Consider the following 57,142-nt stretch of genomic DNA (forward strand, 5'->3'; position numbering starts at 1 on the left):
CGCATGACGGGGTACCGATTCGAACGCAGGGAGCCAATCGCTCTTGAGGGCCCCCTTTCCCATGAGCACGGAGGCGAGCCCCTGGGGGCCCGCCTCCTTCGCGGTGCGCTCGGTCACTTGCCGTCCGCCGGGTCCTTGCCGTCGTTCGTGTTGCCGCCCTCGTCCGACCCGCCGCCACCGTGCTTGTTCCCACTGTCGCTGTCATCCTGCGGGTTGCCGTCGACCATGGTCAGCCACCACATGCGCATGTTGATACCTCCGTTGTCGATAGTGCGTGGATATCCGCCCGGCCGACCTCGGCGACGGCCGGGTGCTGATCGCCGGTCACCGCGAGCCGTCCGCCCGCACGCAGCGCGTGTGCCAGTACGCGACGACGGCCGGCCCGTCCTGCCGGGCGAACATCCCCCGGCGGGTGAGCTGCCCTGCCGGAATCGGCATGCAGCACGACGGGCAGATCTCAGGCGTGGGGGCGTAGGTCGCGTACTCGTACGTGTCCACCGTGTCTGCCGCATCCGTCTCTCGAGTCGCCATCGTCGCTCGCCGTCCTCCATGTGGGCGCTGCCGTGGGTGCGGCCTCAACCTCGGCCCCGGGTGCCGGGCCTGGTTGATCCCGCGAGATGAACGTACGGTCGCGCTGCGTGCGGTAGGACTGACTGTGAGTACGTGTTACGGCAGGGGTAGGACCGGGGAGCGCGATGGCCACGAGACCGATCACCGGCACCATCACGGGCTTTGTGTTGCGCATGGCTCGGGAGTCGGTACCTCTTTCGCAGGCGGCGATGGCCGAGGCCCTCGGTGTGGACCTGGCCACCGTGCAGGGCTGGGAATCGGGCCGCAGGCCCGTCGCGAACATGCGGGCCATGGATCTGCTCGGCCTACGGCGGCGGTTGGGCGGGCTGGGCGCGGACGCGGCGATCACCGGGATGCTTGACGCGGCGATGGACGCGGACCGGATCATCAGCGCCACCCTCACCGGCGCCGACGGGCCGCACCCCTTGGCCGAGTGGGTGCACACTCGAGACATCGCCCACATGCTTGCCTGGGCGCTTACCGGCATCCGACCGCCCTCCCTTGCCGGAATTCCCTCCCCGCGACGGAGAGGCCCATCCGCAGCGTCTCCACTCATGCCCGCGCAGGATCGCGCGAGGTTTTTCGAGCAGCTGCGGTTCACGGCGGAGGCCGCGCCCCGGAACGACGCCCAGGGGGCTCTCCTCCACCGCCAGGCCCTGTACCTCACCTCGTACGACACAAGCCCGGAGGCGGTGGCGTGGACCGCGCAGGCCCTCCATGCGCGACGCGGTCTGCTCGCCCGGCGGGGATGGACCCCGCAGTGGGCAGAGGCGCGTTCGACAGCCACCGCCCTGGCCCGGCTCGGCGACCCCGTGCCGCTGTGGGACTTCATCGAGCGGGCGATGGTGGACGACGATGCCGGCGAGGCAGCGAACCTGAATTACTGGGCGTATTGGCTGGGTGGGACGCCACTGCCGCAGTCCGACGACTTGTTCATGCGCGACCGGCAACTGACCGGGTGGGATCCCGTCACCCTGCTGCGCGGGCTTACTCACGGACTTCACCACGCTCCGGGGTACGTGGACCTGTACGCGCACACCATGTGGGCCCTGCTGACGGCCCACCCGTGGCTCGCGCAGGTGCCGGGGCGGCTGGTGCGGAACCTGGCGGAGCGTACCGAGCAGCTGCTGGACGGAGGCGGAATCTCCGAGAGATCCCGCAGCGAACTCGCCGGTGTGAACTACGTTCTACGTGATCGAACCTGACGGACCGGAGGTCACCACATGGCAGACGAGACGGCGAACGCCCAGGGCACGGCCGGCTTCCTCTTCGAGATGGGTGTGCTCAAGAACGCGAAGCGGACCGGCTGGTGGTTCACCGGGAACAACAACCCGGAGTCGATCGCGGAGCACTCGTTCCGCGTCGGCATCGTCGGCGCCGTCCTGGCCATGATGGAGGGCGTGGACCCCGCCAAGGTCGCGCTGATGTGCCTGTTCCACGACACGCAGGAGACCCGGATCGGCGACATCCCGCACATCGGCCGCCGGTACATCGAAGCGGCCACGAACGAGACCGTCACCGCAGACCAGGTCTCGGCCGCACACCCGGCGGTCAAGGCAGGGGTGCAGAGGGTGGTGGGCGAGTACGAGAGCGGCGACACCCCCGAGGCGATCGTGGCGAAGGACGCCGACAAGCTGGAATGTCTGGTGCAGGCGGTGGAGTACCGCGCCCAGGGCTACACCCTCGTACAGGACTGGATCGACACCTCGCTCTCCAGCCTCAAGACGGCCTCCGCGCAGGCCCTCGCGGAGGCTGCTCTGACCATGTCGCCGCTGGAGTGGCGGAAGACCTTCCTGGGGCAGTAGGGCGGCCCGGGAGACACCGAAGCCCCATGCCTGGTCGGACCCCCGGCCGGGCATGGGTCGGGCCCCGTGCTCACAGAGCACGGGGCCCGGCTTTATGCCGTTCGCGGTCACTTGGCGCCGACCGCATCACCGCCCGCCACCGCGCCGGGCGCCGTCTGGGGGGAAACCTCGGACGACTCCGTGTCCGCGCCTTCCGCGGCCTCGGCGGCCTCGGTGTCCGCCTCGCCCTTCGCGGCCGCCTCGGCCTCGCCGATCGGCGGGACCTGGCGGAGCAGGACGACGAAGGCGACTGCGGCGGCGGCGATGATGAGCGCGCCGACGCCGGCGACGACGTGCAGGCCGGAGAGGAACGCCTCGCGGACCGGGTCGGCGAGCGCGCCGGCGAGCCGGTCGGGGAGCTGCGAGGCCGCTCCGGAGGCCGCGGCGACGCTGTCCTTGACGGCGTCGGACGCTCCCGCGGGCAGGCCCGCGGGGACGTTGTCGGCGATGTCGCCGCGGTAGACGGCCACGGCGAGGGTGCCGAGGGTGGCGACACCGAGGGCGGCGCCGAACTCGTTGCCCAGCTGCGACATCGAGCCGGCCGAACCGGCCTTCTCCTCCGGTACGACCTCGACGACGAGGTTGGTGCCGAGGGCGACCACGGGGGTGCCGAAGAAGGAGAAGAGCGCGAAGCAGGTGATGAGCAGGCCCGGGGAGGTGCCGTCGAGCTGGGTGAGCACGATGAGGACGGCCACGACGCCTGCGAGCCCGCCGCCGACGACGTACGCGGGACGGATCTTGCGCGCCAGCATCGGCGTGATGCCGAAGCCCATGGTCGCGAGGACCATGCTCGGCATCAGGCCGAGGGCCGCCTCGACCGGGGTGAAGCCCCGCACCGACTGGAAGTACTGGACGAGCAGGAACATCACGGTGCCGCCGACGACGCTGTTGGCCAGCATGCCGACGAGCGCGGCGCTGAAGCGCTTGTGGGCGAACAGGCCCACGTCCAGCAGCGGCTCGCTCAGGGAGCGCTGGCGGCGTACGAAGGAGACGCCGAGGATGACGCCGAACACGATGGCGCCGGCGGGCAGCGGGGCCCAGCCGTCGCGGGCCAGCTCCTTGATGCCGTAGATGACCGGGATGCTGGTGCCGATGTTGAGCACGACGCTGAGCGGGTCGAGCCGGCCGGCGTTCTCGCTCTTGAACTCGGGCAGCAGCTTCGGGCCGGCGATGAGCAGGACCAGCATGGCGGGCACGCCGAGCAGGAAGACGGATCCCCACCAGAAGTGCTCCAGCATCACGCCGCCGACGATCGGGCCGAAGATGGCGCCGAGCGGGAAGACGCTGGCCCAGACGGCGATCGCGACGGAACGCTGCTTGGGGTCCTTGAAGATGACGCTGATCAGGGACAGCGTCGAGGGGGTCAGGGTCGCGCCGGCGATGCCCAGCAGGACGCGGGCCGCGATCAGCATGCCGGGGCTGGTGGAGAACGCGGCGACCACCGACGCGACACCGAACGCGGCGGCGCCGATGAGCAGCAGTTTGCGGCGGCCGATGCGGTCGCCGAGGGTGCCCATGGTGACCAGGAAGCCGACGATCATGAAGCCGTAGATGTCCATGATCCACAGCTGCTGGGTCGCGTCCGCCTCCAGGTCCACGGCCAGGTGCGGAAGCGCCAGGAGGAGAACGAAGACGTCGAGGGCCACGAGCAGGGTGGGCAGGGCGAGGACCACGAGCCCCAGCCACTCCTTCCGCCCGGCCCTTTGTCCTTCGCCAACAGTCATGTCCCTCAACTTTCCTCGTGAGCTCGGCAGGCCGGTCGCCTCACGCCCGGCACGCAGGAATACACCGGAGCGTTCCACGCTGCAAAGCGGAGCCACATCTTGCTGCGTGCTGTCTTTGGCGATCCGGGAACTCACCTGCCGTTTGCGGCATAGCAATTTCGAAGATGATGACGACTTGGGCAAGTCCGTAGCGTGTACATCAGAGCGGTCCGGAAGCGCGGTTTCCCCTTGGGGAGGCCTCACCGGTCCGCATTTGTCCGCCATTTCCCCACGCCCAACGGAGTTTTCACATGCTGCAGAACACGTCTCGTTTCCTTGCCCGCGCCGGTGCCACCGTCGGCGTCGCCGCCGGACTCGCCTTCGCCTTCCAGCCGACCGCGATGGCGGCGCCCGGTGTCACGGTGACGCCCGCCACGGGCCTGTCCAACGGCCAGACGGTGACCGTCTCCGCCACCGGGCTGACCCCGGGGACCGTCTACCACGTGGGCCAGTGTGCGGTCGTGGAGCCGGGCGTCATCGGCTGTGACGCGACGACCTCCACCGACGTCACCGCCGACGCCGCCGGCAAGATCACCGCCCAATTGAAGGTGCACTCCTCGTTCCAGGCCGTGGTCGGCGCCAACGGCACGCCGTGGGGCACGGTCAACTGCAAGGTCGTCAGCTGCTCGGCGGGGCTCGGCAGCAACTCCGGTGAGGGCGCCGCCCAGGCGATCACCTTCGCCTAGCCGGCACCTCTTACCAGGTCGCCACCCTCGCCCGGACATGACGAAGGCGGGTCGGCCGCGTCTTTTTCCCGCACGCAGTCGACCCGCCTCATGTCATGCCCCTGACAGCATCCTCGCATCAGACCTGCGGTACCGCCCCGCCGGCGACATCGCCGGCGAACCGCCCGGCCGGGTCGACGCGTTCGCGCACCCGCGCCACCGCCGCCGCCTGGTCCGCGCCCAGATGCCGCTGCGGCCGCCGGGCGTTCTCCACCAGGCTGGGCAGCGTGAACCCGGTGTCCCACGGCTGAAGTGCCTCACGGACCCGGTCGCAGTGCTCCTCCAGCGCCGCCACCGTCACCGTGCCGAACGGCGGCCCCGATCCCATGTAGGCGTACGAGGCGTCCACCCGGTTGAGCACCCCGCCCGCCGGGTCGGCCACCGCGAACGCGCCGCCGAGCTGCCGCAGCGAGGCGACCACCAGCGGGGACTTGGAACCCTCGCCCACCACGTCGAGGAACGCGGCCGCGCCGTCGCCGCCGAGCTCGTCCAGCAGCATGTGGTCGCCGACGAACGGCACCGGGTCCGCCGGATCCATGTGCGCGTGCAGCACCGCGGCCGGCTCCGCCGCGTGCCAGCTGTCCAGCAGCGGCGCCCCGATCGCCCGCAGCGGGCCGAGCAGTTCCTCGGCCTCGCGCCGGGCCGCCTCCGCGTCGCCCTCGGCCGCCGCGAGCACCGCGCCGTCCACGCACAGCACCGGCCCCGCCGCCAGCTCCGGCGGCACACCTGGCACCGGCGGCAGGTTCATCAGCCGCAGCGACGTCGTCACCGTCCGGGGCGCGCCCGGACTCCAGCGCAGCCAGGCCTCGAGCAGCCGCTCGGCCAGTGCCGCCGGCCAGTACGCCGCCCCCGTGACCACCCGGTGGGCGGGGAACAGCGCGACCTCCACGGCCGTGACGACGCCGAAGCCGCCGCCCCCGCCGCGCAGCGCCCAGAACAGATCGGGGTCCCGGTCCGCGTCCGCCCGTACCAGCGTGCCGTCCGCGGTGACCAGTTCGACCGCGCGCACGTGGTTCGCGGCCAGGCCCGTCGTACGGCCGTAGAAGCTGGCGCCGCCGCCGAGCGCGTAGCCGACGACACCGACGCCGGCCGACGAGCCGTGCGGTGCGGCCAGCCCGTGCGCGGCCGCCGCCTCGACGACCTCGCCCCAGCGGGTGCCGGCCGGCACCCGGGCCACCCGGCGCTCCGCGTCGATGCGCACACCGCCCGCGATCCTCGTACGGATCAGCAGCGAGCCGTCCATGGGGCGGGCCGCGCCCGAGGCGTGGCCGGTGCTGATCACCCGTACCGGCAGGTCCCGGTCCTGGGCGTGGGCCAGCGCGGCCCGGATGCCGTCGACGCCGTCGACGGTCACCGCGGCGGCCGGGTGCGCGGGCGCCGCCAGGTTGAAGACCTGGCTGGCCGCTTCGAAGGCGGGCGTGCCGGGCAGCGAGACGCCCGCCGGCCCGACGGCATGCGTGGTCATCGGGTCTCCTCGCGCACGGCGGTGATGAAGACGAACGTGCCCGGCCCGGACTCCTCGCGGATCGTCAGGCCTGCCCCGGCCAGCCAGCCCTTCAGCTCCTCGAGGTCGAAGAGCTCCAGCCCGCCGGAGTGCTGCGGGAAGCGGTGCGCGTGCGCGAAGTAGGCGTAGACCGGGTCGTCGGAACGCCGGAAGGTCAGCAGCGTGAACGTGCCGCCGGGCTTCAGGCAGCGGCCGACCTCGGCGATGGCCGCGGCCGCGTGGCTGTAGAAGGCCTGCAGCGCGTTCCAGCACACCACGGCGCCCAGCGAGGCGTCGTCGAAGGGCAGGTCGCTGGCGCTGGCCAGCACGGACGGCACCTCGGGGAGGCGGCTGCGCAGCGCGGTCAGCATGGGCAGGCCCATGTCGAGGGCGACCAGCCGCTCGGCGCCGACGATCTCCGCGATCACCTCGGTCCAGCGGCCCGCGCCGGCGGCGAGGTCGAGGACCGGCCCGTCCACCGGGTGGATGTTGCGGGCGAGATAGCCGTCCTCGCCGTCGAGGGTGATGTCGCCGCCCCAGTTCTGACCGCACAGCCGCAGGAACGCGGGCCGGGCCACGGCCTCGTAGAACAGGCCCATGCTGGGCACCTGGGAGAGCTTCTCCAGGAAGTCGGCGTGCCCGCCGGCGTCGTCGGCGGCGCGCTCCGTCAGATCGAGGATGCCGCCGGCCACCGGGTAGGAGACACCGCAGCCGGCGCACGTCACACCGCCCTCTCCGGCCCGCAGGTCCGCCTCGCAGGCGGGGCAGCGCAAGGCGGCCAGGTGCGGGGTGAACAGGTGCGCGGCGTCGACCCGGCCGGCGTCCGCGCCGTTGCCGGTGCGGCCCTGCACGGTGGCGGTGGGCGTGTTCTCGGGGGCGCCGTTGCACATCGCCCAGTACGCCTTGGCGCCGGTGTAGCCCAGCACGGTACGGGTGTCGTTCTCCCAGTTGGCGGTGATCTGCTCGGACGTGAGCGCGTTGATCCAGCTCGCGTCGAAGGCCAGCTCGTCGGCGTTGAGGGTCCACGCGGACGGCGAGGGCCACACCCGGCCCAGGTCCGGGCGCTCACCCGGTTCCAGGACGGTCAGGGCGCGGTCCAGGCGCGACAGGTCGTCCGGGGAGAGGCCGATGTCGAGCACGGCCTCCAGGATCCGGTCCCGGTCGGCCGGGAAGTGCGACAGGAGGTAGACCAGCGCCAGCGTCAGCGGCTCCCCGTCCCGGGCGCCCGGCACCAGGCCGAGGAAGAAGTCGAGGTGCTCGCGCACGGCCGAGGCGACCGGCCCGTCGAGGGCCGGGTACTCGGCCTCGGCGAGCAGGCCCAGCAGGACGAGGAGGTGGCCGAGGTGCTCGGGGGCGGCCTTCGGCAGCACGGCGGCGATGACCGGTACGGCGTCCTGCGCGGCCGGGGTCAGCGCGCCCGCGTCCCACACCGCGCCCACCAACTGCCGGTACGCGGCGGCGCTGTCCTCCGGCGCGGCCTGCAGGAAGGCGCCGACCAGTTCGGCGACGCCGGGGTGAGTGGTGGGAACCTTCATAAGAGCGCGTCCTCTCCGGGGTGCTGCTGCGGCGGGATGTGACGGCGGCGGCACCGGGCAGACGGAGAAACGATGGCCCCGGGGCCCGGCGCGCCCGGTCCGGATGCTGCCAGCGGCCCGATCCCCGCGGCATCTTCTGAACTGCCCTGTCCCCCGCGCCGCCACCGCACCGCCGCACCGCGGACCGCCGGCCGCGCGCACCACACAACCCGCCGCGCCGCGGGCCGCACGCACCACACAACCCGCCGGACCGCCGGCCGCACGTACGAAGCAACCCCTCACGCCGCGGGCCGCACGTACGAAGCAACCCCTCGCGCCGCGGGCCGCACGCATGAAGCAATTGCGGAGATGCGGCGCGATCCGGCCACGGCACAGGATGCAGCGGGGCGGGACACGTGTGCTCCCGGCCCGTTCGTCCCTGGTGGGCCCCGTCGCCCGCCCGGCCAGCCCACCTCGCCGGCTTACGGTCCGAAGCATCCGGAGTGCGCATGCAACCCTTCCGCATTGACATCCCGCAGGCCGACCTCGACGACCTGCACCGCCGGCTCGACGCGACCCGCTGGCCGGACGAGCTCCCCGGCGTCGGCAGCACCCGCGGGGTGCCGCTGGACCAGGTCCGCGAGCTCGCCGCGTACTGGCGCAACGGCTTCGACTGGCGGGCCGCCGAGGCCCGGCTCAACGCGTACCCGCAGTTCACCGACGAGATCGACGGCGAGGACATCCACTTCCTGCACGTGCGCTCCGCCGAGGCGGACGCGACGCCGCTGCTGCTGACGCACGGCTGGCCGGGCTCGGTCGCCGAGTTCCTCGACGTCATCGGCCCGCTGACGGACCCGCGCGCCCACGGCGGCGACCCGGCGGACGCCTTCCACGTGGTCATCCCCTCCATACCGGGGTACGGCTTCTCGACGCTGCGCCAGACCGGCTGGGACGTGCCGCGCATCGCCCGCGCCTGGGCCGAGCTGATGCGGCGCCTGGGCTACGACGGCTACATCGCGCAGGGCGGCGACGCCGGCTCCGTGATCTCCCAGGCCCTCGGCGGCATCGACGCCGAACACGTCATCGGCGTGCACGTCAACATGCTGATGACGTTCCCGTCCGGGGACCCCGCCGAGCTCGCCTCGCTCGACGAGCGCGACCAGGGCCGCCTGGGCAAGCTGGCCCGCTTCGACGGAGAGCTCTCCGGCTACATGAAGGTGCAGGCCACCCGCCCGCAGACGCTCGCGTACGGCCTCAACGACTCGCCGGCCGGCCAGCTCGCCTGGATCACCGAGCGGTTCGCCGAGTGGACCGACCCGGAGCGCGCCGAGCCGGAGGGCGTCGACCGCGACCTGCTGCTGACCATCGTGTCGATCTACTGGCTGACGGCCACCGCCGGCTCCTCCGCGCAGTTCTACTACGAGGGCGCCGAGGGCGTCCGCCAGGCCGCGGCCGGCATCCTGCCGCCGCCGCTGACCGTCCCCGTGGGCGTGGCGGTCTTCCCGCACGACATCTTCGTGCCGATCCGCAGCTTCGCCGACCGCGACATCCCGACGATCACGCACTGGACGGAGTTCGAGCGGGGCGGCCACTTCGCCGCCCTGGAGGAGCCCGCCCTGCTGACCCGGGACCTGCGCGACTTCGCCCGGGCCCTGAAGCCCGCCGCCGCCCAGGCGTGACCCGGAGCTCCCGCCCCTCCCCACGACGACGAGAAAGAGGCACCGGCATGACCGCAAGGACCGTGATCGACGTCTGGGTGGCCGACCTGACGTTCCCGGGCTACATGGACCGGCTGCACAAGCTGGCCGAGCAGTTCGAGCAGGCGCACCCCGAGTACCGGGTCAACGTCGAGGGGCGGGACTTCCGCACGCTGTCGACGGAGATCGCCGAGGCCGCGGCCGCGGGACGCCCGCCGGCCGTCGCCGAGTACTACTTCGCCGTCACCCGCGCGGCCCGCGACTCGCAGAACCACGAGGGCCGGCCGCTGTTCACCTCGGTGGAGAAGGCGATCGGCGGGCGCACCGAGATCCTCGGCGAGCCCGTCGTCATCGACGACATCCACCCGGCCGTGCGCGAGTACTACTCGTACGACGGCGACCTGACCTCCATGCCGACCGTGGCCACGGCCATGCTGACGTACGGCAACGCGAACGTCCTCAACGCGGCCGGCGTGACGGAGCTGCCGAAGACGTGGGACGAGCTGGAGAGCGCCTGCGAGAAGATCGCGGCCCTCGACGGCGGCCCCTCGCACGGCGTGACGTGGTCCAACCACGGCCTGTTCTTCCAGCAGGCGATCGCCGTCCAGGGCGGCGAGCTGGCCGACAACGACAACGGCCGCTCGGGCCCCGCCACCAAGGTCAACCTGGCCTCCGACGAGATGCTGACCTTCGCCGGCTGGTGGAAGAACCTCCACCAGAACGGCCACTACCTCTACACCGGCAAGATCCCCGACTGGGAGGCCAACCTCAAGGCCTGGGCCAGCCAGGACGTGGGCCTGCGCATCACCTCGTCGAACGACCTCAACTACATGGCGCAGGCCGCCGAGAACAGCGGCTTCGAGATGGTCGTCGGCCGCTTCCCGCGGGTCGACGGGCAGCCGTACGGCGGCAACATCATCGCCGGCACCTCGCTGTGGCTCACCGACGGGCTGGACGAGGCCACCCAGGACGGCGCGCTGGCCTTCATGAACTTCCTCAACAACCCGCGCAACGCGGCCGACCGGCACAAGGCGAGCAGCTTCGTGCCGGTGACCCGCTCCTCGTTCCGGCTGCTGGAGGAGGAGGGCTGGTTCGACGAGCACCCCTGGCACCGGCTCGCCTCCGAGCAGCTGGGCTCGTACCCCGAGGACGCCCCGCAGGAGGGTGCGCCGCCGTGCGTCGGCGCGCTGTTCGGCGACTTCGCGGGCGCGCAGGACGTCATGACCCGCGCCATGAGCGACGTACTGCTGGAGGACGCGGACATCACGCAGCGGTTCTTCGGGGCGACCGCGGAGGCCCAGCAGCTGCTGGACGAGTACCACGCGGACGCCGCCGTGGCCGGCCCCCGCAAGCCGACCAGCCTGCGCGTGGAGTACTTCCGGGACGCCGAGCTGTACACCGGCGCCGCCCTGGAGAACGCGGTACGCGCCGACTGACCCACCGGTGACCGAGCGGCCGCGGAGGTGAGGGACCGCGGCCGCTCCACCATGTCCGGGTGCCGGCGCGGGCGCCCGGCCGCCGCACGCACGGCGCGCGACCGGGGGTGGGCAACGCGAAGGGACCCCCGCGCCGGGACGGTCGTCCCGGCGCGGGGGTCCCTCTCCTGCGCCCCCGTTGTGCGGGCCTTGCGGCCCGCGGGCCGGTTCAGCCGGCGAGGAAGTTCTTCAGCTCGGGGGCGAGCACCGCCGGGTCCGGGGCGATGTCCTGGCCCGCGAGCGCCTGGTGCTTACAGTCCGGGACGGTCTCGGCGACCTTGTGGGCCGCGGCGTGCAGCCACGGAGCGGCGTTGCCGCCGTAGACCGCGAGCACGGGAGCCTTCACGTCGGCCAGCTCCGCCGGCACCGAGAAGTCGCCCATGATGGTGGTGTCGTACGGAAGGGTGTGCGCCAGCGACTCCAGGTCGCCCCAGAACGGCGCGAACCGCATGCCCGCGACGGCCTCGGCCGGCGCGCCCATGCCCTGGACCATGAAGAACTCCACCGCGTCGCCGCGGCGCTCGGCGGACGTGAGCTCCTTGAGCTGCTCGGTGAAGTCGGCCGGCGGCGTCGGGCCGTCCTCGCCGATGATGAACGGGGTGTCGTACAGCGCCAGCTTGGTGATCGGAACGCCGCTGGCGGCGGCCTTCAGCGCGAGGGCGCCACCGGCGGACATGCCGAACACCTTCGCGGCGCCGCCGGCTTCGGCGATCAGCGCGGCGAGGTCCTCGATCTCACGCTCGACCGCGTACTCGTCGGCGTCACCGCTGTCGCCACGACCACGGCGGTCGTAGTTGTACACGGTGAAGTGCGGGGCCAGCTGCTCGGCAAGCTGCGTCATCACCGGGTGCGCGCGCTCGCTGAACGACCCGCCCACGAGGATGAGCGGCTCGCCCTCCCCGGATCGGGTGTAGGCGATCGTCGTACCGTCGGCGGACTGGACTGTGTTCATTGTTCTCCTGCCACTGAATAGCCGTGTGGGGTCGCAGATGCTTGTGGTTCTGCCGGAATCAGCCTGGTGCCTGGTCAGCGGCCCCGCATCTTCTGGAATGCTCGATTCGGTATCCGAAGGGGTAACACGGCATTTCTGAAGATGCCCGTGGGGCGTGGGCGTGCAAGTCTGGCCGGAGCGCCGTCCACAGGATTTAGGGGAGAACCATGGGTAAGTTCGCGCCCGTCGAGGAGTACGTGACCGGTCTCGCGGACCATCCGCTGCGTGACATCGTCGACAAGCTCCTGCCGGTCATCAACGCCGCGCTGCCGGAGGCCTCCACCGGTGTCTACCATCAGGCGCCCACGTGGAGCGTCGGCGAGACCCTCGGCAAGGGCAACGTCTGCTACTTCCGCGCGTTCGGCAAGTACGTGACCTTCGGCTTCTGGAAGGGCCAGCTGCTTGACGACCCGTCCGGCCGGATCCAGGCCGCCTCCCGGGAGATGGGCCAGGTCAAGCTGACCTCCGTCGACGAGATCGACCCGGACCTGTTCACCAACTGGCTGCTCCAGGCCCGCGACCTGGAACTCGCCGAACTGGGCAAGTAACCGCCCCCGCTCGCACGGAAGGTGTCCCGGCCGATCCGGCCGGGACACCTTCTGCATGTGACGCCCGCTCAGCGCGCGGCCGGGCTCAGCGCGCGGCCACCCCCTCGCGGACGACGCCGTCGCCACCGGGCGCGCTGCCGCTGCCCGTACCGCTGTCGCCCTGCGGCGGGACCTGCCGGTCCGCGCGCTCCTTGCGGTCCACCCACCGGTGGACGGCCTTCAGGATCGGCTGCTCGACCAGGAAGTGGCTGATGCTGGAGATGATCACGGTGCCGATGAACACGGCCGACATCAGCTCGACGAAGCCGATCTGGCCGCGCAGCACGTTCATCAGGGCGGGCGGCTCACCGAAGATGCTGCCGCTCTTGAAGTAGAAGTACATGACGGCGAAGTGCCACAGGTAGATGCCGTAGGAGATACGGCCCAGGTAGCGCGACACCGGGTTGCTGACGATCGCGTCGATGACCCGGGACTTGGTCCCCGGCACCGTCAGCGGCATGACCAGCAGGTACGAGAAGACGAGCAGCAGACCGTACTGGACCAGCGCCGTGTCCGACGCCTCGTAGTCGCCGTAGCCGGGCTTGCCGAACGGCTGGAGGCAGTTGACGAGGTAGACGGCCAGCGCGCCGAGCCACAGCAGGTTCGGGCGCTTGCCGGCGAGGCGGTACAGGAACGGCTTGTCGTCCGGGTCGATCTCGACCTGCACGTGCATGATCGCCATCCACATGCCGAGGGCGAAGGCGCCGCCGACGGCCAGCGGCCACCAGTATTCCTGCGGGAAGGGGCCCATGACGGGGCGGTGGATGTAGTACGTCCAGCACGCCGAGAAGACCACCAGGGCGGCCGGCGGGATCAGCATCCGCCGGACCTTGGCCCGCACGGTACGGGCCCCGCGGGCCAGCCAGTGCATCACCAGGGCGAACACCGGCAGGGCCAGGTAGTACTGCATCTCGGCGGGCACGGTCCAGGCCGGGTCCATGCCGGGTATCCAGGTGTAGTCGTACACCTGGAGCATCAGGATCGGCCGCAGGACGTACCACGGCCCGTCGATGGAGTCGTAGTTCAGCAGGAACACGCAGGTCAGCGACAGGAGGATGTACGCCGGCCAGAGCCTGGCCAGCCGCTTGACGAGGAACGGGCCGACCGCGGGCCACTTGGAGCCGGTGAGCGTCCAACGGGCGAACGGACGGTAGAGCAGCATGCCCGAGAGCACGAAGAACGGGCCGAGGAAGATGGGCCGCATGCCGGCGAGGAAGAAGGCCCCGACGTCATTGCTGGGCGTGTCGGCGTAGGCACCCATGACGCCCGCGGTGAACGAGACGTGTACGGCGGTCACCGCGAGCGCACAGAGCGCACGGACGCCGTCGAGCCCCGGGACCCGCTTTCTCACATGGGCCGGTGCCCCCGACCGGTTGGCAGTCACCACTGCGAGCTCCTTCTGTCGACGCCGAGATGGCTCGTTCAGCATCGCGATGGCTCAAATTCGCGGCATCCTCTGGATTGCGGAATCGGCCGCTACTTCAGCGGGTCCCGAATACCGCGTCGGGTACGGGGAAACGCCCGGCGAGGTGCACGGCCGCCGACAGCGCGGCCCACGAGGTGAGTTCGATCAGCTCGCGGTCGCCGGCCGAGCGGGCCCGCAGCTCCGCGATGTCCGCCCCGGTCAGCTGGTACGGCGCGAACGCGGTCAGCAGCGCCACCGCGGCCGCCGGCCGGTCCTTCGCGTCGACCCCGTCAACCGCCTCGGCCAGCCAGGCCCGGCTGGGTCCGGCGGCCGCGCCGTCCCAGTCCTTCAGCCGGCCGCGCACGCACTCCCGTACCTCCCCGGGGATCCAGCCGGCGGCCTCCTCGACCGCGGCGACCGCCCGGCCGGCGGCGCTGGCCACCGACGGATTGCCGGCCGCCCAGGCCAGTTCCGGCGGCAGCGGCGCCTCGGGCAGCAGGCCGAGCGAGGCGCCCGCCCGCAGCGGCCCCGGCGCCACCGGGCGCATGCTGCGCGCGACGGTGCGCATCACCGGGCCGCGCACCACGCCGGGCGCCTGCTTCGGCATGGGCGAGTCCTCCAGGAACACCGTGACCATGCGGTTGAGGTAGTGGAAGGTGAGCGCGGTGCCGCAGATCTCGGGGGTCTCCGCCGCCGTGAACGGCAGCGCGCCCGCCGGGCCCTGCGCCGGCCGGCCGCTCGCCGCCGCCCACTCGGCCAGCCCCGCGGCCGCGGCGCGCGGCGCGGGCAGCACCTCCATCGCGGCCCGGTGCACCTCGACGCAGTACGGGCAGGTGTTGGCCTGCGACACGGCCGTCGCCACCAGCTCCTTGTCGGCCCGCGACACCAGCCCGTCGGCGAGCAGCGTCTCGCGCAGCAGCAGCCAGCCGGCCGCGAGCGGGCCCGGCGCCGGCGAGTGCAGGGCCAGCGGCGGCGCGAGCACCCCGAAGTCCGCCTCGGCCTGTCCGTACACGCGCGCGACCACCCCGTCCGCCTCGCCCGGCCGCACGGCGCGGACGTACCGGATCTGGCCCAGCGAGCCGCGCAGTACCGCCCGCACGATCGGCCTCACGGCCACCACCTCCTAGGGTGCGGAGCCTCCCGGCCGACGACGGCCGGACCCCGCCACGAGATCTCGTACGAGCCTGTCCGCTCGCACTGACCGGCGCATCTTCAAGGCTGCTGCGGCCCGTGCCACCGGGACCGCCGGGGCCGGACGGGACCTCACAGCACGTCAGAAGATGCAAGTTCGCTGTCGCAGACACGACGATTTCGGGAAGTAGCCGGGGGCATTTGCGCCCTCTCACGGAAGTGCACGGCTCACGACCGCCACCTCGGGAGGCCGAGGTGCACGGTGCGGCCCGAGAAATCCTCCAGATGGGATGGGAAACACCATGACCGTTGACCTCTCGCACGCCCCCACCGCCACCACCCACGTCGCGTCCATCTACAACTCCGCCGTCGCCGCCTGGGCGATCGCGGCAGCGTGGGAGCTCGGTGCGCTGGATGCGCTGTACGAGGCCAGAACGCTGGATGCGGAGGAGTTCGCCGTCACGCACGGCCTCGATCCGCAGGGCACCACCGGCCTGTTCCGCGCCCTGTCGGCCGTCGGCCTGGTGGAGCGCACCGGCGCCCGCGTCGTCGCGAACGACTCCTTCGACGCCGTCTACCACAACAAGTCGTTCTTCCACTGGCTCAGCATCGGCAGCGCCGAGCTGTTCCGCGAGCTGCCGTCCGTGCTGCGCAACGAGAACCGCAAGGGCGACTACTACACGCGCGACGCCGCCGCGATCGCGTACGCCTGCCGCGAGATCGACCACGTCACGTACGCGCCCACCTTCTGGTCGGCGCTGGGCCGCGTCGACTTCGACGTCACGCACGTCGCCGACCTCGGCTGCGGCAGCGGCGGTCGGCTGATGGACTTGATGCGCCACTTCCCCGGCGCCCGCGGCATCGGCGTCGACATCGCCCCGCCGTCCATCGAGGTCGCCAAGGGGGAGGTGGCCGCCAACGGGCTGGCCGCCCGCACCGAGTTCTTCGTGGGCGACGTGCTGCGCCTGGAGCGGCGGCCCGAGTTCGACGAGGTCGAGCTGCTGACGTGCTTCATGATGGGCCACGACTTCTGGCCCCGGGAGAACGCCATCGCCACCCTGCGCCGGCTGCGCGAGGTGTTCCCGAAGGCCAAGCGCTTCCTGCTCGGTGACGCGACCCGCACCAACCTGCCCGACACCCAGCTGCCCGTGTTCACGCTGGGGTTCGAACTGGGGCACGACCTGATGGGCACCTTCATCCCCACCATCGACAACTGGGAGTCGGTGTTCGCCGCCGGCGGCTGGGAGCTGGTGCGCACCAACCGCATCGAGATGACCGTGGGAGAGGTCATCTTCGAACTGGGCTGAGGCCCGGGCGCCACGGCCGGCTGCGGCGGGGGCGGTGCAGCGATGCACCTGTCCGCCCTCGTCCCGGCCCGCCTTCCACCGACCGCAACGATCGGCTTCACCTCGGAGGTTTCCGGTGACAACGCTCGCAGCGGGGGTCGCACAGGCTCTCGCCGACAGTGGCATACGGCACGCCTTCGGGGTGGTGGGCGGCGGCAACATCCTGGCCACGGCCGCCCTGACCGCGCACGGCGTGCACTACACGGCCGCCCGCCACGAAGGCGGCGCGATGGCCATGGCCGACGCCTACTACCGGGTGTCGGGGGAGGTCGCGGTGTGCACCACGACCCACGGCCCGGGCCTGGCCAACATCGCCACCCCGCTGGCCGAAGCGGTCAAGAACCGCAGCGCGGTGGTCCTGCTGTGCGGGGACGCACCCGTGGCGGGCCGGCGCCCGCACGACATCGACCAGAGCGCGTTCGCGGCCTCGCTGGGGGTGGCCGTCGTACGGCTGACCGACCCGGCGACGGCCCGCGCGCAGGCCGCGGCCGCGGTGCGCAGGGCCGCGGACGAGCAGTGCCCGGTGGCGCTGTTCCTGCCCGGCGACCTGCTCGCGGCGCCGCTGCCCGAACCGGAGCCGGCCGCCCTCGCCGCGCACCTGCCCGCCGCCTCGCTGCGGCCGGCGGCGGAGCCCGACGCCGTGCACGCGGTGATCGACGCGCTGGCCGGCGCCCGCCGCCCGCTGCTGCTGGCCGGGCTCGGCGCCTGGCGGGCGCAGGCCGGGAAGATCCTCACGGAGCTCGGGGACCGCCTGGGCGCGCTGTACGCGACGACCGTCATGGCCAACGGCCTGTTCGACGACACCCCCTGGTCGCTGGGCGTGTGCGGCGGTTTCGCCTCGCCGCCGTCGGCCGGCCTGATCGAGCAGGCCGACGTGGTGGTCGTGTTCGGGGCCCGGCTGGACACCTTCACCCTGCACGGCGGCCGGCTGCCCGGCCCGCACGCCACCGTCGTCCAGGTGGACACGGCCGACGCGCCGACGTCCGACCGCGTCGACCTGTGGGTGCGCGGCGACGCGGCGATGGTCGCCGCGCAGCTGCTGGACTGCGTGGACCGCGCGAAGGTGCCGGTGTCGGGCTGGCGGGAGGAGGCCGCGGCCGAGATCGCGGCCGGCGGCTGGCCGGCGCAGCCGTACGAGGACGCCGGCACGGCGGACCGCATCGACCCGCGCACCCTGACCTCGGCGCTGGCCCGGCTGCTGCCGGACGACCGCACCGTCATCACGGACGGCGGCCACTTCATCGGCTGGCCGGCCATGTACTGGAGCGTGCCCGACCCGGCCGGACTGGTCTTCACCGGCGCCTCGTTCCAGACCATCGGCCTGGGCTTCGCGGGTGCGGTGGGCGCCGCGGTGGGCCGGCCCGATCGTACGGCGGTCCTCGCGGTCGGCGACGGCGGGGCGCTGATGGGCCTGCCCGAGCTGGACACGCTGATCCGCACGGCCCGCTCGGCGCTCGTGGTGGTGTACGACGACGCCTCGTACGGGTTCGAGGAGCACATGTACCTGCCGCAGGGCGCCGACCCGCGCACCACCGGCTTCGCCGACACCGACTTCGCGGGGGTGGCCCGGGCGCTGGGCGCCGAGGCCGCCACCGTCCGGGTGCCCGCCGACCTGGACGCCGTACGGGCCTGGCTGGGCGCGGGCGGCCGGGGCACCCTGGTCCTCGACTGCAAGATCGTCACCGAGGTGATCGCGCCGTACCTGGCGGACCTGCTGGGGGTGCCCCGCTGACGGTCCGGGGATGCCCCGCTGACCGGGGTCCCGGGCGGGTCCGGTGACCCGTCCGGTCCCGGGCCCGGGGCTCAGTTGCCGAACATGCCGTTCCTGATGTCCCGGAACTCCTCGAAGGAGTTGAGGTCGGGGACGGTCCAGCCGTCGAGGTCGTACTCGCCCAGGCACTGGTCGACGAACGCCTTGTACTCGTCGAGCTGCCCGGACGCCGACTGGGCGAACAGCAGCTCGGCGCGCACGGCCTCGTGGTTGCCGGCGTAGTTGCGCTCGTACAGCTCGTGCCGGCCGCCGAACTCGGTGCCGACGGCGTCCCACAGGAGCTTGAGGACCTTGACGCGCTCGACGGCCTCGATGCCGCCCGAGCCGCGGACGTACTTGTCGAGGTACGGGCGGATCTCGGGGTTCTTGAAGTCGTCGGCGCTGGAGTTGAGGTAGATCAGGCCGCTGGCGACGTCCTGCTGGACGATCTCCTTGATGCGCGGGTAGCCGATCTGCATGAACCACCGGTACGCCATCCCGTACTGCGGGTTGGGCAGCACCGCGCCGTTCTTCCACTTCACCGGGTTGCGGGCGGCGGCGTCGGACAGGCCCCAGAAGAGGTTGCGCCAGGCGAGGACCTCGCCGAGGCGGGTCTGTACCCCGCGGAAGTCCTGGGTGCCGGTGATCTCCAGGGCCTTGGCGAGGGCCCCGGCGATGAACTCCAGCTTGACGGCGAGGCGGGTGCAGCCGTGGAAGGTGAAGCGCTCCATGAAGCCGGACTGCCCGGAGAACATCTGGATCTTGCCGATGTCCCCGTAGATGAACACGTCCTCCCAGGGGATGAGCACCTTGTCGAGGACGAGGATGGTGTCGTTCTCGTCGAGTCGGGAGGAGAGCGGGTAGTCGAAGGGGCTGCCCATGACCGCGGAGGTGGCGGTGTAGGAGGGGCGGCAGATCAGCTTCACGCCGCGGGCGCCGGTGGGGATGGTCGCCACCAGGGCGAACTCCTTGTTCTTCACCGGCAGCCCGTAGTGGGCGATGAAGTTGTGGTGGGTGAGCGCCGAGCCGGTGGCGACGACCTTGGCGCCGCTGACGATCAGGCCGGCGTCGGTCTCCTTCTCCACGTGCACGAAGACGTCCTTGACCTGGTCCGGCGGCAGGCTCCGGTCGACCGGCGGGTGCACGATCGCGTGGTTCCAGTAGAGGACCTTCTCCTGCGACTCCTTGTACCAGCGGCGGGCGTTGTCGGAGTACGGGGCGTAGAAGTCGGCGTTGGCGCCGAGGGTGCCGAGGAAGGCGGCCTTGTAGTCGGGGCTGCGGCCCATCCAGCCGTAGCTCATCCGGGACCAGGCGGCGATGGCCTGCTGGTCGGCGACGAGGTCCTCGGCGCTGCGCGGGGTGGTGAAGAAGCGGTGGGTGTAGCCGTTGCCGCTGTCGGTGGGGCAGGTCAGCACCGGCTTGGTCTTCGGGTCGTGCAGGGCGTCGTAGAGCCGCGCAGTCATCGCCACCGGGTTGGCGAACGCCGGATGGGTGGTGAGGTCCTTGACCCGCTCGCCGTAGATGAACACCTCGCGGTCGTCGCGCAGGCTCTCCACGTACTCCGCGCCGGTCAGGGGCCGGGTGGCAGGGGCGGCCTGGTCGCGCGCGGCATCGGGACGGTTCTCGTCGGTCATTGACAGATTCCCTCTCGGCGGCCGGCAGGACAGGGAGCGCCGCGGGGGCGGACGCGCCGGGTCCTCATCGTGGCAGTCGCCCCAGGCCGGGGCTTCTTTCTGATTGCCCACCTGGGCCGGCGGGGCCGCTGCGCGCGCGGGCCCGGGCCGCCGGGCGGGCCAACAGCGCAATCCAGAAGGTGACCGGCCCGCTCCGTCGGTGTGACGGTCTGGCGGTACCCCGATCCTCACCGCCCCGGTCCTGGAGGAAACGATGCCCAACGCCGTCATCCCGACTCGTGCCCAGCTCGTGCAGCGGGCCGCCGAACTGGCACCGGTGCTCAAGAAGTTCGCGGCGCAGGCCGAAGCGGACCGGCGACTGCACGACGACACGATCGAGGCGCTGACCGAGGCCGGCTTCTTCAAGCTGCGGGTCCCCAAGCGGTACGGGGGCTACGAGACCGACACGCGCACGCTCGTCGACGTCGCCGCCGAACTGGGGCGCGCGGACGGCGCGACGGCGTGGACCACGTCCGTGTACTGGATCCCGACCTTCATGACCGCCATGTTCCCGGACGCCGTCCAGGACGAGGTGTTCAGCACTCCCGACGTGCGCATCTGCGGCACGCTCAGCCCGTCCGCGCAGGCCGCCCCGGCCCCGGGCGGCATCGTCGTCAACGGCAAGTGGAGCTTCGTCAGCGGCGCCCACCACAGCCACTGGCAGGAGATCGTCGCGGTGCTGTTCGGCGCCGACGGCCCGCCGCAGCCCATCATGGCGCTGGTCCCGATCGGCGACCTGCAGATCGTGGACGACTGGCACACCTCGGGGCTGCGCGGCACCGGCAGCGTCAGCACCGTCGCCCAGGACCTGTTCATCCCGCAGGAGCGGGTGCTGCCGCTCGGCGCGGTCCTCCAGGGCCAGTACGCCTCCGAGCTGAACAGGGACAACCCCGTCTACCGCACCCCGCTGCTGCCCGTCGCGTCCGCGTCGTCCGTCGGCACCGTCCTGGGTCTGGCCCGCGCCGCGAAGGACGCGTTCCTGGAGCGCGTGACCTCCCGCGGGATCACGTACACCGGCTACGAGAAGCAGGCCGAGGCTCCGATCACGCACCACCAGGTCGCCGAGGCCACGCTCAAGACCGACCAGGCCGAGTTCCACGCGCACCGACTGTCCGGGCTCGTCGACTCCAAGGGCGAGTCGGGTGCCGAGTGGTCGCTGGAGGAGCGGGCCCGGGCCCGGGCGGACATGGGCGCGGTGGTCCGCCTCGCCAAGGAGGCCGTGGACATCTTCGCGAGCGCCGGCGGCGGCTCGTCGATCTACTCGGACGCCCCGCTGCAGCGCATCACCCGGGACATCCAGGCCGTCAGCCTGCACGCGCTGATGAACCCGAACACCAACAGCGAGCTCTACGGCCGGATCCTGCTCGGCCAGGAGCCCAACACCCTCTACATCTGACGCCCGGCCCCGCCTCCGCCCCGCCCACCGTAGAAGGAGCACTCCTGCCATGACCGACACCACGCAGAACGCCACGGCCGAGCCGAGCGACCAGGACAAGGCGGCCATCGCCGCCATCCCGCAGCGGATCGTCGCCGCCTGGGAGAAGTACGACGCCGACGCCTTCGCCGAGGTGTTCACCCCCGAGGGGACGCTGATCCTGCCGGGCGTCTTCGAGCAGGGACGCGAGGCCATCCGCGCCTTCGTCGCCGCCGCCTGGGCCGGCCCGTTCAAGGGCACCCGGGTCACCGGCGCCCCGGTCAACATCCGCTTCGCCGGCCCCGAGGCCGGGATCGTGATCACGCAGGGCGGCATCCTCAACCCCGGCGCGGACGAGCTGACCCCCGAGCGCTCCGTCAACGCCTCCTGGGTCGTCGTCAAGCGCGACGGCCAGTGGTACCTCGGCGCGTACCAGAACACCCCGCGCTACGCCGCGTGACCGGCAGACGAACTTCAGAAAGGTGGTCAGGATGGCCGGCCAGATAGGCGAGCGCGCGATCGTGCTCGGCGGCAGCATGGCGGGACTCATCGCGGCGCGGGTCCTGTCGGACTCGTACGGCGAGGTCCTCATCGTCGATCGCGACGCGCTGACCGGGAGCGATGCCCGGCGCGGCGTCCCGCAGGGAAACCACGTCCACGGGCTGCTCGCCGCCGGCCAGCAGATCCTGGAGGAGCTGTTCCCCGGTTTCACCCAGGGTGCCGTCGACTCCGGCATCCCCACGGGTGACCTGGGCGAGCTGCGCTGGTACTTCAGCGGGAAGCGGCTGAGCCCGTCCACCACCGGATGCCTGTGCGTCTCGGCGGCCCGGCCGGTGCTGGAGGACCGGGTCCGCGAGCACGTGCTGGCGACGCCGGGCATCAAGGTGCTCGACCGGCACTCCATCGACGCCCTCGTGACCGACGAGGACGGCACCCACGTCACCGGGGTCACCGTCACCCCGCAGGGCGACGGCACGGCGGCGTCGTACTCGCTGACCGCCGACCTCGTCATCGACGCCACGGGCCGCGCCTCGCGGACCCCGGTGTGGCTGGAGGAGCTGGGGTACGAGCGGCCCGACGAGGACCGCGTCAAGATCGACCTCAGCTACACGACCCGGAAGTTCCGGCTGCCCGACGAGTCGATCCTGAACGGCGACCTGTCGATCAACCCGGTCTCCGGTCCGGCCACCCGCCGCGGCGCGTTCTTCTCGCGGATCCAGGACGGTCTGTGCGCGGTCTCCCTCACCGGCGTCCTGGGCGACAGCGCCCCGGCCGACCTCGAGGGCTTCCTCGCCTGGACGCAGACCCTGCCGGTCACCGACGTGTACGACGTCCTCAAGGACGCCGAGCCCGTCGACGACGGCGCGACCTTCAAGTACCCGGCGAGCGTGCGGCGCCACTACGAGCGGCTCGACCGGTTCCCGGGCGGGTACCTGGTGCTCGGCGACGCCGCGTGCAGCTTCAACCCGGTGTACGGGCAGGGCATGACGGTCGCGGCGCAGGAGGCGATCGTGCTGCGCGAGCACCTGGGCCGCGGCCCGGTCGACGCGCTCGCGTTCTTCGGCGACATCAACAACGTCATCGAAGTGCCGTGGACGTTCTCGGCCGGCGGCGACCTCGGCTTCCCCGAGGTCGAGGGCGAGCGGACCCCCGAGGTCGTCATGGGCGGCATGTACATGGCCAAGCTGCAGGCCGCGGCGACCGTGGACCCGTACGTCACCGGCACGTTCATGCGGGTCGCCGGCCTGGTCGACCCCCCGCAGAACCTCTTCAGCCCCAAGATGCTCTACCGCGTCCTGCGCGGCGCCAAGCAGGCCGCCCTCCAGTCCGCACAGGAAGCCCCCCAGCAGACGGCGGCCGCGTAACGGCTCCCGCCGCACAACACACCGCCCCCTTCCGTCCACACCCACTGCGGGACGGAAGGGGGCGCCCCCGCATGTGCCCCCGCGACCGCGAACCCCCAGCCCCACCTGGGGGTACCCCCGGACGAAGTCTGGGGGAGTTTGAGGCGCGGGTCCGGGCGGAGCCCGGTGCCCGGCGCCGGCCGGGGTGGGCCGGGATCAGCGCCCGGCCGGGCTCAGCGCCCGATCTCCACCGTCAGGACGGTGTCCAGCGCCCGCAGGAAGTCCGCCGCGTCGAACATCGCCCCGGCGGACGCCACCCCCTCGACCCGGGCCCGCCCGGCCAGGAGCCGGGCCACGGCCTCGACCGCCAACGGCGCGGTGACCGCGTAGATGTCCCGCCCGCGCGCCGTCGCCCGACGCTCACCGCCGCCCGCGGCGATCCGCACGTCCACCACGAACGTCTGGTCGGAGCGCCCCAACTCATCGGCGGCCCGCGGCCCCGGCGTGTCCTGCCCCGACAGGTCCCGCAGGTCCCGCGCCGCCTCGACGCTCATGTGGGTCCGCACCTCCGGCACGGCCAGATGGCTGGGCACGGTGACGACATCGGCCATCGTGAAGTCCGCGACGACCGCGCGCCGCCCGAGCGGCTCGGGGAAGACCCACTCCTGCTCCACCGGCCGCTCCTCGTGGTACTGGAGCGCGCCGTCCGCGAACCGCACCCGGCGCCCGGCGCGCCGCTCGTGCGAGACCTGCCCGGCGATCCGCGTGCCCGGCGTCGGGTGCCAGCTGTTCAGCCCGTACGCGACCTGCACCGCGTCCGCGCCGGTCAGCTCCCCCATCGCCGCGGTCACCAGCAGGTCGCCGAGGCCCCCGTAGAACGCCATCGCCGGCACCACCGGGACGCCCGCCTCCCGGGCCGCGTCCGCGTACCGGTCGAACATCGCGGCGTTCGCCTCGATCTCGGCCGCGACGTCGACGTACGGGATGCCCGCGCGCAGCGCCGCCTCGACGACCGGGCCGGCGGTGACGGCGAACGGTCCGGCGCAGTTGACGACGGCCGCGGCCCCGGCCAGCGCCCGGTCCAGCGCGTCCGCGTCGTCCACGGCGGCGGGCCGTACCGCCACGTCCGGCCGCTCGGCGGCCAGCGCCTCCAGCCGGTCGGCGTCGCGCCCGGAGACGATGACGGCGAAGCCGCGCCGCAGGAGTTCCACGACGACGAACCGGCCGGTGTGCCCCGTGGCCCCGTAGACGACCACCGCAGTCTTCGCGCTCATCACTGTTCCCCGTTCCGTCGTTGCGTTGCCTCCAGTCTGGGCGCGTACGGCACGGGACCGTGATGGTCCGGAACGACCTCACCCGTACACTTTCGGACATGCCCACAGTCGCCATCCCCGCCGTCGGCCGGCTCCTGCACTTCGAGCTGGCGGTGGCCTGCGAGATCTTCGGCAATCCGCCGCCGGGCGCCGAGGAGGCCTGGTACGACGTACTCCTCTGCGGGCCCGAGCCGGTGCGGGTCGGCCCGTTCACGGTGCGGCCCGAGCACGGCCTGGACCGGCTGGCGGGCGCCGACACGGTGATCGTGCCCGCGTGCGCGGACGTCGACGACCCGCTCCCTGCGGACCTGGTCGAGGCCGTACGGACGGCCCACGCGGCGGGCGCCCGTATCGCCTCGCTCTGCACGGGGGCGTTCGTCCTCGGCGCGGCCGGCCTCCTGGACGGCCGCCGGGCGACCACCCACTGGGCCCACGCCGCGGACCTGAGCGCCCGTCACCCGCTCGCCGAGGTCGACCCGGACGTCCTCTACACGGACAACGGCAGCGTGCTCACGGCCGCGGGCAAGGCGGCCGCCGTGGACCTGTGCCTGCACCTGGTCCACCTCGACCACGGCGCCGCCGTCGCCAACACGGTGGCCCGCCGCCTGGTCATGTCCCCGCACCGGGCGGGCGGCCAGGCCCAGTTCGTGGCCACCCCGGTCCAGGCCCGCGGCGACCACGCGCTCGCCCAGCTCCTCGCCTGGGCCCAACAGCGCCTCGACCAGCCGCTGACGGTCACCGACATGGCCCGCAAGGCCAACACCAGCACCCGCCACCTCGGCCGCCAGTTCCACGCGGCGATCGGCCAGACCCCCCTCCAGTGGCTCCTCACCCAGCGCGTCCGCCGCGCCCAGGAACTCCTCGAGTCCACCGACGACACGATCGAAGCGGTCGCCGCCGCCACCGGCATGGGCACGGCCACCACCCTCCGCCGCCACTTCAAACGCGCGGTAGGCGTCCCCCCGGACACCTACCGCCGCACCTTCCGCCCGACCGGCACGCCGACGGGCTGACGCGTGCGCCGGTCAGGCGAGTTGCAGCTTCGCGGGGCGACCCGTCGATGCGGGCGGGGCCTGCCGGTAGGTCGGGAGCTTCAGGGTGGGGAGGTCATCTGCCTGCATGCGGGCGAGGGCGGTGCGGAACGCCGCCTCCATCGCCTCGGAAGACTCGTACTTCGCCGCGAGGGGGTGAAGCCGGTACGAGTTGCCGCGGCGTTCCCCGCTGCGCGGCCTGAGCACGATGTTCAGCTCGCAGAGCGGCGCCATGAGGGCGCTGACCGCCTGCGGTGTGACGCCGTACTCGGCAGCCATGTCCTTCTGCTGCACAGGCAGCGACCCGCCGAAATCGCTCCGGAAGACCAGGTACTGGAGAAACTTGACGGCGGCCCCCGACAACGGCAGGGCCCAGATGCGTTCCGCGACGATCGGAGACGTGACGTTAAGCATGGGACAGCCTTCCTCTTGAGCAGTCGCCCGCACACGGGCGCGGATGCTCTGTCACCCGTTTCTCTTCCTTCCCCGAACGTGGTCCGCGACCGCGAAACCCAGGTCGAGTTCCTCCTGGTGGGCGCCGCGCGGTCCCACCGCGTTCGGGAACGCGCCGGGATCGTCCGCATGTCTCTCGGCGATCTCGGCGAGCACATCCTGCTGGTCCGTACTGCTGCCCTGGAACCACAGACGCACGTTGATCTGGATCCGGCCGTTACCGACTTTCTCCACCCAGTGGTAGTCACACAACGCCCGCACCGCGCGGTTGACCGTGGTGCGCGTGATCATCTTGCCGCCCTTCTGTACGGCAATCCTGTTCAGCCCGTCAGTGATCTCCTGCTGCGTGTACTGGGCGACGCCGGTTCCCGGCACCTGGCCACCCGCCACGAAGAGGAAGACGCAAAGCTGGGACTTCGTGATGCTGTTCGCGACGGCCAACTGCCCCAGTAACTGCGTGAACCAGTTGCTGGCCAGGCTGTAGCCGGCACCTCCGGCCATGTCGTGTGTGGCCTTGGGATCCACCGCGTACTCGAAGTGGACTCCGGTGAGGCGACGGCGGCAACCGGGGTCGGCGACCTGCGCGAGCCTCTCCCCCATCTGTCTGCCGAGCGCGGCCGGAAGGTCTCCGTACGAGACCTCGTCGGGAACGGGCCTGGGCCCGCGCTGTCGACGACCGGCGGGCGGATCAGATGTCACGGAACCTCCTTGGCGCTCAGGCGGTCCCACGCTATCGAAAAACTCAACCTGTGTTTGTCTTTTGGCTGTTGCGGCCCACCAGAGGCGCCTCCCCTCACGCGCCCGTCCGGAAGCGGGTCGAAAAATCCACACCAGCCGAACTTTTCGCGCCGCCACACACCAGAAATCAACTGACGCTTGATTTCATGTGTCGAAGCTGGAGCACATTCGGCACTCGCCGAAGTGCACCCCAGGGGCCTCACCCCACCTCACCGCACTGCCCTGACCTGCAACGATCCACAGCCCCAGCGCCGCCCAAAAGAATCAACAGCTGCTTGATTTTTCCGCGAAATGTGCCCGCTGGATTAACATTTCGAAGCACCAAATGTGTCCTGGGGGACACATAGCACCGAACAAACCCGCAGGTCAGAGGCCATGCGAAGGCGGCGCCCTCTTATAAGAAGAGCAACCCGCCACCGGCGCGCACCCGCCCCCGCCTGTGCCTTCAATCGGCCGCTCACGAAGCCACGACCGTGCGGACCTGCACCACCACATGCGCGCCACAGCGGCGCCCGAGCCGACAGCGGACGATCAGTGGCCACCCGCACCACCCACGGACACCGGCCACTCCACTCGTCTTGCACGCCACCGACGGCCCGCACCCGCCAACGGCGCCCCACCACCCCGGCGGGGGCTTCGCAAGCCCCCAGGGCTTGCGGAGCACACGACCCCGTGCGCCCGCCCACCGGCCGTTGGGGCAGCGCCTCACCAAGCCACCACGCGGTGCGCTGTGTGCGTCAGGCCTTTCGCCGCGCCCGCACGGCGTCGGCGTACTGCTCACGGGTCAGCTCTTCGGGAACGATGCCCAGCTCCGGCCTCAGGTATCGGGCCGGTCCACGGCGAACTCGTACGCGATCTCCCAGCGGACGTCCGCGACAACGATATCCGCGGTCTCGACCGGCCGGCCTTCAGTGTCGTAGTAGGTGCGCTCGATCTCCGTGATGACGTCACCAACGCTGATGCCGAGGAGGTTCGCCTGCCTCTGGTCGGCGCGCGCCGGGCGGACCGCTTCCATGCCGTCAGCCCTTCAGCTCGGCGACGCGGCGGGCCCGCGCCCGTAGGTCCCGGACGGCGCGGACCTTGGCGTGCGGGCGCAGACGTAGGTTCATCACCTCGAAGTGCTCGTCGCCTCGGGCGGAGGACAGCGCCTCGTAGTCGTCCAGGAAGCGGCCCCACGACTCGCAGGCGGCCTCGACATGCCCGATAGCGAGTTGCCTCTGCGCAAGCAGACCATGCGCATGCAGCCGTCCCTGACGCTCGGCCGCGGGCTGCACCCGGATCGACTCCCGCAGCGTCTTGACCGAGCCGGCCACGTCCTTCGTCTCGTTGAGGACGTGCGCCACGTGGAAGAGGTAGGCGGTCCTGTCGTATCCGCCGATCGACTCCCGCCGGTCGTCGGCGCGCCCGAGCGCCTCCTCCGCCTCGCGGAGCCGGTTGAAGGCCTGCCGCTTGTCGCCGACCATCGCCGCCCCGTGGGCCTGCTGTCCCCGCAGGAAGGCGACGAGGCGCGGCCCCGCCGCGGGCGCGGCCTCGGCCGCCGCGTCGGCGAGCTGGAGGGCGCGCCGCCCGTACCCGAGGTTGGACGCCTGGAGGGACATGCCGCGCAGGGTCCGGCAGTACGTGACGTGCTCCTCGGCCTCCCCCGCGAGCTTCAGCGCGAACACGTAGTAGTCCTGGCCGAGCCGGTGCTGGCGTTCGTACATGGCCATCCAGCCGGTCAGGTAGACGAGGTCGGAGGCGGCGGCGAGCATGCTGCGGCGCACGGGCGCGGCCGCTTCCGCCTTGAGCCAGGGTCCGACCGTGTTCACGAGGAACGCGGCCGCCATGGGACGCGCGTGCCCGGCCCCGAGTTCGTCGAGGATGCCCGCGATGCGGTCCGTCATCGTCCCGATGGCCGCCACCTGCGCCTGCCCCACCCGTGTGGTGGCCTTCCCGGGCCGCACGGGCTCCGGTCCGTCGGCCCGCGCGAGCGCCGGGAAGAGGGGGACGGCGAGCGCCGCGCTGAAGACTCCGGCCGCGATGACGCGGCGCCGGGACGGATCCATGTCTGCCCTTCCGAGGTCTACGAGGTCCCGCACAGTGTCCGCCTCCGCGCCCCCGGCCGGAGGTGTCAGCCCGGCCTCGCCGTAACTCACGGGTCGGCCCAGTTTCCGCTCGAACGCCTCCACGATCAGGGCTCTGACCTGGGGTCGGGGCTGGTGTCCGGCGATCCACTGGGAGACGGCGGGCTGTCCGTACGTGAGGGCGAGCCCGGCCTCGGCGCCGACCCGGTTGACGATCAGGGCGAGTTGGCTTCTGGACCATCCGGCCTGGTCAAGGAGTGCGCGCAGGCCGGTGTTGGGGGTGCGTGAGCGGTGCGCCATGGGCTCTCCCGAAAGATGCATGGCTTGCATACTTCTCCGACTCCCCAACGGTACTCGCGCATCGATCCGTGCGGTTACCTCATCACAACCAGGAGTGATCGTGCGGCAGTTGTCTGTCCGCCGACGACCGTAGGGAGCCACACATGGAAGCCGTGCAGAAGGCACAGGCACTCGTCCGCCGGGCGCTGGTCCCGTACGCGCAGAAGCCCGAGCCGGTCGCGCTTGCACGGCTGGCCGAGGAGCTGTTCGCGTACGGGCAGTCGCTGCTGGCCGACGCGGAGAAGGCCCGGGCGAGCGACCCCCAGGTGGCCGGCGCGCTCGCCGACTGGGAGCAGCTCACCGTCGACGGTCCCTCCGACAGCCGCCTCGGCACCTGGAACTACGCCCGCGGCCTGGCCCGCGTCGTCCGCACCCTCCACCGCGCCCTGGGACTCGACGAACACGAGCACGACCACGGCCCGGAATCCGAGCTCCGACTCGCACCGATGCCCCCCAGCTTCAGCCTGTGGCCCGTATGACCCCACGAACCGGCACATCGGCGAGCGGCTGAACCGGCAAGCTGGGAGCCGCGGGAGTACCGCCCACGTCACACACCGAGGGGTCAGCATGGGCATCACGAACGTCGACCGCGACGACGACGGCCTCGCAGAGACAGCACGGTGTCACCGGCGCCGGCAGGCGGCCGAGCGTCTCACCGGACGCGGGGCCCGCGGAGACTTCGAGCCGACCCGGGAGGCGCGGGAGGCCCGGAAGAAGGCCGAGCGTGAGTTGCGCGCCGCTTTGGTGACGATCGCCTCCGAAGTCGGCCGGATCCTCGACGCCGCTGCGGCGGAAGCGGGCGCCGGACACGCCTGCGGGCCGGGCGCCGGAGAGGTGGCGCCCGGTCCGCAGGCGGGGACGGCCGGTCGGGCCGCCGGGACTACGCGGCCGGCGTGAGGCGCACCGGGAGGGTGCGGTGGCCGTTCATGATGAAGGTCGGGAGGGGTTCCAGCTCGTCGGGGGACGCGGCCAGGGCCAGGTCCGGGTAGCGGGCGAACAGGCGCGACAGGCCGGTACGGGCGACCAGGCGGGCGATGCCGGCGCCGAGGCAGTAGTGCGGGCCGAAGCCGAAGGACAGGTGCTCCTTGTCGGCGCGGGTCAGGTCGAAGGCGTCGGGGTTGTCGCTGTGCAGCTCGGGGTCGCGGCCCACCGCGCTGTAGTTGACGAGGATGACGTCGCCCTTGGGTATGAGCACCCCCTCGACCTCGATGTCCTCCGCCGCGTAGCGCAGCGGCAGGTGCGCCAGCGGCGACTCGACGCGCAGCGTCTCGTCGATGACGTCGTCCCAGGTGGCGGCGCCGCTGCGGACCAGCTCCAGCTGCTTGGGGTCGCTGAGCAGCGCCGTGATGGCGTTGTCGAAGAAGTTGATGGTGGTCTCGGAGCCGGCGCCGAGGATCGCGAAGATCGTGTCGGCGAGCTCGTCCTCGCTCAGCTTCGAGCCGTCCTCGTCGTCGCGGGCGGCCACGAGGTCGCTGGTGATGTCCTCGCCGGGCTGGCGCCGCTTCTCGGCGATGAGGTCGGCCATCGCGCCGCGCCATCCGGCCAGCACCGCCTGGGCCTGCTCGGGCGTGACGGTGGTGTCCACCATCAGGTCGATGACCTTGGCCGTCTTGGCGCGCGCCTCCTCCTCCATGCCGATGAGGTCGGCGACGAGACGGGCCGGCAGCGGGTAGGCGAACCGTTCCCTCAGGTCGACGACCTCACCGGGCGCGGCCGCCTCCAGCGCGTCCAGGAGCTGGTCGGTCAGCTCCTCGATCCGCGGCCGGAACGCCTCGGTGCGGCGCGGCGTGAACGCCTTGCCGACCAGCTTGCGCAGCCGTACGTGGTTCTTCCCGTACGCGGTGACCATGTTGTCCATGGCGACCCAGCTGATCAGCTCCCAGTCCGGCGGGACCTCGTGGTTGACGAAGGCCGGCCAGTGGTTGCGGGCGCTCTTGGTGACCCGCGGGTCGGCGAGCACCTGCCGGATCGCTTCGTTGCTGTTGAGCGACCAGGCGATCACCTTGCCGGGCAGCTCCACCTGGGTGGGGCCGAGCGCACGCAGCGCGGCGGCCTCGCCGTGGATGTCCCGGCCGGTGGTGTCGAGGGCGAACGGGCAGCGTTGCTCCATGGACTCATCCGATTTCTGTGAAACAAAGCGAGGGACGGGCGGGACAAGAGGGGTTACTGACCGACGCCGATGCCGAAGTGGGCGCGGGCGAGTTCGCGGTTGGCGTGCGTGGACAGGAAGATGCCGTTCCCGGCGTGGCTGTGCAGCATCGACAGGTCGCGCCACACCCGCTCGATGCGCTCGCCGTGCCGCACCGAGCTGGAGCCGGCGGTCGGGAACAGCTGGCTCTCGACGGCCCGCCAGCACAGCCGTACGGCCTCCCGGCTGATGGTCGCCAGGCGCAGCTCCTCCTCGCGGGTGAACTCCGCCGCGTCCTTGGAGCACAGCTCGTACCACTGGCCGGTGGCGTGCAGGACGGCCGCCTCGGCGGCGCTGATCATGCCGGTGGCCTCGCCGTACCGGAACTGGTAGTCGGGGTCCTCGGTGCGGGGCACGATCGGGAAGAACGCCGTCACGCGGGAGCGCATCAGCTCCTCGTACGCGTCGAGCGCGCCCTTGGCCATGCCGACGGCGAGCGCCCCCAGTTCCAGGAGCATGAAGCTGAGCGGGCCGCCGCCGTACTCGGGGCCGTGCAGGACGCGCCCTGGCGTCTCCTCCGTGATGGGGAACATGCTCAGGTGGCCCGGCAGCGTGAAGCGCGCCGGGATGCGGCCCCCGTCCATGCGGATGCTGTACGACCCGCTTCCCTTGAGCCCGAGCTGGTCCCCCCAGTCGTCCAGCCGCTGCCACTGACTCCGGGGGGCGATGAACATCAGGGGGGCGGGCGGCTGCCCCTCCCCCTGACCGACCATGGTGTGGGCGATGAAGTGCGTGGCGTACGGCGAGCCCGAGCAGTAGCTCCAGGTGCCGTCGAGGACCCAGTCGCCGTCGGCGTCCTGCTTCGCGCTGCCCGCCGGGGCGACCGTCGCCGGGCAGATGAACTCGCCGGTGCCGAACAGCTCGGCCTGCGTCTCCTCGTCGAAGAGGGTGCCGACGACCAGCGCGTGCGCGGCGCCGAACAGGTACATCCAGCCGGTCGACGGGCAGCCGCGGGCCAGCTCCATCGCCACCCGGACGAACGTCTCGGGGCCGAACTCGTAGCCGCCGTACCGGCGCGGCACCAGGATGCGGTAGAAGCCCGCCCGGGTGAACTCCTCGTGGGTGTCCTCGGCGTAGTGGCCGCGCTGCTCGGTCTCGGCCTGGCGCGGGGTCAGCGTCGGGGCCAGCGCCCGGGCGCGGGCCACGATCTCGTCGGGGGTCAGGCCCGGCTCGGGCGGAGCCACGGCGGCGGGGGAGGTGGCTGCGGCCACGGTCGTTGTCATCGTCGATGCGTTCCTTTTACGTCGCTGAGGCGGCGTCCGAGCGGCCGCCGTGGGACAGAACGGGACTCACAGAGCAGGGCTCACCGAGCAGGAGCAGGCACCCACCGGACCTGCACGCACAGGCCCGGTGAGCCGGTGCTCACAGCGCGGCCAGTGCGGTGCCGGGCGCTTCGGCGATCGTCTGGAGCAGCCGGCGGAACTCGGCGACCAGCGCGCGGGCGGTGGCCTCGTCGAAGCGGTTGTGGTCGAACTTCAGGCTGCCGGCGAGCTCCCCGGAGGGCAGCACGTCCATCGCCCACAGGCCGCCGTCCGGGATGGCCGAGCTGACCTGCTGGGACAGCTCCCGGCGGCGGATCTCGTCGAACTCCAGCCCGCCGACGGTGGCGCCCTCCATCGGGAACGGCGACTGCAGCACCTCGAACGCGATGACGGCCAGCGTGCCGTCCGCGAACGGGGCGAGCACCTCCGGGGAGTCGCCCGCCACGGCGGCGAACGGGATCTCGTGCTGGTACGCCCCCACGCACGCGGTACGGGCCTGCTCGACCACGTCGCCCAGGGTCGTGCACCCGGTCGTGTCGACGCGGATCGGCACGAAGTTGAAGAACGGGCCGACCGCGTCCATGAACCGCTCTTCGTAGCGGCCCGCGGAGAACGTCGGGAAGACCACGTCGGTGGTGCCGGTCAGATTGCGCAGCAGCACGCTGTAGGCCGCGGTCATCACCATGAACGGGGTGCTGCGCACGGTGCGGGAGTACGCGAGCACGGCCGCGGACAGCTCGGCGCCGAACACGAACCGGTGCACGCCGTAGGCGCTGGGCAGGTCCTCGCTGCGGGGGCGGTCCGAGGTGACGCCGGTGATCTGCGCGCCGGCGAGCCGCTCGCTCCAGTAGGCGCGTGCCGTCTTCAGCTTGTCGCTGTCGGCGTTCTCGTGCTGCCAGCGGGCGAAGTCCTGGTACTGGGCGACCGGAGCCTGCGCGGCGGCCGCGCCCTCACCGTCGGAGTCGCCGTCGGTGTGGGCCGCGTACCGGTCGGCGAGGTCGCGCATGATGACCTGGAGGGACCAGGCGTCGGTGGCGGTGTGGTGGGTGACCAGCACCAGCACCCCGTCCTGCGCGTCGAAGCGGCCGAGCACGGCCCGCAGGTGCGGCAGCTCGCGCACGCTGTACGTGCCGCCGTCCAGCTCGTTGAGGAACCGCTCGGCGCGCACCCCGCGCTGCTCGGCGTCGCCGGCCGGCAGCTCGCGCACCTCCAGCGGCACCCGCACCGGCGGGTGGATCTCCTGGCGGCCCTCGCCCTCGCCGCGGGTGACCGCGGTGCGCAGCACCTCGTGGCGGGCGACGACGTCGTCGAGGGCCCGCTGGAGGGCGTCGGTGTCCACCTCGCCGGCGACGCGCCAGCCGCACACCAGGGTGTGCCGGTGGCCGAAGGCTCCGTCGGTGTCGCCCTTGTCGAAGCCGCGCAGGAACTCCTGGTTGAAGGAGAGCGGGATCGGCAGTGCGCTTCCGCCGGCCTGCGCCGGTGCGGCGGTGATGCTCAAGGTGACCAGTCCTTTCTGAGCCGGGGCCGACCGCCCCGGAGGCCGGCGGCGTGGACGCCGCCGGTGGCGTGGGAGGGGCGGGCGCTCACGCGGCCTTGTCGAGCTCCTGCAGGTAGGCGTCGAGTTCGGCCACGGTGGGGCAGTTGAAGATGTCTCCGACGGTGATCTCGGCGCCGAACTGCACGCCGATCCGGCCGGCCAGCCGGACGGCCTGGAGCGACTGGCCGCCCAGGTCGATGAAGCTGTCGTCGAGGCCGACGCCCGGCAGGGCGAGCACCTCGGCGAACAGGACGCACAGGGCTTCCTGGCGGGCGGTGCGCGGGGCTGCCGATTCGGCCGTGCCCGCCCCCGCCCGGTCGGGCGCGGGCTCGGGGAGCGCGGCCCGGTCGAGCTTGCCGTTGGGGGTCAGGGGCAGCGCGGCCAGCTCCACGAAGGCGGCCGGCACCATGTAGTCGGGCAGCGTCCGGGCCAGCCCGGCCCGCAGGTCCGCGGCGTCCACACCGGCCGCCGCACCCCCGGCGGCCGGGTCCCCGGCCGTGGGGACGACGTACGCGACGAGCTGCTTGTGGCCCGCCTGGTGCTCCTTGGCGACGACCGCGGCGAGCGCGACGCCCGGCAGCTGTGCCAGCGCGTGCTCCACCTCCGCGGGCTCCACCAGATAGCCGTTGATCTTCAGCTGGTCGCCGGCCCGGCCCGCGAACTCCAGCAGGCCCTCGGCGTTGCGGCGCATCAGGTCGCCGGTGCGGTACATCACGGCGCCGGCCGGCCCGTGCGGGTCCTGCACGAAGCGCTCGGCGGTCAGGTCGGGGCGGCCGTAGTAGCCGCGCGCCAACCGGTCGCCGTGGATGTGGAGTTCACCGGTCTCGCCGTCGGCGACCTCGGCGAGCGCCTCGTCGAGGAGCCGGACGCCGACGGTGTCCATGGGGCGGCCGACGGGCACCGCGCCGGCCGGCGGGTTCGCGGCGGTCATCGTCGCGTACGCCGCGAACGAGGACACCTCCGTCGCCCCGTACATCGCGCGGACCGTGATCCCCGGGCAGGCCTCCAGGACCCGGCGCACGGCCGTCGGGGCGATGACGTCCCCGCCGGTGAGGACCTCGCGGACGCCGGCGAAGGTGTCCGGGGCCTCCTCCGCGATCACCCGGAACAGGCCGGCGGTCACGTGCAGGGCGGTGATCCGCTCGTCGGCGATCAGCCGGCGCAGGGTGGGCACGTCCGGCACCCCGGGCGGCGCCAGCACGACGGTGCCGCCGCGCAGCAGCGGGATCCACAGCTCGTACGTCGACACCCCGAAGGCGTACGGGGCGAGCGCCAGCACCGTCTGCTGCGCCCCGCCGTTCCAGCTGGAGTCCGCCGCGAACTGCACCACGCCCCGGTGGGTGACCTCGACGCCCTTGGGCTCGCCGGTCGATCCGGAGGTGTGGATGACGTACGCGATCCGGTCCCCGTCCTCGGCGGCCGCGGTGTCGGGGGCGGTGTCGGGGCGGCCCGCGCTCTCCGCGCCGCCCGCCACCTCCAGCACCCGGCCGGCGAGCGGCAGTCCGGGCCCGTCGGCCGGCCGGTCCGTCAGGAGCACCGGGCGCTGCGCCCGGTCCACGATGACCTGCATCCGCTCCAGCGGGTAGGCGCTGTGCAGCGGGAGGTAGAAGGCGCCGGCCTTGAGGACGGCGAGGGTGGCGACGACCAGGTCCGCGGAGCGCTCCATGAGCACGGCCACCGGGTCCTGCTCGCGCACTCCGAGGCCGATGAGGCGGTGGGCGAGGCGGTTGGCCCGCTCGTCCAGCTCCCGGTAGGTCAGGCGGCCGCCGTCCGCGGACACGGCCACGGCGTCGGGCGTGCGGCGCGCCTGCTCGGCGAAGCGCCCTTGAATCGAGGTGGAGACCATGCGGTGTCGTCCAATCAGCTCGTCCCCTGCCGCCGGTCACCGGTCGTGCGTGCCGACGGGGCCGCTCGGCCCGCCGGCCGGCTGTTGGAGCCTCACATGCGCCTCGTGGGCGGTGCATCTCCTGGATTGCCGTCAGGCCCTGCAGTGGCCCGTCCGGCCCGTGTTCCGGCCGGTCGCGTGCCCCGCCGACCGGCCGCGGGGGCGGTCGGCGGAGCGCTCGCCGGGCCCATCGGCCGGGCGTTCTGCGGGACGCTGCGCTGCGGGGCGGTCGGCCGTGCGCTCTGCGGGGCGGGCCGCCGCCGCGGGGGCGGCGGCGACGGCCCGGTCGTGTTCCGCCGGGCTCATGTCCCGGCGGCGGGCCCCGCAGAGGGCCACCAGCGCGTCGACCGCGTCCAGGGCGCGCGGCTCGGCGGCGGGGTAGGGGCAGACGATCCAGGACCGGCCGGCGAAGAGGTCCGCCCGGGCCTCGGCGGCGTCCGCCGGGCCCCGGCCGGCCGACGACCGGCCGACGACCGGGCGGCCGGGCACGTAGCCGCGGACGTCGCAGCCGCGCAGCTCCGCCTCCGCCCAGATCTGCTCCTTGGCGTCGGCCACGTCCGTGTAGGCGTGGCCGAGGCCGCGGGCCTGCGCCTCGTACAGCACGTCCACGACGGTGGACGGCGGGGTGGCGATCACCACGAGGTCGGCGGGCGGAGCGGCGGGGGCGAGCGGGGTGCCGGCGCCCATCAGCATGGCCCGGCCCAGCGCGTCGGGGTCGTGGTCCTCCAGGAGGACCTCGACACCGGCGCGGGTGAGGGCGAGGGCGAGCGAGGTGCCGATCAGGCCGCAGCCGATCACGGTCACGCGGTGCAGTCCGGTACTGGTCACGGTGTCTCCTTCCCTGGTGGGCTGCGGGCCCTGATACGGGGATCTGCGGTCCGGCGGACGGCGGGCCGCGGGCGGGTGGCGGTGGTCGGCGGGTGGGCGCGCCGCGCGGTGCGGCGCGGCCCGGCCGGGCGGGTCATCAGTGGGCGTCCGCGAACTGGCCGGGGGTGCGGCCGTCACCGGCCGGGCCGCGGTAGGCCTGGGCGATGCCGAGCCAGTGGTCGGCCTGCTCGCCGGTGGCGGTCAGGGCCAGGTCGTCACGGTGGCGGCGGCGGGTGACCAGCAGGCAGAAGTCGTGGGCCGATCCGGTGATCTTCTGGGTGGCGTCCTCGGGGCCGACGGTCCACAGGTCGCCGGAGGGACCGGTGAGCTCGAAGCGGAACGGGCCGGCCGGCGGGGTCAGGCCGTGCGACTCGTAGCCGAAGTCACGGGTGAGGAAGGCGAAGTTGACCAGGTGGCGGAGCCGGTCGGTGGGCTGCCTGCGCACGCCGAGGGCGTCGGCGATGTCCTGGCCGTGCCCGAAGAGCTCCATGATCCCGGCGCAGGCGAGCACGACCGGCGGCAGTGGATTGACCAGCCACGGCACGACCTGGCCTTCCGGTACGGCCGCCAGGGCCTCCACCGACGCCTCGCCCTCGGCCCGGAAGCGGGCCAGCAGTTCCTTCGGCGGGAAGCCGTTGTACTGCTGGAGCGCCGCGTTGACCGCGCCGTTGAAGTCGCCGGCGGCCGCGGCGGTGATCTTCTTGAAGGTCTCCGGGGCCGCGGCGGCGGTCTTGGCCAGCGTGAAGATGAAGGTCAGGTGGGCGATCTGGTCGGCGACGCTCCAGCCGGGCGACGGGGTCGGCGTGTGCCACGCGCTGTCGTCGAGGTCTTCGACCAGGCGGGCGACCTCGTCGATGTCGGCGGTGAGGTCCTTGAGAACGACGCTGATGCTCATGACTGGCTCCTTCGGGAGGTGGCTACGGGGGTGGCGGTGCGGAGGGGTCGTACGGCGTGTGCTGTGCAGCGGGTTTCGTGAAGCAACTCACCGGGCGTGCGGTGCGGGTTTCGTCAAGCAACTCACCGGGCGGGACGGACGACGGCGGGCAGGACGCGCCCGCCGCTGCGGCTCAGGCGGCCCGGCCGACGAGCGAGCGGTTCTGGGTGGCGTACGGCGCCAGCGCCTGGGCGAGGGCGTCGGGGATCAGCGAGGGGACGGTGGCCGTGTTCGGACCCCGCATGCAGGCGATCCGCTGCTTGCCGCGGGCCACCAGGGTCTCCGTGCCGTCCTCGGTCACCTTGACGTAGTCGAAGGTGAACTCCAGCTGGGTCTGGGCCTGCTCGGCCAGCCGCATCCGGATCGACAGCTCGTCGAAGGCCGTGATCTCGGCGAAGAACTCGCAGTCGACCTTCAGGGTGAAGAGCTTGAGGTCCTCCTGGACGTCGGCGAGGACCGCGGGTGCCTTCTGCTTGAGGAACAGCTCCCGGCAGCGTCCCTGCCACCGGAGGTAGTTCACGTAGTACACGTTGCCCACCAGGTTGGTCTCCTCGAAGCCAACGGTGTGCCGGTACTCGAAGTAGTCGGTCGTCGCGGTGGTCGTCATCGTCGTAGCCCTTCGTAGCGTCTGTCGGTTCCAGTGGGGTCCGGTGAGGCCGGTGGGTGCGGTGAGGTGCTGTTCGAGGGGGTTGCTTGAAACAACTCACTTGCCGGACACATCCGCCCGGGCGATCTCTCGCGCCGGACGGGGAGTGCCGGAAGAAGTGCCGAAGCGGTGCCGAAAGCAGTGCCGTCAGCGGTGCCGAAAGCGGTGCCTGTCGTACGCGATCACGTGCCGGTGGGTCAGCCGTGCGTCAGCGGTGGGGCAGCGGTGCTCAGCGGTTCGTCAGACCGGTCAGCAGGGGCAGCACGTTCTTGCGGCCGCTCCTGGATCCGTCCGGGGCCGGCGCACCGTAGGAGACGTTGATCCCCTTGGCCTGCGCGGCGGCCACGATGCCCGGTACGGCGCGCTCGGCGAGCGCGGAGATGGTCATGGCCGGGTTGACGGTCAGCGCTCCGGGCACGGACGAGCCGTCCGTGACGAAGATGCCGGGGTGGCCCCGCAGTTCGTTGCGGTCGTCGAGCGCCGAGGTGTGCGGGTCGTCGCCCATCCTGCACGAGGCGAGCGGGTGCACCGTGTAGGCGCCGACCAGGTCGTTGGTCCAGGGCATCACCTTGGCCAGACCGTCCTTCTCGAGGATCTCCTTCACCTCGGCGTCGGACATGTCCCAGGCGGCCTGGGTGTTCCTGGTGGGGTCGTACCTCAGGTTGCCCCGGCCCAGCATCTGCTGGGATATCCGGTGCGCGTTGCCGGTGGCGGGCGGCGGCCCGAAGACTCCTTCGTTGTCGTCCTCGATCATCGTGAAGATGGTCAGCCACGAGGGCCAGTTCTTGAGGATCTCCTTCTTCTCCGCACCGAACCACGTGGGCCCGGTCGCGTCGGGGACCTGGGCCAGGATCGTGCCGAGGCCCGGCGGGAAGTACAGCTGCTCCAGCGAGTAGCGGTGGTATTCGGGCAGGGAGCCGTCCAGACGGTCCCAGTTGGCCACGGTGGGGCCCTTGCCGATCGCGTTGGCCGCGTAGGCCAGTCCGTCGCCGCGGTCGAGGCCGAGCAGGGCGGCGGCCTTCTCCTCGTCGATGATCGCGGTGTTGAGCCGCTCCCCGTTGCCGGAGAAGTAACGGCCGACCGCGTGCGGCATCGTGCCGAGGTGGGCCTCGCTGCGCTGCAGGATGACCGGCGTGGCGCCGGCTCCGGCCGCGATGACGACGATCTTCGCCTCGATCACGCCGCTGCCGGCCTGGAGCCGGTAGTCCTCGTCGTGGACGACGTTGAAGTGGACCTGGTAGTCGCCGTCCGAGGTGCGGGTGATGTGCTGCACCTCGTGCAGCGGCCGGATCTCCGCGCCGTGGGCGAGCGCCGCTGGCAGGTAGTTCAGCAGCAGCGACTGCTTCGCCTCGAAGCGGCAGCCGGCCATCATGAAGTTGCAGTTGACGCACTTCGTGTTGTCGACGGCTGCCGGCAGCGGGTTGGCGGTGCGTCCGGAGTGGTTGCAGGCCGCGGCCCACAGGCCGCCGGCGTAGCTGACGTCGCTCCAATCCTGTTTCTCGATGGACAGGGACTCCTCGACGCGGTCGTACCAGGGTTCGAGGGTGTCGCGGCTGACCGAGCTCGGCCACATCCGGCGGCCGATGGAGCCGTGCCGGTCGAAGACGAAGCGCGGCGCCCTGGGCATCGCGGCGAAGTAGACGACGCTGCCGCCGCCGACGCAGTTGCCGCCGAGGATGCTCATCCCGTCGCCCACGGTGAAGTCGAAGGCCCGGGTGTAGGAGGAGCCGAGCTTGTAGTCGTGCTCGAACTCCTCGCTCTGCAGCCACGGCCCGCGTTCCAGGACGGTGACCTTCGCGCCGCCCGCCGCCAGGTGGTAGGCGGTGATCGCACCACCGAAGCCGCTGCCGATGACCAGGACGTCCGTACGCTCGACGGCGTTGCTCATGCGGGGCTCCCAGAGGGCGTCGTGTCCGGGTGGAGGCGGGCGAGTTCGCGGCCGTAGCCGAATTCCTTGAAGCGCACGAGGCCGTCGGCACCGGGGTGCGGCAGGCCCATCGCGACGAGTCCGGGGTGGCCGTCGGCGATCGCCTCCGCGGTGTGCAGGTGCGCGGCCGAGTCGAAGGCCATGTTGCAGAAGAGCGAGAGCATCACCCAGAAGTCCTTCTCCGGGTGGCCGGGGGTGGTCAGCCGCTGGATGAGGGCGACCCGGTGCCCGTAGTCGAGGGCCACGAAGGGCGGCACGTCCTCGTCGAGGTCGAGCCCCAGCTCCGCGGCGTAGGCCTCGGCGTGGGTGTTGGCGAGGTCCGCCAGGTCGTCCAGTCCGTCGTGGATGCCGGTGGCGTCCCAGCGGAGGAGTTCCAGCGCGCCGGCCTCGACCGCGCCGCCGCCGGTGGTCACACCGGCGATCGCACGGTCTTCGGCCGATCGCTTCTGCCCCGGGATAATGGTGTCGGCATAAGCCTCCAGGGTCATGGTCCGGTACTCGCCGTTCGGCGCCACTCGTGCGTTTTCTTCTCGCAACGCGATCTCCTTCCGTTCCGTTTCTGAGTGGGTGCCTTCCGGCGTAAATAAAAGCTATGACTCGCTCCTCTGTTCAAGCAACAAGCCAAAGTCGCGGCGAAGCCGGGAGCGACTCACCAGAGTTGCGGCATCGGGAGCCCCGGAGTCTGCGGGCACCCGGAGCGCTGGCCTACGCTTCAATCCCGGATGCATTCCTCACCCGCACGTGACATTCCTTCTGCGGCGAGACGTCAGACAGAAGCGCGCCTAGGTCTCATGCTTGGGGGAAACGTGAAAAGTGCTGACGAAGCTCCGGTGCCGCCTGGGTCCTCCACGCACCGCGTGCGGATAGACGAACTCGCACCCGCGGATTCACCGCGGCTCAACGGAATCGACAAGTCGCACGTGCGCAGGCTGGCCGCGGTCTTCTCCTCGCTGCCGCCCGTGCTCGTGCACCGCCCCACCATGCGCGTCGTCGACGGCATGCACCGGATCCGCGCGGCCAGCCTCAAAGGGCTGGACACGGTCGAGGTGCGCTTCTTCGACGGCGCCGAGGAGCAGGTCTTCCTGCGCTCGGTGGCGGCCAACATCGCCAACGGACTCCCGCTGTCGGTGGCCGACCGCAAGACGGCCGCCGCGCGCATCCTGGCCTCCGACCCGAGCCTGTCCGACCGGGCCGTCGCCGCGCACGTGGGCCTCGACGCCAAGACCGTGGCCGGCGTGCGGGTGTGTTCAGCCGCGGGATCTCCGCCCCTGAACGTCCGCACCGGCGCCGACGGCCGCGCCCACCCCCTGGACAGGACCGCCGAGCGGATGCACGCCGCCGAGCTGCTCGCCCAGGACCCCGCGCTGCCCCTGCGCACCGTGGTGGAGAAGACCGGCCTTTCCCTGGGCACCGCGCACGACGTACGCCAGCGGCTGCTGCGCGGCGAGGACCCGGTGCCGCAGAACCGGCAGGGCGCCGGCCAGAACCCCAAGCGGGAGCCCGGCACGGCGGGCGAGGAGCAGGCAGGCGGCGACCGGGCGGCGCAGGCCGCCTACCGCGTGCCGCCGCCCGCCCACGCGCTGCTCTCGCCGCGCTCGCGCCCGCCGCTGGACACCCTGCGCCGGCTCGCCAACGACCCGTCGCTGCGCCACTCCGACCAGGGACGCGAATTCATCCGCTGGCTGCACGCGCACTTCATCGTCGACGAGGCGTGGCGCAAGCGCCTGGAGGCCGTGCCTCCGCACAGCGTCGACGCCGTGGCCGACCTCGCCCGGCACTGCTCGGACACCTGGCGGCGCTTCGCCGAGGAGCTGGCCGTACGCCGGCACGCGGGCCTCACGACGAAGCACCCGGAACTGCACGCGACTCAGCCAACTCGGCGTTGACGCCCCGTACCGACAGGGAGATACGGTGACCACGACGACCATCGAGCAGGCCGTCCGCCGCGTGATCGGCTTCATGCACGTCAATCTCGGCCAGGACCTGACGATCGACGACATGGCGCGCACCGCGATGTTCAGCAAGTTCCATTTCACGCGCATCTTCCGCGATGCCACCGGAACATCGCCCGGGCGTTTCCTCTCCGCATTGCGCATCCAGGAGGCCAAGCGCCTCCTCACCCACACCGATTTCAGTGTGGCGGACATCAGCAGCCAGGTCGGATACAGCAGCGTCGGCACTTTCAGTTCCCGCTTCAAGGCGTGCGTGGGTCTTTCCCCGAGCGCCTACCGGGAATTCGGCGGAGTGCTGCCGAAATTTCCCGCCACGACGGTACGCAGCGGCGCCGTGGCGCACAGCCTCTCCTTACGCGGACGCATCGTGCTGCCCCCCGGCGAGGAGCCGGGGAACATGTTCGTCGGTCTCTTCCCCAGCCGGGTGCGCCAGGGCCGCCCGGTGCGCTGGGTCGTCCTGGACGGCCCCGGCGCCTTCGAGCTGAAGGACGTGCCCAGCGGCGTCTGGCACATCCTCGTCCACTCCACCGCCTACGGCCGCGACCACGGCTCCCCGGCCGGCCGCGAGGACTCCGCCGTGCTGTCCGTCGGCCAGTACGGCCCGGTCACCGTGCGCCCGGGCGCCCTGCTGCGGCCGACCGAGATCGTGCTGCGCCCGCTGGACGTACTGGACCCGCCGGTGCTGCTGGCCCGGATCGACCAGGACACGACGGGCCCGGGCCGCCTGGCCCAGTGACACGGATCCACACCACACGGATCCACACGACACAGGTCCACACGACGAAGGGGCCGGCCGCGGTGTCCGCGGCCGGCCCCTTTCCGTTCCCGTGTCGTCCAGGCGCTCAGCTCACCGGATGCACCGTCATGGGCAGCCCACCGCGCATCCTGAGCGAGAGCATCGCCTCCGGCACCGCCTCGCCGCCGCGGACGCTGCGCAGCTCCAGGTCCCGGGTGATCAGGGCGGTCACGAAGACCGCCTCCATCATTCCCAGGTTGCTGCCGACGCAGAAGCGCGGCCCGGCGCCGAAGGGGATGTACGCGTAGCGGTCCCGGCCGGCCACCTGCTTGGGGTCGAAGCGCTCCGGGTCGAAGCGCTCCGGGTCGTCCCACAGCCGCGGGTTGCGGTGCATGATGTACGGGCAGACCAGCACGTCCGCCTTCTTCGACACGTGGAAGCCGCCGACCTCGTCGTCCGCCTGGGCCACCCGCGGCAGCACCCACACCGGCGGGTACAGCCGCATCGCCTCCTGGACCACCTTGGTCGTATAGGTCAGCTTGTGCAGGTCGGCCGCCTCGGGGATGCGGTCCCCGAGCGCCTCCCGGGCTTCGGCCCGCACCAGCTCGCGCGCCTCGGGATGGCGGTCCAGCAGGTGCAGGGTCCAGCCCAGGGTGCTGGCCGTGGTCTCGTGCCCGGCGAGGAGCAGGGTGACCAGCTCCTCGCGCAGCCGCTGCCGCACCCGCTGCGGGTCCGGCTCCTGGCGGCGGGCCGCCACGATGATCCGCGAGAGCGCGTCGTCGGCCTCCTCCCCGTACGCCATCCGCTTGATGCGGTCGGCTACCAGGGCGTCGGCCACCCGGTGCAGCTCCCGGCGGGCCCGGCGGAACCGGGCCTGCGCGGGGAACGGCAGCCAGCCCGGGGTCGCGCCCTGGGTGACCATCTCCAGCAGCGCCTGGTCCTGGACCTCCTCGAAGGCGTGCGCGATCGAGTCGTACTTGCTCACATCGGTGTCGAGCAGGGTCCGGCCCAGCACGCCGAGGGTGAGCCCGGTGACCTCGTGCAGCAGGTCGACGGGCCCGTCCCCCTCGTGCCGGCGCAGCAGGGCGACCAGCTTGGCGGCCTCCTCGGCGACGGCGTCCGCCTGGCGGGTGATGCGGCCCGGCTTGAAGGCCGGCTGGTTGATCTTCCGCTGGTTCTTCCAGATGTCGCCGTCGCTGGTGAGCAGCCCGTCCCCGAGGACCTGGCGGGCCTGCACCAGGCCGATGCCCTTGTGGTAGTTGTCGGCGTTGTCCGCCAGGACGTGCTTGGCGTAGTCCGGCCGGTTGAAGATGTAGAGCTTCTTGGGCCCCATCGAGACGCGTACGGCGTCACCCAGCGCGGCGGCGTCCCCCATCATGCCCAGCCGGTCCACGGCCAGCTTCTTCAGGAGGCCGGGCAGTGCCCACACCGGTGGGCCCGGCGGATGCTTCCTGGTCATGCCACCCTGCCCTCTCCGGGTTCCGCGCCGAACTGCCGGAACCGGCCGCCGGAGAACAGCAGGGCGTCCCCCGTGGTCCGCCGGCCGGCCGTCAGCACCTTGCCGAGGTAGATCGTGTGGTCGCCGCCGTCGTAGACGCGCCACTTCTCGCACTCCAGGTGGGCGACCGCGCCCGCGATGAGCGGCGCGTCGCCGGAGCGGCCCGGCACCCAGTCGATGTTCTCGAACTGGCCGACGCCCACCGGACGGGAGTGGTTGGCGAAGTGCCGTGCCACGTCGTCCTGCCCGGCGGCGAGCACCGACACCGAGAACTCCGGGGAGAGTGCGAGCTTCTGGTGCATCACCGCGTCCTTGTTGACGCAGATCAGCACGAGCGGCGGGGCGAGGGAGACGGACGTGAAGGAATTGGCCGTCATCCCCCGCGGCGCGTCCCCGCCGACCGTCACCACGGTGACGCCGGTGGGAAACGCCCCGAGAACCCCGCGCAACTGCTTTCTGTCATCGATGTCGACAAGCTCCGCGGACGGAGCGGCCATGACGCTCATGTATGCCTCCCTGCCAACGGCCGGGTCCCGGCCGCGTAGGGCGCCAGCGCTTGTGCCAGCGCGTCGGGGATCAGGGCCGGGACGGGGGCGCCGGCCGGCCCGCGCAGACACACGACGCGCTGCCTGCCGCGAGCCACCGGTACGTCGCCCTCCCCTGCCCCCTTGACGTAGTCGAACGTCAAGTCGAACTGTGTGTGTCCGATCTCGGCCACCCGCATCCGGATGGCCAGGCGGTCGAGTGCCGAGACCGCTTCGAAGAGCTCGCACTCGACCTGCAGCGTGAACAGCCTCAAGTCGGCGTGCCCGGCGTCCAGGTCGTCGTCGAGGACCGTCCCGAACGCCGTCTGGCGCAGGAACAACTGCCGGCAACGTGCCTGCCACTGGAGGTAGTTCACGTAGTCGGCGCTGCCCGCGAGATCGGTCTCGGCGAAGGCGACCGTGTGCCGGTACTCGAAGTACCCGAGGCTGTCCGCGCTGCCGCTCATGACGCTCAGGCCCCCTTCACGCCGGGGACGTCGTCCGCGCCGTCCGTCAGGAAGGCGAAGACCGCAGGGTCCAGGGCGCCGCGCAGCGAGGTCACGAAGGTCGCGATCCGCAGTGCGCCCGCCGTGAAGACCACCCAGTTGTCCCGGGTGCGCGGTGCCAGCGTGAGCGGTGCCCCCGCCATCACCCCTGCCTTCTTCAGGCACTCGGCGGCGCTCCACACCCGTGTCGCCGCCGTGTCCGGGGCCTCGCCCGTCTCCTTGGCGACCAGCTTGGCCAGCGCGGCGTGTTCGCCGAGCAGACCCGTCCAGTCGGCCTCGGTGCGGACGTTGACCGCCTCGACGTCGCAGGCGACGGTCCGCCCGGCCGCCACCCCGAGGGTGACGCCCAGCCCGTGGGCCGCGGAGACCTGGAGGCCGCCGTCGATCTCGGGCCGCCCGTCGGGCCGGTAGCGCACCTCGGCGGTGGCGCCCAGGGCCCGCTGCAGCGCGACGGCGGTACCCGCCCGGCGGCTGCCCTGCGACCCGTCGGCGTCCGGCGCGTCGGGCTCCACCGCGACCGCGATGTGCGAGCCGAGCACCTCCTCCAGCGTGCGCTCCAGGTACGAGCCGAGCAGCGGCTCCACCCACGGTCCGGAGCCGTCCGTCTTGCGCACGGCGTGCAGGGTCAGGCCCTCCCACCGCTCGACGACGGTCCCGTCCTCGGTGCGCACCGCGATGTCGTACACGTACGTGTCTCCGTCGCGGTACCGCTCGGTGGCGCAGTAGCGCACCTTCGCCGGCAGGTCCGTGCCCGCGGCCATCGGGTACAGCCGCTCGATGCCCGACGGCAGCAGGGTCGCGTCCGGGACGCACACCTGGTTGCCGTGCATCAGCGCGTCCCGCATGCCCGGGTCGGCCATCAGCAGCGTGGCCGGCAGGTACGGGGCGAACCACCCCGTCGGCGCGCCGATCGCCACGTCGGCGTCGACGTGCCGGGCGGCGGCCCGGTGGAAGGTGCCCAGCCTCTGGAAGCGGTCGCCCTGGAAGAGGACCCCGCCGTACAGGTCGGTCGCGGGCACCAGCGGCGCGGCCGGCACCCCCGCCCCGACCTGGTCGGGTGCTCCGTCGGGGATGGCGCCCTCCGCGTAGCGCAGGCGCGCCCGGAAGTGCTCGGCGACGAAGCCGGTCTCCTCCGCGTGCACCGCCACGTCGACGGTGTCCGGTCCGGTCACGGTGGCCGCGATCCGGATCCGGGTGGCGCCGTTGGGCGGCACGACGATGGGCCGCAGGAACTTGGCGCCCTCGATGACCGGGACCTTCTCCCAGCCGGTGGCCGCGTGCGCGACCTGGACCATCGCCTCCATGCCGAGCACCGCCGGCATCAGCAGGTTCCCGTCGAGCAGGTGGTCGGCGAGGTAGGCGTCGGTACCCGAGTTCAGCTCGACCTCGGTGACCAGCTCCACCCCGTGGTAGCGCACCAGCGGGGTGCCGGCGAAGCGCAGCAGCGGCAGCTGCGGCAGGTCCCGGCGGACCGTCGCGATGCCCTCGGTGCGACCGCTGATGACCGTGACCACCGGCGCGTCCGGGTCGCTGATCAGGCGCAGCAGGATCTCCACGCCGTGGTCGGGCGAGACCGGCACGATGCCCTCGCGGGAGAGGGTCTCGACGACGGAGAGCTTCTCGCCCATGCCGACGCCGGACCACACCGACCACTCCATGCACAGGGCGCGGCAGCCGGGGTGGTTGCGCGCGACCTCTTCGGTGAGGTCGGCCAGCCACTCGTTGGCGGTGGCGTAGTGCGCCTCGCCGCGCAGGCCCGCGCGGCCGATGATGCTGCCGAAGGTGACGAGCAGCTTGAGGCTGCCCTCGCCGACGGCGTCGAGCACGGCCCGCAGGCCGTCGACCTTCGGCGCGAAGGTGCGCCGGAAGTCCTCGATGCCCAGTGCCGTCAGCGCGGCCGGCTCGTTGCGGCCGGCGCCGTGCAGCAGCGCGGTGACCGGTCCGAGCTTCTCCGCGAGTTCGGCGACGGCGGCCGCGACCCGGGCGGGGTCGGTGACGTCGGCGCGCGCGTAGGCCACCGTCACACCGCTGTCCGCCATCCGGGCGAGGTTGTCGCCCAGGTCCTTGTCCTCGGCCGGGTCGGAGCGGCCCAGGACGGCCAGCTTCGCGCCGGTCTCCTTGGCCACGGCCAGGGCGCACTCGGCGGTGATGCCCTTGCCTCCGCCGGTGACGAGCAGGACGTCCGAGGAGCCCAGTACGTGCTCCTTGCGGGCGGGCGCCACCGGCAGCGCGCGCAGGGTCGGGACCCGGCGGGCGCCTTCGGTGTCGTAGTGCACCTCGGTGAAACGGGCGGTGGCCGCGACTTCCGCGACGACCGTGCGTACGGCGTCGGCGTCGGGCCGCGGGGTGTGGACGATGGTCGTCCGCAGGTGCCCTTCCTGGTGCAGGGTCTTGGCCAGGCCGGCCGCGCCCCGCCCGTGCTGCACCAGCACGAACCGCCGCTCCCGGTCGCCCGCGAGCGCGGCCTTAGCCCCGTCGAGGGCCTGCGCGATGTGCTCGGCCGGGCAGGCCGGCGGCAGCCAGACCACCACGCCCGCGCCCACCCCGGCGCCTTCGAGGGCCGCCTTCAGCTGCTGCCCGAAGGGGTCCGAGCCGGCCGTGAACAGCTCCCAGGGGCCGTTCTCGCCGCCCGGGGCCGCGGCCGCCAGGGGCACCTCGTCCAGGTCGACCGCGAACGGCCGCGCCCAGACCGCGGATCCGGTGACGAGCGGGCCGGAGCCCGCCGCGCCGCCGCCGGTGCCCGCCAGCTCCTCCAGGGCCTCGGCGAGCTGCGCCACCGTGGCGGTGGCGAAGTTCGTCGGCACGTGGGCCGCGCCGATCCCGAGCCGGGTGGCCGCCTGGTTGACGATCTGGCCGACCGTGATCGAGCTCATGTGCAGGTCGTCCAGGAGGCTGCTGTCGTCGGCCACCAGCTCCGGCGGCAGTTCCGCCCGCTCGGCGACCAGCGCCCGCAGCACCTCCAGTGCCGACTCGCCCTGCGCCTGGCCGGCCTGCTCGCCGCCGTCGCCGTCCCCGGCGCCCTCCGTACGCGGAGCGCGTCCGGCGGGCAGGCTGATCTCGGGTGCCTGCTCGCAGGGGCTGGTCAGGAAGCTGAACTCGGCGCCGATCTCCAGGGGCCGGGTCAGCCGGTCGCGGAACAGCCGCTCGTGGATGAGCGGGGCGCCGACCACGTACGCGGCGCCGACCACCTGGAGCAGCGCGCGCAGCGATTCGTCGTCCGTGTTGAGGGCGACGGCCGGGACGTCGACGCCGGCCTCGGCCAGCGTGCTCAGCACCCGGCCGGGGCCGACCTCGATGAACAGGTCGACGTCCGCGGCGGCCGCCTCCAGTGCCTGCGTGAACAGCACCGGGTCGGTGATCTGCTGGCGCAGCAGCTTCGCGAGGTCGCCGTCCTGCTCCAGGTCGGCGCCGGTGACGGTGGACACGATCCGCCGGTCCACGCTCCCGAAGTCCGCGCCGGCCAGCCACTCGCCGAAGGACTCGGCCGCCGGGGCGACCAGCGGGGAGTGGAAGGCGTGCGAGACGGCGAGGCGGGTGCACTTCACACCGGCCTGCCCGGCCCGCTGCGCCACCGACTCGACGGCGTCCACGGGACCGGCGACGACCGTCTGCTGCGGTCCGTTGTAGCCGGAGATGACGACGGGGAGCCCGTCGATCAGCGGTGCGACCGCGTCGGGCGCTGCCGCGAGCGAGGCCATGGTGCCCGAGGCGCTGTGCTCGGCCATCGCCGCGCCGCGTACCCGGGCCGCCTCCAGGACGGTGGGACCGTCGAGGGCGCCCGCCCAGTGCAGGGCGGACAGTTCGCCGAGGCTGTGGCCGACGGCCACGTCGGCCTCGATGCCGAGGGCGTCGAGCACCCGCAGGCCGGCGGTGGAGCCGGTGACGATGCGCGGCTGGGCCACGTCGGTCGCCACCATGTCGCCGTCGGTGGGCAGGCCCGCCTTGTCGTACACCTCGGCGGCCTCGGTGAAGCGGCGGCGCAGCGCGCCTCCGCCGGTGCCCTTGCCGGAGCCCTGGCCCGGGAAGAGGAAGCCGATGCGGGCGTCCCCGTCCCCGGTGCGGCCCAGGAAGGTGCGCCCGTCGGGCGCGAACAGCGAGGTGGTGCCCGCCTCGACGGTGCCGGCGAGCTGGCGCAGCCGCAGGTCGGCGTCCTCCGGGGAGGTGACGACGGCGGCGGCCCGGTAGGGCAGGTCGCGCAGTTCGCGCTGGAGGGTCGCGGCGAGGTCGCCGACCTGTGCGTACGAGACCTGCGCGGCGAAGGCGGCCACCTCGGTGAGGCGGGCGGCCAGCGCCTGCGGGGACTCGCCGTCCAGCAGGAGCAGTTCGGCGTCCTGGAGGGAGGCGGCCAGGGTGGTGGCGCGGCGGCTGGGTGCCGGGCGCCGCTTGGGCACGGCCTTGTCGACGACCACGTGGGTGTTGATGCCGCCGAAGCCCATGGCGGTGACGGCCGCGCGCAGCGGGGCGTCCTTGGGCCAGGCCTCGGCCTTGCGCAGCACCCGCAGGTTGGACTGCTCGCCGGTGAGCAGGTCGTGCGGGTCGACGCAGCCGATGGCCGGCGGTAGCATCGCCGCGTCCACGGCCATGGCCGCCTTGATGAGTCCGGCGACGCCGGCGGCGGCCTTGGTGTGGCCGATCATGCCCTTGATGGAGCTGATCGCGGCGAGCGGCGCCTTCGGGTCGGCCTCGGCGCGGGCGCCCATGATGGCGGTGAGCTCGGTGGCGTCGCCGACCTCGGTGCCGGTGCCGTGGCCCTCGAAGAGCGGCACGGTGTCGGCGCCGAACCCGGCGCGCTCGTAGGCGCGCCGCATGGCCAGCTGGTAGCCGCTGACCTCGGGCCGGGTGATGCCGCCCTGGCCGTCGGAGGAGATGCCCCAGCCGGCGACGGAGGCGTAGATGCGGTGGCCGGAGGCGAGGGCGTCCTCTTCGCGCATCAGGACGACCATGCCGCAGCCCTCGCCCGGCCAGAAGCCGTTGGAGCCGCGGTCGTAGAGCCGCATCTCCCGCTTGGCCAGGGCGCCGGTCTTGGCGAACCCGATGATCTCGAAGGGGTCGATGGACAGGTCCACGCCGCCGGCGACCGCCACGTCGAGGTCGCCGTTGACGAGGCCGGTCGCGGCGGTGGTGACCGACAGCAGCGAGGAGGAGCAGGCGCCGTCGACGGTGTAGCCGCCGCCGTTGAGGTCGAAGTAGTTGCAGATCCGGCCCGCGATGGTGTTGGAGAGGCCGCCGGCGAGGGTGTCCTCGTCGATGGCGGGGAAGGGCTGCTTGTACGCGCCCTCCACGCCTTCCAGGAAGTCGGCGAGCTTCTCGTCCTCCCAGTCCTCTGCCTTGAGGGCGGCCGCGAGCACCCGCCGTACGTACGGCCAGCGCAGCCGCATCACGTTGGCGCGGGAGAACTCGCCGGTGAGCGTGTTGCCGACGATGACGCCGGTGCGCTCCTTGGGCAGTCCCTCGCCGGCCGCGAAGCCGGCGTCGGCCAGGGCGCTGGAGGCGGTCTCCAGGGCGAGCCAGTGGGTGAGGTCGGTGGAGCGGTAGGTGCTGCCGGCGATGCGGTGGGCGATCCGGTCGAAGGAGTAGCCCTCCAGGACGGCGGCGTTGCGGGCGTAGAAGCGGTCCGGGGTGGTCGGGTCCGCGTCCCAGTAGTCCTCCAGCCGCATCCGCACGTCGGGCAGCCGGCGGAAGGCCCGGCGGCCCGCGACGGCGTTCTCCCACAGCTCGCGGTGGCTCGTGGCGTCGGGGTAGCGGGCCGCTATGCCGACGATGGCGATTCTGGTCACAGGGACACCGCCACCTTTTTCTCCTTGGCGGCCTCGGCGCGCATGGCGGCGCACTTGCCGTGCTGGCAGCTGCCGGCGGCGCACGCGTCCTCGGCGGCGGCGGAGGCCGCGGCGGGGACGGCGGGCGATACGGCGGCGGGCGGTACGGCGGCGATCGGGACGGTGGCGGCCGGGGCGGCGACGCGCGCGGCGGCGCACTTCTCGTGCCCGCAGGTCCCGGCGGCGCAGGCGTCCTCGGTCGCGGCGGCGAGCGGGACCGTGGGCGCCTCGGCGGGCGCCGGGGCGGGCGACGGGACGGCGACGAGCGCCTCCACGGGCCGGACCGGCGCGGTCTTGGCGGCCGCCTGCTGCTTGGCCTGCAGGTGCAGGAACCACAGGAACAGGCCGCGGATCCCGCAGACGATCGCGGTGGCGAAGAAGATGCCGTACGTGATGTTCACGGCCATCAGCAGGCCGTAGACGGCGGCGACACCGGCGCCGAACGCGATCTGCGAGGACTTCTTCGAGGGCGAGGTACCCGGGTCGGTGACCATGTAGTTGGTGAAGAGCACGAAGGCCGTGCCCGTCATCATGCCGAGGGCCGCGGGGATGGACGTGTCGAACATCCAGCCTCGGATGATCGCCTGGAGGGCGAAGCCCACGAGCCAGCCCATGATGAGCGGCATGCGGTTGGTGAGCTTGGCGTTGAGCATCGTGCCGAGCGTGATGATGACCGCCGGGAGGATCCAGTCACCGGGGCCGGTGGTGCCCGTCAGGTACTCGGTGAAGTGGTACGGCGGGGCGATGCTGGCCCAGGGGAACAGCACCAGGATGATCATGATGCCGAAGTTCGACGGGTTCATGTAGTGCCGCATGCGGCCCTTCACCGGGGCGCGCAGCACGTGCTTGGTGCCGACGGCCACGATGACGCCGAACATCATGACCCACCAGCGGTCATTGGTGTAGGTGAGCATGTTGACCGCGAGGCTGGTGATGTGCGCGGGGAGCAGGAACTCCATGAGTCCCTTGCGGCCGCCGCCCGCGTAGCGCGGGGCACGGCCCTCGCCCTTGGCACTGATCCATTCGAGGACGATCTCGGTGGTGTAGCCGGTGGCCACCGCGATGAACGGCCACAGCCAGCCCTGCTCGAAACCGAGCACGGTGTAGCCGAGGACGTTCAGCACGGAGATCGAGACGGCGAACCGCTGGAGCGCCTTGATGACCTTGGGGTCGTGCCGCGGGGGCGCGGCGGGCTTGGCGGACTTGGCTGGGCTGCCGGCGGCAGCGGTGGGGGCAGCGGCCGTGGGGGGCACTGCGCTGGTGTGAGAAGACATGTCTACTTCTCCTTGGCCTCGGTACCGAGCTGGACCGAGTGCCAGCCGGGGCTCAGCGTGAGAGCCTGCTTGCGGACCTGGCCGGTCGTGTCCCGCCAGGAGATGCTGGCCTGGACGGGTCCGGAGACCTTGCCGAGACCGATGTGGACGTCGGTGCTGCGCTTGCCGGAGTGGCCGCTGCCGCCGTCGACGCGGCCCAGCAGGACCTTGCCGTCGGGGAAGTTGACCCGTACCTGGGCGCCGACCACGGGGGATCCCTTGTCGTCGACGAGCTTCAGGCCCAGGAAGTCGTTCTTCGCGGGGCTGAGGTTGCAGTAGAAGACCGGGGCGTCCCACTGCCGGGCCACCACGAAGTCCAGGCGGCCGTCGCCGTCGGCGTCACCGGTGGCGATACCGCGGGTGGGCACGGGCACGTCGAGCCCGAGCTCGGGGGAGATGTTGTCGTACTTGCCGCCGTTGCGGGTCCAGAAGCGCAGGTACTGGTCGCCGGCGAGGTCGTCGCCGGCCTCGACCTTCGGCCAGGCGCCGGGGTGGCGCACCAGCAGGTCGTTGGCGGTGGCGAGCTCCTGGAGCTGCGCCCAGCGGCTGCGCTTGCCCTTCACGAAGCCGGTGGCCTGGGTGATCTCCGGGCGGCCGTCGTTGTCGAAGTCCGCCATCTTGGCGTCCCAGCCCCAGCCGGACCAGGCCGTGTTGAGGGAAGCGCTCTCGTCCTTCCAGGGCGCCTTCTTGTCGCTCATCTTGCGGTGCAGGTCGTCCAGGTTCTTCGCCTTGCTGATGAAGGTGTAGTTGGACTCCTGGATGCCGAACGAGGTCGTGATGTTGGACAGGAAGGCGTCGAGGATGCCGTCGCCGTTCAGGTCGGCCCAGTCGATGCCCATGCCCTTGAAGGAGCTGCGCCCGATCTCCTTGGACTTCGGCATGATCCCGTTGTGGCTGGCCTTCACCTCGACGAACTTGAGCTCGCCCGGGGTGGACCGGTTGTGCAGCAGCGTCGTGGAACCGAAGTCGAGGCCGAGGTACAGCTCGGGCAGCAGGTCGCCGTCGACGTCCGTGGCCGAGGCGGCCAGCGTCCAGCCCTTCTCACGGCCCTCGGGGACGACCTTGTCCGCCGGGATCCACTTGTAGCCGCCGGGGGTCTTGAGGAAGAAGTGCCCGCCGCCGCCGTTCTGCGCGTGCGACATGGAGTCGTTCATCGTGACCCCGCCGTCCTTGGTGTCGTCCAGGACGGGGCTCTCGGGGAAGTAGTTGCCGATGTAGAGGTCCTTGTGGCCGTCACCGTCGAAGTCCGCGACGGCGGCCGCGTTGGAGTTCCACAGCGGGCCGGTGTAGATGCCGCCGCCGGCGCCCGGCACCAGCTCGATCGGCTCGAAGCACTCCATCTTGGGCGGCATCTTCTTGTCCCAGGCCATCTTCTTCTGCTGGAAGATCACCGGGGTGCGGCCCCAGTAGTAGACGAGGAGGTCGGTGGCGCCGTCCTCGTTGAAGTCACCGGGGACACAGCCGATGGGGGCGCTGTACTTGCTCTTGGGCAGCGGCGCCATGTCCAGCGCGAAGGGCTCGTACGTGGCGCTCTTGCGGCCCGGGACGGGGGCCGGGGTGATGACCGCCTGGTCGATCCGGGGGTCGGTGATGCACAGGTCGTTGGGGAGCCCGTCGTTGTCGATGTCGTTCATCGCGACACCGGCGCCGACCGAGGAGATCCACGCCTCGATGTGCTTGTACGCCTTGTTCACCTTGCGGACGGTCTGCTGCTTGAAGCCGGCCGGCATGGCGATGGACATCGGCTCGAACTGGAAGGACTTGGCGAGTTCCCGCTTCTCGGCCGCGGACGACTCGTCCGGCTTCACCGCATAGAAAGCGCTCACCATGACGACGAGGGCCACAATTCCTGCTGCCTGCCTACGCAGCCAGGAGACTGGATTCTGCGTCATGCGCTCGCTCCTTTCTGGGAGTACGCGGGAACGACGATTTGCCGGGCGATCTCCTGCCGCCAGGTTTCGAATGCGGGAATCGCGCCGCCGTCGCAGCCGGTCGGGCGCGTCTCCAGGCAGACCCGGGAGGCCTCCTCCGGGGTGCGGCCGGCGCACAGCACGCGCGACGCCATCTTGGTGTGGTCGATGATGGTGCCGGCCTTGACCCGGGCCTCGGAGGCGAAGGCGGAGCCCTGCGCGAGGTTGGGCAGGTGCTTGCCCGCGTGCTCGGCGAAGCGCTTGAGCTCCGTCTCGTCGGCGCTGCCCGCGTAGGTGCAGGCGAGGCCGGAGCCGGCGTACAGGTCGCCGTGCCGGTGCTCGGGGTACGCGGCGATCAGACCGGCCACCACGTCGGGGTCGGTGCCGCCGACGAACCACAGGGCCCGGCCGATGCCCTGGTCGAGGACCCGCTGGCTGTAGGTGTCGTCGCCGCCCTTCCAGCTGAACGGGTGCGTGAGGTGCGGCTTGCGGACGTAGGCGTCCGTCTTGAAGTACGCCTGGTGGAAGCCGTATCCGTCGAGGATCAGCCAGCGCAGGACCGGGTCGATCTCCGTCACGTCCGGCCACAGGAACTTCGGCAGCCGGGCCATCGCCCAGCCGACGCCGACCCAGATCATGTAGTCGTGGCGGGCGCCCTCGCCCTCCAGGAAGCCGGCCAGCCGCTTGCTGCCCGTCAGCGAGTCGAGCATCACGGCGCCCATGCCGGCGCCCTCGTACGCGAATCCGCGGTAGGCACGGGGAACGGTCTCCAGCCACTCCTCGGCCTCCGCCGCGGAACGGGCCTCGACCGCATAGGCGTAACCCTGGAGGAACGTGGCCCCCACGGTTTCCAGCTGATTCTTCGCTTCCGGGTTCTTGACGTGGAAACCGCGCCGATCCAGATGCGTTTCCCGGACATTGGGTGTGAGGACTCGGCGCCTCAGCGCACGCAACATGGACACGTCCAACCGCCCCTCGTGTTTTCTCGCCTGGAATTTCCCTTACTGAACCGTGCTGAACCGTGCTGAACTTTGCTGAACCGTGCTGAATTACCTGAAATTTGAATCTAGCGATCAGCCCTGCCGGAGCGTCTACTCCAGAAATGCTCAAACGGCATTCACGAGAAGCTGTTCGCGCACTGCGGTGCGCCAGATCTCGTAGGTCGGAACCGGGCCTTTCGCGGCCAGATCGGGAGTGCTGTCGTCGGCGAGCGCGGCGGCCTTCTCGACGGTCAGCCCGGCGAGGGCGTGCACCGCGGTACGGGTGTGCTCGGGGACGGTCCGCGAGAAGTGCCGGGCCTTGGCCGCGAACACGGAGCCCTGGCCCAGGTGCCCGCGGTGCTCGCCGCTGGCGGCGTACAGCGCGGCGAGGTCCTCGGGGGTGGAGCAGCCCGCGAAGGTGGCCGCCAGCCCGACGCCGGCCCACAGGTCGGAGTGCCGGTCGGAGGCGAACCTGCGCACGGCGGCGGTCACGTTCTCTACGTGCGCGCCGTTGATGAACCACAGCGCGCGCCCGACACCCTGGTCGAACGCGCGCTGGAAGTACTCGGGGTGCCCGTCCCAGGGGTACGGGGTGTCCAGCCGCTGTTCGTCGATCCAGCGGCGGGTGTCGAAGTAGGCCCGGTCGAAGCCGTAGCCGTCGACGGCCAGCCAGCTCATCGGCGGGTAGAACTCGTCGCCGTGCAGCTCGGGCATGATCTTCTTCCACAGCGGGCGCGGCAGCTTGGCCATGGCGAAGCCGATGCCGATGTAGTTGAGGAAGATGTGCCGGCGCCCGTTGGCGCCCTCCATCAGCTCCTGGGTGCGCGGCCCCCGGCCGGGACCCATCAGGTCCCGGATGGTGGCGGCCATCGTCGCGCCCTCGTACGCGAACCCCTGGAGCTCGGGGTCGACGAGGGCGAGCCGGCGCTCGGTCTCCCACAGGTTGCGGGACTCGATGCCCCACTCGAAACCGGTGACCACCGCCTGCGGGATGCTCTCCAGCTGCGCGGTGGCGGCCGTCGGTACGACGGGGAAACCCCGTCCGGCGAAGCTGACCTCACTCAGTGAGGGAGCCATGAGCAGCTTGCGCAGAGCTCCTGTAGCCGTTGCCACTGTGCCTCCTCCAGGGGCCACCGGGGGTGGTGGCAGGAGGCCTCATCGTCTTAAGCCGCTATAGCACGCGTCATCTTCGGGAATGCGTAACTCGGCTTGTAGATCAGCCGATTAAGCGGGTCCCGCAGCCACTTTCGGCGCGACTTGAGGAAGTCAGCGAATACGCCGAACCGCTACTTCTTCCCCGACGACGTCTCGCTCACACTTCGCGCAGTCCAGCCGGACGTGGACGTGGCCGTCGCAGCCGATGTGTTCGGCCCGCCGCGGCGGCCCCTCCTCCAGCGGCAGGTTGCGGTCGCCCCACTGCATGAGGGCGATCACGGCGGTGGCCAGGTCCCGCCCCATGGGCGTCAGCGGGTACTCGTGCCGCACGGGCTTGTCCTGGTAGGGCACCTTCTC

The 57,142-nt window shown here is 72.0% G+C and carries 47 protein-coding genes and 2 pseudogenes (2 of these 49 cut by a window edge); 16 read left to right on the forward strand and 33 right to left on the reverse strand.

The genetic code is table 11. The features are described from left to right. The 3 genes from OG764_RS40320 to OG764_RS40330 all read right to left on the reverse strand — a co-directional run. Positions 1-117 carry the 5' portion of a methyltransferase domain-containing protein gene (locus OG764_RS40320; protein WP_328973815.1) on the reverse strand. The gene continues 1,059 nt to the left of window position 1, outside the view, so 117 of the gene's 1,176 nt are visible here — the first part of the coding sequence; the start codon lies at positions 115-117; the stop codon falls past the left edge of the window. Beyond that, the gene (locus tag OG764_RS40325) at positions 114-248 is read right to left on the reverse strand and encodes a hypothetical protein (RefSeq protein WP_328973816.1); all 135 of its coding nucleotides are present in this window, start codon (positions 246-248) and stop codon (positions 114-116) included. The genes OG764_RS40320 and OG764_RS40325 overlap by 4 nt, the downstream gene beginning before the upstream one ends. A gap of 76 nt (positions 249-324) precedes the next feature. Beyond that, positions 325-531 (reverse strand): hypothetical protein, encoded by a 207-nt coding sequence (locus tag OG764_RS40330; protein WP_328973817.1) that lies wholly within the window; start codon positions 529-531, stop codon positions 325-327. Between the two features lie 164 nt (positions 532-695). Between OG764_RS40330 and OG764_RS40335 the strand changes: the two genes are divergently transcribed. Together OG764_RS40335 and OG764_RS40340 are read left to right on the forward strand one after the other, a co-directional pair. After that, positions 696-1,775: a helix-turn-helix domain-containing protein gene (locus OG764_RS40335; protein WP_328973818.1), complete on the forward strand. Its 1,080-nt coding sequence runs from the start codon at positions 696-698 to the stop codon at positions 1,773-1,775. An 18-nt stretch (positions 1,776-1,793) separates the two neighbouring features. Beyond that, positions 1,794-2,375, forward strand: coding sequence for an HD domain-containing protein (locus OG764_RS40340; protein WP_328973819.1), 582 nt, complete (start codon positions 1,794-1,796; stop codon positions 2,373-2,375). Between the two features lie 107 nt (positions 2,376-2,482). Here OG764_RS40340 and OG764_RS40345 read toward each other — a convergent pair whose 3' ends face one another. Beyond that, the gene (locus OG764_RS40345; protein WP_328973820.1) at positions 2,483-4,138 is read right to left on the reverse strand and encodes an MFS transporter; all 1,656 of its coding nucleotides are present in this window, start codon (positions 4,136-4,138) and stop codon (positions 2,483-2,485) included. Positions 4,139-4,428: 290 nt separating this feature from the next. Here OG764_RS40345 and OG764_RS40350 point away from each other — a divergent pair, with 290 nt between their 5' ends. After that, positions 4,429-4,863, forward strand: a complete 435-nt coding sequence (locus OG764_RS40350) for an enediyne antibiotic chromoprotein (RefSeq protein ID WP_328973821.1) — start codon at positions 4,429-4,431, stop codon at positions 4,861-4,863. A gap of 118 nt (positions 4,864-4,981) precedes the next feature. On the opposite strand, the gene OG764_RS40355 is transcribed toward OG764_RS40350, so the two are convergent. Both OG764_RS40355 and OG764_RS40360 read right to left on the reverse strand, forming a co-directional pair. Beyond that, entirely contained in the window at positions 4,982-6,367 is a 1,386-nt protein-coding gene (locus OG764_RS40355) for an FAD-binding oxidoreductase (RefSeq protein WP_328973822.1), read from the reverse strand. Further along, positions 6,364-7,920, reverse strand: a complete 1,557-nt coding sequence (locus OG764_RS40360) for a class I SAM-dependent methyltransferase (protein WP_328973823.1) — start codon at positions 7,918-7,920, stop codon at positions 6,364-6,366. Before OG764_RS40360 ends, OG764_RS40355 begins: the two co-directional genes overlap by 4 nt. A 488-nt stretch (positions 7,921-8,408) precedes the next feature. Between OG764_RS40360 and OG764_RS40365 the strand changes: the two genes are divergently transcribed. Continuing rightward, entirely contained in the window at positions 8,409-9,578 is a 1,170-nt protein-coding gene (locus OG764_RS40365; RefSeq protein WP_328973824.1) for an epoxide hydrolase family protein, read from the forward strand. A 47-nt stretch (positions 9,579-9,625) separates the two neighbouring features. Beyond that, positions 9,626-11,032 carry an extracellular solute-binding protein gene (locus OG764_RS40370; protein WP_328973825.1) on the forward strand — a complete coding sequence of 469 codons (1,407 nt, stop codon included), beginning with the start codon at positions 9,626-9,628 and terminating at the stop codon, positions 11,030-11,032. Positions 11,033-11,240: 208 nt separating this feature from the next. Here the strand turns inward: OG764_RS40370 and OG764_RS40375 are convergent, their stop codons facing one another. After that, the gene (locus tag OG764_RS40375) at positions 11,241-12,023 is read right to left on the reverse strand and encodes an alpha/beta fold hydrolase (RefSeq protein ID WP_328973826.1); all 783 of its coding nucleotides are present in this window, start codon (positions 12,021-12,023) and stop codon (positions 11,241-11,243) included. 206 nt (positions 12,024-12,229) lie between these two features. Here OG764_RS40375 and OG764_RS40380 point away from each other — a divergent pair, with 206 nt between their 5' ends. Then, complete coding sequence (locus OG764_RS40380; RefSeq protein ID WP_328973827.1) at positions 12,230-12,610, forward strand: DUF1801 domain-containing protein; 381 nt, start codon at positions 12,230-12,232, stop codon at positions 12,608-12,610. Positions 12,611-12,695: 85 nt separating this feature from the next. Here the strand turns inward: OG764_RS40380 and OG764_RS40385 are convergent, their stop codons facing one another. Next, positions 12,696-14,036 (reverse strand): acyltransferase family protein, encoded by a 1,341-nt coding sequence (locus tag OG764_RS40385; protein ID WP_328973828.1) that lies wholly within the window; start codon positions 14,034-14,036, stop codon positions 12,696-12,698. Positions 14,037-14,130: 94 nt separating this feature from the next. Further along, complete coding sequence (locus OG764_RS40390) at positions 14,131-15,165, reverse strand: carboxymuconolactone decarboxylase family protein (RefSeq protein ID WP_328973829.1); 1,035 nt, start codon at positions 15,163-15,165, stop codon at positions 14,131-14,133. Between the two features lie 322 nt (positions 15,166-15,487). On the opposite strand from OG764_RS40390, the gene OG764_RS40395 reads away from it, so the two are divergent. Together OG764_RS40395 and OG764_RS40400 are read left to right on the forward strand one after the other, a co-directional pair. Further along, positions 15,488-16,492: a class I SAM-dependent methyltransferase gene (locus OG764_RS40395; RefSeq protein WP_328973830.1), complete on the forward strand. Its 1,005-nt coding sequence runs from the start codon at positions 15,488-15,490 to the stop codon at positions 16,490-16,492. 115 nt (positions 16,493-16,607) lie between these two features. Next, entirely contained in the window at positions 16,608-18,263 is a 1,656-nt protein-coding gene (locus tag OG764_RS40400) for a thiamine pyrophosphate-binding protein (RefSeq protein ID WP_328973831.1), read from the forward strand. Positions 18,264-18,334: 71 nt separating this feature from the next. Here OG764_RS40400 and OG764_RS40405 read toward each other — a convergent pair whose 3' ends face one another. Beyond that, positions 18,335-19,915: a 4-hydroxyphenylacetate 3-hydroxylase family protein gene (locus OG764_RS40405; RefSeq protein ID WP_328973832.1), complete on the reverse strand. Its 1,581-nt coding sequence runs from the start codon at positions 19,913-19,915 to the stop codon at positions 18,335-18,337. Positions 19,916-20,168: 253 nt separating this feature from the next. Here OG764_RS40405 and OG764_RS40410 point away from each other — a divergent pair, with 253 nt between their 5' ends. From OG764_RS40410 to OG764_RS40420, 3 genes are read left to right on the forward strand one after another with little or no spacing between them, the layout of a single operon-like run. Next, positions 20,169-21,350: an acyl-CoA dehydrogenase family protein gene (locus OG764_RS40410; protein ID WP_328973833.1), complete on the forward strand. Its 1,182-nt coding sequence runs from the start codon at positions 20,169-20,171 to the stop codon at positions 21,348-21,350. Positions 21,351-21,399: 49 nt separating this feature from the next. After that, complete coding sequence (locus OG764_RS40415; RefSeq protein ID WP_328973834.1) at positions 21,400-21,828, forward strand: SgcJ/EcaC family oxidoreductase; 429 nt, start codon at positions 21,400-21,402, stop codon at positions 21,826-21,828. A 31-nt stretch (positions 21,829-21,859) separates the two neighbouring features. After that, positions 21,860-23,233, forward strand: coding sequence for an FAD-dependent oxidoreductase (locus OG764_RS40420; RefSeq protein ID WP_328973835.1), 1,374 nt, complete (start codon positions 21,860-21,862; stop codon positions 23,231-23,233). Positions 23,234-23,445: 212 nt separating this feature from the next. On the opposite strand, the gene OG764_RS40425 is transcribed toward OG764_RS40420, so the two are convergent. Further along, positions 23,446-24,486, reverse strand: coding sequence for a saccharopine dehydrogenase NADP-binding domain-containing protein (locus OG764_RS40425; RefSeq protein WP_328973836.1), 1,041 nt, complete (start codon positions 24,484-24,486; stop codon positions 23,446-23,448). Between the two features lie 98 nt (positions 24,487-24,584). On the opposite strand from OG764_RS40425, the gene OG764_RS40430 reads away from it, so the two are divergent. Beyond that, a complete protein-coding gene (locus tag OG764_RS40430; protein WP_328973837.1) occupies positions 24,585-25,538 on the forward strand; it encodes a helix-turn-helix domain-containing protein in 954 nt (317 codons plus the stop codon). A 12-nt stretch (positions 25,539-25,550) separates the two neighbouring features. Here the strand turns inward: OG764_RS40430 and OG764_RS40435 are convergent, their stop codons facing one another. The 4 genes and pseudogenes from OG764_RS40435 to OG764_RS40450 all read right to left on the reverse strand — a co-directional run bounded on the left by OG764_RS40435 (position 25,551) and on the right by OG764_RS40450 (position 29,110). Beyond that, complete coding sequence (locus tag OG764_RS40435) at positions 25,551-25,970, reverse strand: hypothetical protein (protein WP_328973838.1); 420 nt, start codon at positions 25,968-25,970, stop codon at positions 25,551-25,553. A gap of 51 nt (positions 25,971-26,021) precedes the next feature. After that, positions 26,022-26,708, reverse strand: a complete 687-nt coding sequence (locus OG764_RS40440; RefSeq protein WP_328973839.1) for a hypothetical protein — start codon at positions 26,706-26,708, stop codon at positions 26,022-26,024. A gap of 856 nt (positions 26,709-27,564) precedes the next feature. After that, positions 27,565-27,762 (reverse strand): annotated as a pseudogene (locus tag OG764_RS40445) (UTRA domain-containing protein); the annotation flags it as partial. Between the two features lie 4 nt (positions 27,763-27,766). Then, entirely contained in the window at positions 27,767-29,110 is a 1,344-nt protein-coding gene (locus OG764_RS40450; RefSeq protein WP_328973840.1) for a hypothetical protein, read from the reverse strand. A gap of 143 nt (positions 29,111-29,253) precedes the next feature. Here OG764_RS40450 and OG764_RS40455 point away from each other — a divergent pair, with 143 nt between their 5' ends. Continuing rightward, positions 29,254-29,628, forward strand: coding sequence for a DUF6415 family natural product biosynthesis protein (locus OG764_RS40455; RefSeq protein WP_328973841.1), 375 nt, complete (start codon positions 29,254-29,256; stop codon positions 29,626-29,628). Positions 29,629-29,716: 88 nt separating this feature from the next. Then, positions 29,717-30,046 carry a hypothetical protein gene (locus tag OG764_RS40460; protein ID WP_328973842.1) on the forward strand — a complete coding sequence of 110 codons (330 nt, stop codon included), beginning with the start codon at positions 29,717-29,719 and terminating at the stop codon, positions 30,044-30,046. Here the strand turns inward: OG764_RS40460 and OG764_RS40465 are convergent. The 9 genes from OG764_RS40465 to OG764_RS40505 all read right to left on the reverse strand — a co-directional run bounded on the left by OG764_RS40465 (position 30,030) and on the right by OG764_RS40505 (position 40,883). Then, positions 30,030-31,259 (reverse strand): cytochrome P450 family protein, encoded by a 1,230-nt coding sequence (locus OG764_RS40465; protein WP_328973843.1) that lies wholly within the window; start codon positions 31,257-31,259, stop codon positions 30,030-30,032. The two genes, OG764_RS40460 and OG764_RS40465, sit on opposite strands and share 17 nt — an antisense overlap. 53 nt (positions 31,260-31,312) lie before the next feature. Then, a complete protein-coding gene (locus OG764_RS40470; RefSeq protein WP_328973844.1) occupies positions 31,313-32,560 on the reverse strand; it encodes an acyl-CoA dehydrogenase family protein in 1,248 nt (415 codons plus the stop codon). Positions 32,561-32,699: 139 nt separating this feature from the next. Beyond that, positions 32,700-34,097, reverse strand: coding sequence for a condensation domain-containing protein (locus OG764_RS40475; protein WP_328973845.1), 1,398 nt, complete (start codon positions 34,095-34,097; stop codon positions 32,700-32,702). A gap of 85 nt (positions 34,098-34,182) precedes the next feature. Continuing rightward, positions 34,183-35,982 carry a non-ribosomal peptide synthetase gene (locus OG764_RS40480; protein ID WP_328973846.1) on the reverse strand — a complete coding sequence of 600 codons (1,800 nt, stop codon included), beginning with the start codon at positions 35,980-35,982 and terminating at the stop codon, positions 34,183-34,185. Positions 35,983-36,114: 132 nt separating this feature from the next. After that, the gene (locus tag OG764_RS40485; RefSeq protein WP_328973847.1) at positions 36,115-36,849 is read right to left on the reverse strand and encodes a prephenate dehydrogenase/arogenate dehydrogenase family protein; all 735 of its coding nucleotides are present in this window, start codon (positions 36,847-36,849) and stop codon (positions 36,115-36,117) included. A 136-nt stretch (positions 36,850-36,985) separates the two neighbouring features. Further along, positions 36,986-37,783 carry a TIGR03084 family metal-binding protein gene (locus OG764_RS40490; RefSeq protein WP_328973848.1) on the reverse strand — a complete coding sequence of 266 codons (798 nt, stop codon included), beginning with the start codon at positions 37,781-37,783 and terminating at the stop codon, positions 36,986-36,988. A 172-nt stretch (positions 37,784-37,955) separates the two neighbouring features. Beyond that, positions 37,956-38,429, reverse strand: coding sequence for an acyl-CoA thioesterase (locus tag OG764_RS40495; protein WP_328973849.1), 474 nt, complete (start codon positions 38,427-38,429; stop codon positions 37,956-37,958). Between the two features lie 268 nt (positions 38,430-38,697). Then, the gene (locus tag OG764_RS40500; protein WP_328973850.1) at positions 38,698-40,356 is read right to left on the reverse strand and encodes a GMC family oxidoreductase; all 1,659 of its coding nucleotides are present in this window, start codon (positions 40,354-40,356) and stop codon (positions 38,698-38,700) included. Next, a complete protein-coding gene (locus OG764_RS40505) occupies positions 40,353-40,883 on the reverse strand; it encodes a DUF5987 family protein (RefSeq protein ID WP_328973878.1) in 531 nt (176 codons plus the stop codon). Before OG764_RS40505 ends, OG764_RS40500 begins: the two co-directional genes overlap by 4 nt. Before the next feature lie 369 nt (positions 40,884-41,252). On the opposite strand from OG764_RS40505, the gene OG764_RS40510 reads away from it, so the two are divergent. Beyond that, a complete protein-coding gene (locus OG764_RS40510; protein WP_328973851.1) occupies positions 41,253-42,281 on the forward strand; it encodes a ParB/RepB/Spo0J family partition protein in 1,029 nt (342 codons plus the stop codon). 25 nt (positions 42,282-42,306) lie between these two features. Continuing rightward, positions 42,307-43,083, forward strand: a complete 777-nt coding sequence (locus OG764_RS40515; RefSeq protein ID WP_328973852.1) for an AraC family transcriptional regulator — start codon at positions 42,307-42,309, stop codon at positions 43,081-43,083. Between the two features lie 106 nt (positions 43,084-43,189). Here the strand turns inward: OG764_RS40515 and OG764_RS40520 are convergent, their stop codons facing one another. From OG764_RS40520 to OG764_RS40560, 9 genes and pseudogenes are all read right to left on the reverse strand, one after another. Continuing rightward, positions 43,190-44,542 (reverse strand): cytochrome P450, encoded by a 1,353-nt coding sequence (locus OG764_RS40520; protein WP_328973853.1) that lies wholly within the window; start codon positions 44,540-44,542, stop codon positions 43,190-43,192. Beyond that, a complete protein-coding gene (locus tag OG764_RS40525; protein WP_328973854.1) occupies positions 44,539-45,087 on the reverse strand; it encodes a flavin reductase family protein in 549 nt (182 codons plus the stop codon). Before OG764_RS40525 ends, OG764_RS40520 begins: the two co-directional genes overlap by 4 nt. Next, on the reverse strand, positions 45,084-45,572 hold the full coding sequence (locus OG764_RS40530) for an acyl-CoA thioesterase (RefSeq protein WP_328973855.1): 489 nt from the start codon (positions 45,570-45,572) through the stop codon (positions 45,084-45,086). The genes OG764_RS40525 and OG764_RS40530 overlap by 4 nt, the downstream gene beginning before the upstream one ends. Positions 45,573-45,577: 5 nt before the next feature. Then, entirely contained in the window at positions 45,578-51,388 is a 5,811-nt protein-coding gene (locus OG764_RS40535; RefSeq protein ID WP_328973856.1) for a type I polyketide synthase, read from the reverse strand. Positions 51,389-51,669: 281 nt separating this feature from the next. Then, positions 51,670-52,701, reverse strand: a pseudogene (locus OG764_RS40540) (enediyne biosynthesis protein); the annotation flags it as partial. Between the two features lie 2 nt (positions 52,702-52,703). Next, positions 52,704-54,632, reverse strand: coding sequence for a CRTAC1 family protein (locus OG764_RS40545; RefSeq protein WP_328973858.1), 1,929 nt, complete (start codon positions 54,630-54,632; stop codon positions 52,704-52,706). Further along, a complete protein-coding gene (locus OG764_RS40550) occupies positions 54,629-55,612 on the reverse strand; it encodes a DUF1702 family protein (RefSeq protein ID WP_443056300.1) in 984 nt (327 codons plus the stop codon). The genes OG764_RS40545 and OG764_RS40550 overlap by 4 nt, the downstream gene beginning before the upstream one ends. A gap of 144 nt (positions 55,613-55,756) precedes the next feature. Further along, the gene (locus tag OG764_RS40555) at positions 55,757-56,743 is read right to left on the reverse strand and encodes a DUF1702 family protein (protein ID WP_328973859.1); all 987 of its coding nucleotides are present in this window, start codon (positions 56,741-56,743) and stop codon (positions 55,757-55,759) included. Positions 56,744-56,896: 153 nt separating this feature from the next. Further along, on the reverse strand, positions 56,897-57,142 hold the 3' portion of the coding sequence (locus OG764_RS40560) for a winged helix-turn-helix transcriptional regulator (RefSeq protein ID WP_328973860.1). It continues 198 nt past the right edge of the window; 246 of the gene's 444 nt are visible here — the last part of the coding sequence; its start codon lies beyond the right edge, outside the window — the gene reads right to left on this strand; the stop codon is at positions 56,897-56,899.

The sequence above is a fragment of the Streptomyces sp. NBC_00239 genome (assembly GCF_036194065.1).
In the GTDB taxonomy this organism is placed as follows: Bacteria; Actinomycetota; Actinomycetes; order Streptomycetales; family Streptomycetaceae; genus Streptomyces.

Excerpts from the sequence above, each read along its gene's own strand:
- OG764_RS40325 (WP_328973816.1), bottom strand. The coding sequence starts at position 248 with ATGCGCATGTGGTGGCTGACCATGGTCGACGGCAACCCGCAGGATGAC.
- OG764_RS40330 (WP_328973817.1), bottom strand. The coding sequence starts at position 531 with ATGGCGACTCGAGAGACGGATGCGGCAGACACGGTGGACACGTACGAG.
- OG764_RS40335 (WP_328973818.1), top strand. The coding sequence starts at position 696 with ATGGCCACGAGACCGATCACCGGCACCATCACGGGCTTTGTGTTGCGC.
- OG764_RS40340 (WP_328973819.1), top strand. The coding sequence starts at position 1,794 with ATGGCAGACGAGACGGCGAACGCCCAGGGCACGGCCGGCTTCCTCTTC.
- OG764_RS40345 (WP_328973820.1), bottom strand. The coding sequence starts at position 4,138 with ATGACTGTTGGCGAAGGACAAAGGGCCGGGCGGAAGGAGTGGCTGGGG.
- OG764_RS40350 (WP_328973821.1), top strand. The coding sequence starts at position 4,429 with ATGCTGCAGAACACGTCTCGTTTCCTTGCCCGCGCCGGTGCCACCGTC.
- OG764_RS40355 (WP_328973822.1), bottom strand. The coding sequence starts at position 6,367 with ATGACCACGCATGCCGTCGGGCCGGCGGGCGTCTCGCTGCCCGGCACG.
- OG764_RS40360 (WP_328973823.1), bottom strand. The coding sequence starts at position 7,920 with ATGAAGGTTCCCACCACTCACCCCGGCGTCGCCGAACTGGTCGGCGCC.
- OG764_RS40365 (WP_328973824.1), top strand. The coding sequence starts at position 8,409 with ATGCAACCCTTCCGCATTGACATCCCGCAGGCCGACCTCGACGACCTG.
- OG764_RS40370 (WP_328973825.1), top strand. The coding sequence starts at position 9,626 with ATGACCGCAAGGACCGTGATCGACGTCTGGGTGGCCGACCTGACGTTC.
- OG764_RS40375 (WP_328973826.1), bottom strand. The coding sequence starts at position 12,023 with ATGAACACAGTCCAGTCCGCCGACGGTACGACGATCGCCTACACCCGA.
- OG764_RS40380 (WP_328973827.1), top strand. The coding sequence starts at position 12,230 with ATGGGTAAGTTCGCGCCCGTCGAGGAGTACGTGACCGGTCTCGCGGAC.
- OG764_RS40395 (WP_328973830.1), top strand. The coding sequence starts at position 15,488 with ATGACCGTTGACCTCTCGCACGCCCCCACCGCCACCACCCACGTCGCG.
- OG764_RS40405 (WP_328973832.1), bottom strand. The coding sequence starts at position 19,915 with ATGACCGACGAGAACCGTCCCGATGCCGCGCGCGACCAGGCCGCCCCT.
- OG764_RS40410 (WP_328973833.1), top strand. The coding sequence starts at position 20,169 with ATGCCCAACGCCGTCATCCCGACTCGTGCCCAGCTCGTGCAGCGGGCC.
- OG764_RS40415 (WP_328973834.1), top strand. The coding sequence starts at position 21,400 with ATGACCGACACCACGCAGAACGCCACGGCCGAGCCGAGCGACCAGGAC.
- OG764_RS40420 (WP_328973835.1), top strand. The coding sequence starts at position 21,860 with ATGGCCGGCCAGATAGGCGAGCGCGCGATCGTGCTCGGCGGCAGCATG.
- OG764_RS40425 (WP_328973836.1), bottom strand. The coding sequence starts at position 24,486 with ATGAGCGCGAAGACTGCGGTGGTCGTCTACGGGGCCACGGGGCACACC.
- OG764_RS40430 (WP_328973837.1), top strand. The coding sequence starts at position 24,585 with ATGCCCACAGTCGCCATCCCCGCCGTCGGCCGGCTCCTGCACTTCGAG.
- OG764_RS40435 (WP_328973838.1), bottom strand. The coding sequence starts at position 25,970 with ATGCTTAACGTCACGTCTCCGATCGTCGCGGAACGCATCTGGGCCCTG.
- OG764_RS40450 (WP_328973840.1), bottom strand. The coding sequence starts at position 29,110 with ATGGCGCACCGCTCACGCACCCCCAACACCGGCCTGCGCGCACTCCTT.
- OG764_RS40455 (WP_328973841.1), top strand. The coding sequence starts at position 29,254 with ATGGAAGCCGTGCAGAAGGCACAGGCACTCGTCCGCCGGGCGCTGGTC.
- OG764_RS40460 (WP_328973842.1), top strand. The coding sequence starts at position 29,717 with ATGGGCATCACGAACGTCGACCGCGACGACGACGGCCTCGCAGAGACA.
- OG764_RS40465 (WP_328973843.1), bottom strand. The coding sequence starts at position 31,259 with ATGGAGCAACGCTGCCCGTTCGCCCTCGACACCACCGGCCGGGACATC.
- OG764_RS40470 (WP_328973844.1), bottom strand. The coding sequence starts at position 32,560 with ATGACAACGACCGTGGCCGCAGCCACCTCCCCCGCCGCCGTGGCTCCG.
- OG764_RS40480 (WP_328973846.1), bottom strand. The coding sequence starts at position 35,982 with ATGGTCTCCACCTCGATTCAAGGGCGCTTCGCCGAGCAGGCGCGCCGC.
- OG764_RS40490 (WP_328973848.1), bottom strand. The coding sequence starts at position 37,783 with ATGAGCATCAGCGTCGTTCTCAAGGACCTCACCGCCGACATCGACGAG.
- OG764_RS40495 (WP_328973849.1), bottom strand. The coding sequence starts at position 38,429 with ATGACGACCACCGCGACGACCGACTACTTCGAGTACCGGCACACCGTT.
- OG764_RS40500 (WP_328973850.1), bottom strand. The coding sequence starts at position 40,356 with ATGAGCAACGCCGTCGAGCGTACGGACGTCCTGGTCATCGGCAGCGGC.
- OG764_RS40505 (WP_328973878.1), bottom strand. The coding sequence starts at position 40,883 with ATGACCCTGGAGGCTTATGCCGACACCATTATCCCGGGGCAGAAGCGA.
- OG764_RS40520 (WP_328973853.1), bottom strand. The coding sequence starts at position 44,542 with ATGACCAGGAAGCATCCGCCGGGCCCACCGGTGTGGGCACTGCCCGGC.
- OG764_RS40525 (WP_328973854.1), bottom strand. The coding sequence starts at position 45,087 with ATGAGCGTCATGGCCGCTCCGTCCGCGGAGCTTGTCGACATCGATGAC.
- OG764_RS40530 (WP_328973855.1), bottom strand. The coding sequence starts at position 45,572 with ATGAGCGGCAGCGCGGACAGCCTCGGGTACTTCGAGTACCGGCACACG.
- OG764_RS40545 (WP_328973858.1), bottom strand. The coding sequence starts at position 54,632 with ATGACGCAGAATCCAGTCTCCTGGCTGCGTAGGCAGGCAGCAGGAATT.